At 62.0% G+C, this 42,827-nt stretch carries 35 protein-coding genes (1 of these 35 cut by a window edge); 13 read left to right on the top strand and 22 right to left on the bottom strand.

Annotation, left to right across the window (positions count from 1 at the left end; translation table 11 throughout):
• Positions 1-48: 48 nt before the first annotated feature.
• Together NPS47_RS18350 and NPS47_RS18345 are read right to left on the bottom strand one after the other, a co-directional pair.
• Positions 49-903, bottom strand: coding sequence for a sulfurtransferase (locus NPS47_RS18350; protein WP_274296220.1), 855 nt, complete (start codon positions 901-903; stop codon positions 49-51).
• A gap of 40 nt (positions 904-943) precedes the next feature.
• Positions 944-1,609 carry a TetR/AcrR family transcriptional regulator gene (locus NPS47_RS18345; RefSeq protein WP_274296219.1) on the bottom strand — a complete coding sequence of 222 codons (666 nt, stop codon included), beginning with the start codon at positions 1,607-1,609 and terminating at the stop codon, positions 944-946.
• Positions 1,610-1,756: 147 nt separating this feature from the next.
• Here NPS47_RS18345 and NPS47_RS18340 point away from each other — a divergent pair, with 147 nt between their 5' ends.
• The 6 genes from NPS47_RS18340 (at position 1,757) to ggt (ending at position 8,015) form a co-directional block, all read left to right on the top strand.
• Positions 1,757-3,190, top strand: coding sequence for a coniferyl aldehyde dehydrogenase (locus tag NPS47_RS18340; protein ID WP_274296218.1), 1,434 nt, complete (start codon positions 1,757-1,759; stop codon positions 3,188-3,190).
• Between the two features lie 24 nt (positions 3,191-3,214).
• Positions 3,215-3,748 (top strand): twin-arginine translocation pathway signal protein, encoded by a 534-nt coding sequence (locus NPS47_RS18335; RefSeq protein WP_274296217.1) that lies wholly within the window; start codon positions 3,215-3,217, stop codon positions 3,746-3,748.
• Positions 3,749-3,776: 28 nt separating this feature from the next.
• Complete coding sequence (locus NPS47_RS18330) at positions 3,777-5,375, top strand: GMC family oxidoreductase (RefSeq protein ID WP_274296216.1); 1,599 nt, start codon at positions 3,777-3,779, stop codon at positions 5,373-5,375.
• Between the two features lie 112 nt (positions 5,376-5,487).
• Positions 5,488-5,967 carry a pantetheine-phosphate adenylyltransferase gene (coaD, locus tag NPS47_RS18325; protein WP_274296215.1) on the top strand — a complete coding sequence of 160 codons (480 nt, stop codon included), beginning with the start codon at positions 5,488-5,490 and terminating at the stop codon, positions 5,965-5,967.
• A gap of 108 nt (positions 5,968-6,075) precedes the next feature.
• A complete protein-coding gene (locus NPS47_RS18320) occupies positions 6,076-6,327 on the top strand; it encodes a YfhL family 4Fe-4S dicluster ferredoxin (RefSeq protein ID WP_010222176.1) in 252 nt (83 codons plus the stop codon).
• Positions 6,327-8,015, top strand: coding sequence for a gamma-glutamyltransferase (gene ggt, locus NPS47_RS18315; protein WP_274296214.1), 1,689 nt, complete (start codon positions 6,327-6,329; stop codon positions 8,013-8,015). Before NPS47_RS18320 ends, ggt begins: the two co-directional genes overlap by 1 nt.
• A gap of 6 nt (positions 8,016-8,021) precedes the next feature.
• Here the strand turns inward: ggt and mutM are convergent, their stop codons facing one another.
• Complete coding sequence (gene mutM / locus NPS47_RS18310) at positions 8,022-8,834, bottom strand: bifunctional DNA-formamidopyrimidine glycosylase/DNA-(apurinic or apyrimidinic site) lyase (RefSeq protein ID WP_274296213.1); 813 nt, start codon at positions 8,832-8,834, stop codon at positions 8,022-8,024.
• 3 nt (positions 8,835-8,837) lie between these two features.
• Positions 8,838-9,650: an HDOD domain-containing protein gene (locus NPS47_RS18305; protein ID WP_274296223.1), complete on the bottom strand. Its 813-nt coding sequence runs from the start codon at positions 9,648-9,650 to the stop codon at positions 8,838-8,840.
• Between the two features lie 207 nt (positions 9,651-9,857).
• Here NPS47_RS18305 and NPS47_RS18300 point away from each other — a divergent pair, with 207 nt between their 5' ends.
• Positions 9,858-11,054 (top strand): class I SAM-dependent rRNA methyltransferase, encoded by a 1,197-nt coding sequence (locus tag NPS47_RS18300; protein WP_274296212.1) that lies wholly within the window; start codon positions 9,858-9,860, stop codon positions 11,052-11,054.
• A gap of 190 nt (positions 11,055-11,244) precedes the next feature.
• On the opposite strand, the gene mgtE is transcribed toward NPS47_RS18300, so the two are convergent.
• On the bottom strand, positions 11,245-12,303 hold the full coding sequence (gene mgtE / locus NPS47_RS18295; protein ID WP_274296211.1) for a magnesium transporter: 1,059 nt from the start codon (positions 12,301-12,303) through the stop codon (positions 11,245-11,247).
• Positions 12,304-12,827: 524 nt separating this feature from the next.
• Between mgtE and ilvD the strand changes: the two genes are divergently transcribed.
• Entirely contained in the window at positions 12,828-14,669 is a 1,842-nt protein-coding gene (gene ilvD, locus NPS47_RS18290; RefSeq protein WP_157194591.1) for a dihydroxy-acid dehydratase, read from the top strand.
• 55 nt (positions 14,670-14,724) lie between these two features.
• On the opposite strand, the gene NPS47_RS18285 is transcribed toward ilvD, so the two are convergent.
• The 10 genes from NPS47_RS18285 to NPS47_RS18240 form a co-directional block, all read right to left on the bottom strand.
• Entirely contained in the window at positions 14,725-17,793 is a 3,069-nt protein-coding gene (locus NPS47_RS18285) for an efflux RND transporter permease subunit (RefSeq protein ID WP_274296210.1), read from the bottom strand.
• Positions 17,790-18,860 carry an efflux RND transporter periplasmic adaptor subunit gene (locus NPS47_RS18280; RefSeq protein WP_274296209.1) on the bottom strand — a complete coding sequence of 357 codons (1,071 nt, stop codon included), beginning with the start codon at positions 18,858-18,860 and terminating at the stop codon, positions 17,790-17,792. Before NPS47_RS18280 ends, NPS47_RS18285 begins: the two co-directional genes overlap by 4 nt.
• The gene (locus NPS47_RS18275) at positions 18,857-19,948 is read right to left on the bottom strand and encodes an efflux RND transporter periplasmic adaptor subunit (protein ID WP_274296208.1); all 1,092 of its coding nucleotides are present in this window, start codon (positions 19,946-19,948) and stop codon (positions 18,857-18,859) included. The genes NPS47_RS18280 and NPS47_RS18275 overlap by 4 nt, the downstream gene beginning before the upstream one ends.
• 202 nt (positions 19,949-20,150) lie before the next feature.
• Complete coding sequence (locus NPS47_RS18270; RefSeq protein WP_274296207.1) at positions 20,151-21,041, bottom strand: ABC transporter permease subunit; 891 nt, start codon at positions 21,039-21,041, stop codon at positions 20,151-20,153.
• Positions 21,038-21,958 carry an ABC transporter permease subunit gene (locus tag NPS47_RS18265; protein WP_274296206.1) on the bottom strand — a complete coding sequence of 307 codons (921 nt, stop codon included), beginning with the start codon at positions 21,956-21,958 and terminating at the stop codon, positions 21,038-21,040. Before NPS47_RS18265 ends, NPS47_RS18270 begins: the two co-directional genes overlap by 4 nt.
• Positions 21,955-23,097, bottom strand: coding sequence for a polyamine ABC transporter ATP-binding protein (gene potA / locus NPS47_RS18260; RefSeq protein WP_274296205.1), 1,143 nt, complete (start codon positions 23,095-23,097; stop codon positions 21,955-21,957). The genes NPS47_RS18265 and potA overlap by 4 nt, the downstream gene beginning before the upstream one ends.
• A 59-nt stretch (positions 23,098-23,156) precedes the next feature.
• Positions 23,157-24,251: a polyamine ABC transporter substrate-binding protein gene (locus tag NPS47_RS18255; protein WP_274296204.1), complete on the bottom strand. Its 1,095-nt coding sequence runs from the start codon at positions 24,249-24,251 to the stop codon at positions 23,157-23,159.
• Between the two features lie 163 nt (positions 24,252-24,414).
• Positions 24,415-25,512 (bottom strand): polyamine ABC transporter substrate-binding protein, encoded by a 1,098-nt coding sequence (locus NPS47_RS18250; RefSeq protein WP_274296203.1) that lies wholly within the window; start codon positions 25,510-25,512, stop codon positions 24,415-24,417.
• Between the two features lie 169 nt (positions 25,513-25,681).
• Entirely contained in the window at positions 25,682-27,040 is a 1,359-nt protein-coding gene (locus NPS47_RS18245) for an aspartate aminotransferase family protein (protein ID WP_274296202.1), read from the bottom strand.
• A 47-nt stretch (positions 27,041-27,087) separates the two neighbouring features.
• A complete protein-coding gene (locus NPS47_RS18240; RefSeq protein ID WP_274296201.1) occupies positions 27,088-28,446 on the bottom strand; it encodes a glutamine synthetase family protein in 1,359 nt (452 codons plus the stop codon).
• Positions 28,447-29,027: 581 nt separating this feature from the next.
• Between NPS47_RS18240 and NPS47_RS18235 the strand changes: the two genes are divergently transcribed.
• On the top strand, positions 29,028-30,404 hold the full coding sequence (locus tag NPS47_RS18235) for a glutamine synthetase family protein (RefSeq protein WP_038615652.1): 1,377 nt from the start codon (positions 29,028-29,030) through the stop codon (positions 30,402-30,404).
• A 152-nt stretch (positions 30,405-30,556) separates the two neighbouring features.
• Here the strand turns inward: NPS47_RS18235 and argA are convergent, their stop codons facing one another.
• Together argA and argE are read right to left on the bottom strand one after the other, a co-directional pair.
• Positions 30,557-31,855 carry an amino-acid N-acetyltransferase gene (gene argA, locus NPS47_RS18230; protein WP_274296200.1) on the bottom strand — a complete coding sequence of 433 codons (1,299 nt, stop codon included), beginning with the start codon at positions 31,853-31,855 and terminating at the stop codon, positions 30,557-30,559.
• A 115-nt stretch (positions 31,856-31,970) separates the two neighbouring features.
• Entirely contained in the window at positions 31,971-33,128 is a 1,158-nt protein-coding gene (gene argE, locus NPS47_RS18225; protein WP_274296199.1) for an acetylornithine deacetylase, read from the bottom strand.
• 127 nt (positions 33,129-33,255) lie between these two features.
• Between argE and NPS47_RS18220 the strand changes: the two genes are divergently transcribed.
• Positions 33,256-34,647 carry an inorganic triphosphatase gene (locus tag NPS47_RS18220; protein WP_274296198.1) on the top strand — a complete coding sequence of 464 codons (1,392 nt, stop codon included), beginning with the start codon at positions 33,256-33,258 and terminating at the stop codon, positions 34,645-34,647.
• Between the two features lie 3 nt (positions 34,648-34,650).
• On the opposite strand, the gene NPS47_RS18215 is transcribed toward NPS47_RS18220, so the two are convergent.
• Positions 34,651-35,121: an Lrp/AsnC family transcriptional regulator gene (locus NPS47_RS18215; protein WP_038615673.1), complete on the bottom strand. Its 471-nt coding sequence runs from the start codon at positions 35,119-35,121 to the stop codon at positions 34,651-34,653.
• 126 nt (positions 35,122-35,247) lie between these two features.
• Between NPS47_RS18215 and NPS47_RS18210 the strand changes: the two genes are divergently transcribed.
• From NPS47_RS18210 to NPS47_RS18200, 3 genes are all read left to right on the top strand, one after another.
• A complete protein-coding gene (locus NPS47_RS18210; protein WP_274296197.1) occupies positions 35,248-35,568 on the top strand; it encodes a hypothetical protein in 321 nt (106 codons plus the stop codon).
• Between the two features lie 99 nt (positions 35,569-35,667).
• On the top strand, positions 35,668-37,377 hold the full coding sequence (locus NPS47_RS18205; RefSeq protein WP_274296196.1) for a GspE/PulE family protein: 1,710 nt from the start codon (positions 35,668-35,670) through the stop codon (positions 37,375-37,377).
• 54 nt (positions 37,378-37,431) lie between these two features.
• On the top strand, positions 37,432-37,746 hold the full coding sequence (locus NPS47_RS18200; protein ID WP_274296195.1) for a DUF2388 domain-containing protein: 315 nt from the start codon (positions 37,432-37,434) through the stop codon (positions 37,744-37,746).
• Positions 37,747-37,798: 52 nt separating this feature from the next.
• Here the strand turns inward: NPS47_RS18200 and gcvP are convergent, their stop codons facing one another.
• From gcvP to NPS47_RS18180, 4 genes are all read right to left on the bottom strand, one after another.
• Positions 37,799-40,675, bottom strand: a complete 2,877-nt coding sequence (gcvP, locus tag NPS47_RS18195; protein WP_274296194.1) for an aminomethyl-transferring glycine dehydrogenase — start codon at positions 40,673-40,675, stop codon at positions 37,799-37,801.
• Between the two features lie 81 nt (positions 40,676-40,756).
• Positions 40,757-41,140 carry a glycine cleavage system protein GcvH gene (gene gcvH / locus NPS47_RS18190; protein ID WP_274296193.1) on the bottom strand — a complete coding sequence of 128 codons (384 nt, stop codon included), beginning with the start codon at positions 41,138-41,140 and terminating at the stop codon, positions 40,757-40,759.
• Between the two features lie 46 nt (positions 41,141-41,186).
• Positions 41,187-42,269 (bottom strand): glycine cleavage system aminomethyltransferase GcvT, encoded by a 1,083-nt coding sequence (gene gcvT, locus NPS47_RS18185; protein ID WP_274296192.1) that lies wholly within the window; start codon positions 42,267-42,269, stop codon positions 41,187-41,189.
• A 121-nt stretch (positions 42,270-42,390) separates the two neighbouring features.
• Positions 42,391-42,827 carry the final stretch of an ABC transporter permease gene (locus tag NPS47_RS18180; protein WP_274296191.1) on the bottom strand. Its footprint extends 1,186 nt past the window's final position, so 437 of the gene's 1,623 nt are visible here — the last part of the coding sequence; its start codon lies beyond the right edge, outside the window — the gene reads right to left on this strand; the stop codon is at positions 42,391-42,393.

Raw genomic sequence — 42,827 nt, 5'->3', positions numbered from 1 at the left:
AGCAGAGGCTAATCCATCCTGTGGGAGCGGGCTTGCCCCGCGATGCTGTCAGTCGCCCGTGGCAACCTGACGCTGCGGATCGGTAATCCACTCGCTCCACGACCCCGCATACAGCTTGCCCAGCGGATACCCCGCCAACGCCAGGGCAAACAGGTTATGGCACGCCGTCACTCCAGAGCCGCAATACGCCACGAGTTGCTCTGGCGAACGCTTGCCCAGCTTCTCGGCAAAGCGCTTCTTGAGTTGAGCCGCCGGCAGAAACCGCCCGTCAGCCCCCAGGTTGTCGGTGAATGCAGCACATTGCGCCCCCGGTATATGCCCGGCCACCGGATCAATGGGCTCTACCTCACCGCGAAAACGTGGCAGGCCGCGGGCATCGATCAGGGTCAGGTCAGGCTGACCGAGTCGTTCACCCAGTTGTTCGGCGTCAAGCACCATCGCCGCATCAGGCTCGCCGCTGAAGTTGCCCTCGCGCTTGGCCGCAGCATCCAGGCTCAACGGCAAACCGGCCGCATGCCAGGCCTTCAGGCCACCATCGAGGATCGATACCCCACTGCGCTTGCCGAGCCAGGCCAGCAGCCACCAGGCGCGGGCAGCAAATGCACCAGGACCATCGTCATAAAGCACGATCTCGCTGTCGTTGTTGATTCCCCAGGCGCGCAGACGCTCGATCAGGTGCTGCGGATCCGGCAACGGATGACGCCCGGTCACACCCTTGATCACCGGGCCGCTCAGGTCGCGTTCAAGGTCGGCGAAATGCGCTCCGGCAATATGCCCCTCGGCATAGCTGCGCTGGCCATAATCGATGTCTTCCAGGGCAAAGCGGCAATCGAGTATCACCAGCGCCGGCGCCTCCAGGCGGTCGGCCAATTGCTGGGCGGTGATCAGTTGCGCGAGGGGCATGACAGTCTCCTGAACGATTGAACGGATACGGCCTGGGCGCTTATTGCTCCAGTGCCTGGTTAAGCGAAACGTAGAATTCCTGACACAGGGCATCCACCGCCGGGCGGGCCTGGGCGGTGACAAAGCCAAGTTCAAGGACCAGCACCTGATAGATGCCGCGCTTGAAGGCATCCTCGCTCAAATGCGCCGAATTTTCCCGGGTGGTACACAGAAAGCGTACCCAGGAAGTCAGCACGATCCAGGCGTTGAGGGTCAGCGACTCGATCTGCACGGCATCCATCTGCACGATCCCGGCTTCGACGAAGCCGCGGTAAATCGCCTGGCCTTGGATCAGGCAACGCTGGGAAAATCGCCGGTAGCGCGCCGCCAGCTCCTTGTCACTGTCGAGCAGGTGCTCAAGGTCGCGATGCAAAAAGCGATAGTCCCACATAGCCGCCAACAGCTCCTTGAGATAGAAGCGCTTGTCTTCGACCGTCGAGGGCCGCCCTTGCGGCGGGCGCAGAAAGCTTTCGACCTGCTCTTCATACTGGGTGAAGAGCACCGCGATGATTTCCTGTTTGTTGGCGAAGTGGTAGTACAGGTTGCCCGGGGAAATCTCCATATGGGCGGCGATGTGGTTGGTGCTGACACTGCGCTCGCCCTGCTGGTTGAACAGCTCCAGGCTGTTCTGCACGATGCGTTCGCGGGTCTTGATACGCGGGGCCATGATCAGCTCCAGAGACCGGGCTTTGATTGAATAGGTCCATCTTACGGTTTATCCGAAGGTGGATGTACCTGCCTGGGGTTAAAAAAGGATCGCAAAACACTCAGAATAGAGTATAAGCTCTAGAAAAACACTGCCGTGGAGTTTCGCATGACTGCCGATGCTGCTCGTCTTTTGCCTGCGACTGCCGTTGATGACCTGAACGACCAGTTCAACGCCCAGCGCCAGTCGTTTGCCGGAAACCCCATGCCGCCGTTGGCCCAACGCCGGCAATGGCTGAAGAGCCTGCGCCAGTTGCTGCTCGCCCATCAGGACGAACTGATCGCAGCCATCAGCGAAGACTTCAGCGGCCGCAGTGCCGACGAAACCCGCCTGGCCGAGCTGATGCCGAGCATCCAGGGCCTGCACCATGCCGAACGCCATCTCAAACAGTGGATGAAGGCCTCACCGCGCAAGGTCGGCCTGGCCTTCCAGCCGGCCAGCGCCAAGGTGCTGTATCAGCCGCTGGGCGTGGTCGGGATCATCGTGCCGTGGAACTACCCGCTGTTCCTCGCCATCGGCCCGTTGACCGGTGCCCTGGCCGCTGGTAACCGGGTGATGCTCAAACTCAGCGAAGCCACACCGGCGACCGGCCTGCTGCTCAAGCAACTGCTGCAATCGGTATTCCCCGAAGACCTGGTCAGCGTCGCGCTGGGCGAAGCCGATGTCGGCGAAGCCTTCTCGCGCCTGCCCTTCGATCATCTGTTGTTCACCGGTGCCACCAGTGTCGGCCGTCATGTGATGCTGGCGGCGGCACAGAACCTGACCCCGGTGACCCTGGAGCTGGGCGGTAAATCGCCGGCCATCGTTTCGGCCAGCGTGCCTTTGGCCGACGCCGCCGAACGCATTGCCTTCGGCAAGACCCTGAATGCCGGACAGACCTGTGTGGCGCCGGACTACGTACTGGTGCCACGCGAACGCCTGGACGACTTCGCCACCGCCTACCGCAACGTGGTTCATCGCTTTTACCCACGCGTGGCAGACAACCCGGACTACAGCGCGATCATCAACCCGCGTCACCTGGCGCGCCTGGAAAGCTACCTGAGCGATGCCCGCGACAAGGGCGCGAAGATCGTTGACCTGTACCCGCAGGAAGCACGCCAAGGTCGGCGCTTGCCACCTCACCTGCTGCTGCAGGTGAATGACCAGATGCGTGTGATGCAGGACGAAATCTTCGGCCCGCTGCTGCCGCTGGTGCCCTACGACAGCCTTGATCAGGCACTTTCGTACATTAATCAGCGTCCGCGTCCCCTGGCGCTCTACTACTTTGGCTACAACCGGGCCGAGCAGCAGAGAGTCCTGGAACAGACCCACTCCGGCGGCGTCTGCCTCAACGATACCTTGCTGCACGTGGCTCAGGACGACCTGCCGTTCGGTGGCGTCGGCCCTTCCGGCATGGGCCACTACCACGGCCACGAGGGCTTCTTGACCTTCAGCAAGGCCAAGGCGGTGTTCGCCAAGCAGCGCTTCAACGCCGCACGGTTGATCTACCCGCCCTATGGCAAGGCCTTGAGCAAGCTGGTGTACAAACTCTTCATCCGCTAACACCCCCGACCAGGCATAACAACAATGACTACAAGTCTGCCTGCAACACCCGCCCTGAGCCGCCGCGGGCTGCTAAAGTTCAGCCTCGGCGCCAGTGCCTTCCTGGCCACCGCCGGGTTGGGCGCCAGCCTCACCGGATGCTCGGCGCAAACGCCGGCCAGCGGTTTCATCAGCCTGCGCCAGAGCGACCTGCCGATTCTGCGCAGCCTGATCCCGGTCATTCTTGCCGGTACAACCGCCGCCGAACACCTTGAAGCCGTACTGCAACGGCTGGACAACAAGCTCGCCAGCTTGTCCCCGGCCATGCTCAAGTTGACCCTGCAACTGTTCGATGTACTCGCCCTGCCGGTGACCCGAGGGCCGCTGACCGGTATCTGGGGCAGCTGGGAAAACGCCAGCGTTGAACACATCCAGGCCTTTTTGCAGCGCTGGGAGAACAGTTCGCTGAATCTGCTGCGCATGGGCCACGCCTCCCTGCTGCAGCTGTTGCAGATGGCCTGGTACGAGATGCCGCAGTCCTGGGCCCATTGCGGCTACCCAGGCCCACCCAAGATCTGAATCATCCGATAACGACAAGAGGCTGAAGATGCCCGTACCCGACCTGTTTCGCGAAGGCCTTGGCCGCGGCTGGAAAGCCCGTGACGCCTCGCGCCTGGACCAGGACCTGAGCCTGGAAACCGATATCGTCATCATCGGCAGCGGTGCCGGTGGCGCCACCAGTGCCGAACTGCTCAGCGCCGCTGGTTTCAAGGTGCTGCTGATCGAAGAGGGCCCGCTCAAGACCAGCAGCGACTTTCACCTGCTCGAAGACCAGGCCTACGCCAACCTCTATCAGGAAGGCATCGGCCGCATGAGCAAGGATGGCGCCATCACCATCCTGCAGGGCCGCGCAGTGGGCGGCACCACCCTGATCAACTGGACCTCGAGCTTTCGCACCCCCGAGCCGACCTTGCAGCACTGGGCCAGCGAACACGGGGTCAAAGGCCTGAGCAGCGCCGAACTGGCACCCTGGTTCGAACGCATGGAGCAGCGCCTGGGCATCGCCCCCTGGGTGATGCCGCCGAATGCCAACAACGAGGTGCTCAAGCGCGGCTGCACAGCCCTCGATTACAGCTGGAAAGTCATTCCACGCAACGTGCGCGGCTGCTGGAACCTGGGTTACTGCGGCATGGGCTGCCCGGTCAATGCCAAGCAATCGATGCTGGTCACCAGCATTCCCGCCACCCTGGAAAAAGGCGGCGAGCTGCTTTATCTGGCCCGCGCCGAACGCTTGATCCATGACGGCGAGCACATCAGCAGCCTGCAATGCCTGGCGCTGGATGAGCGCTGTGTGAACCCGACCGGGCGCAAGATCCAGGTCAAGGCGCGCCACTACATCCTCGCCGGTGGCGGGATCAACAGCCCGGGCCTGCTGCTACGCTCGGATGCCCCGGACCCGCATGAACGCCTGGGCAAGCGCACCTTTCTGCACCTGGTCAACTTCAGCGCCGGGCTGTTCAAGGACAAGGTCAACCCGTTCTACGGCGCGCCGCAGTCGATCTACTCCGACCACTTCCAGTGGCGCGACGGCGTCAGCGGGCCGATCGGTTACAAACTCGAAGTCCCGCCGCTGCACCCGGCGCTAGCCAGCACCCTGCTGGGCAGCTTCGGCACTGAAAATGCCATGCGCATGGAGCAACTGCCCAACACCCACGTGATGCTCGCGCTGCTGCGTGACGGCTTTCACCCGGACAGCATCGGCGGTGAAGTCCAGCTGCGCGGCGATGGCGCGCCGGTACTCGATTATCAGGTTTCGCCCTACGCCTGGGACGGCGTACGCCGTGCCTTCCACAGCATGGCGGAGATCCAGTTCGCCGCCGGTGCCGAGGCGGTATTGCCGCTGCACAGCGATAGCCGCCACGTGAAAACCCTGGGCGAGGCCCGGCAATTGATCGACGGCCTGAGCCTTGAGCTGTTCCGCACACGCCTGGGCAGCGCCCACGTCATGGGCGGTTGCGCCATGGGCGAAGACCCGCGCCAGGCGGTCTGCGACAGTCTGGGACGCCATCATCAGCTGGCCAACCTGTCGATCCACGACGGTTCACTGTTCCCCACCAGCATCGGCGCCAACCCGCAATTGTCGGTGTACGGCCTCACGGCGCGGCTCACCGATGGCCTGATCGAGCGCCTGGGTGCCGGGAGATGACAACAAATGGACAGCCTGTCTATAGTGCCTTCAGCGTGCGCAGGCGACTTGGCCGACTGCCACTGCTGCGATACCATCCGATTCCCCAACGCACTCCTGCCAGGACGACGCGATGAACCGAGTGTTGTACCCAGGTACTTTCGACCCTATTACCAAGGGCCATGGCGATCTGGTCGAGCGTGCCTCACGGCTGTTCGACCAGGTGATCATTGCGGTCGCCGCCAGCCCCAAGAAAAACCCGCTGTTCCCGCTGGAACAACGGGTGGAACTGGCTCGTGAGGTCACCAAGCACCTGCCCAATGTCGAAGTCATCGGCTTCTCATCCTTGCTCGCGCACTTTGCCAAGGAACAGCAGGCCAATGTGTTCCTGCGCGGCCTGCGGGCCGTCTCGGACTTCGAGTACGAGTTCCAGCTGGCGAACATGAACCGCCAGCTGGCACCGGACGTCGAAAGCCTGTTCCTGACCCCTTCCGAGCGTTATTCGTTCATTTCCTCGACCCTGGTCCGGGAAATTGCGGCACTGGGTGGCGACATCAGCAAATTCGTCCATCCGATCGTCGCCGAGGCCCTGACCGAACGCTTCAAGAAGTGACATCGGTGATTTGACCACGGCGCCCGCGTGCACTGCGGGCGCTAATGCGGCACAATTGTGTCCATTGGTTTTCAAATGCCCGGGTTCTGAGCCCGGGCCGGAGTCCCCATGTCCCTGATCATCACCGACGATTGCATCAATTGCGACGTCTGCGAACCCGAGTGCCCGAACGCCGCTATTTCCCAGGGCGAAGAGATCTACGTGATCGACCCGAACCTGTGCACCCAGTGCGTCGGCCACTATGACGAGCCACAGTGCCAGCAAGTCTGCCCGGTTGACTGCATCCCGCTGGATGAAGCCCATCCGGAAACTGAAGAGCAGTTGATGGAAAAATACCGCCGAATCACCGGCAAGGCCTGATGCCGTTCGTCGCCCGTCTCGCGCCTCTGCTTCTTGGCACCGTCCTGGCGCTGGCAACGGCCAGCGCCCTGGCACAAGGCCCGGGACGTGCGGCGATTGCCAGCCCGCATGCCGAAGCCACGGCTGCTGCGCGGGAAATCCTTGAGCAAGGCGGTAATGCCTTCGATGCGGCCATTGCCGTCAGCGCCGCACTGGCGGTCGTCGAGCCTTATGGTTCAGGACTCGGTGGCGGTGGATTCTTCCTCCTGCGCGAAGGCGACACGCCTGCACGTTATGCGTTTATCGACGCCCGCGAGCGCGCGCCGGGCAAAGCCAGCGAAGCCATGTACCTGAAGGACGGCAAGGTTCAGCCTGGCCTGTCCATCAACGGCCCGCTGGCAGCTGCGATTCCCGGCTTGCCGGCAGCGCTGGCGGACCTCGCCGCGCAGTACGGCAAACTGCCGCTGAAAAACACCCTGGCCCCAGCTATTCGCCTGGCCAACCAGGGTTTTGCCGTCGACCGCATTTACCGCGACCGGGCCCAGATGCGCTTGAGCGCCCTGCGCGACGACCCGGAAAGCGCCCGGCTGTTCCTCCAGAACGGTGAAGTACCGGCCCTCGGCACACAGATCCGCCAGCCCGAACTGGCCATTACCCTCGAGCGCCTGGCCAACCAGGGCCGCGAGGGTTTCTACGCAGGCCCGACCGCCCAGGCCATGGTGCAGGGCGTGCAGGCCGCAGGCGGAATCTGGAGCCTGGATGACCTGGCCAACTACCGCACGGCCAAACGCGAACCGTTGCGCTACCAGCTGGCTGACCAGCGCGAACTGATCAGCGCCCCACCGCCTTCAGCCGGCGGCGTGGCCCTGGCCCAGAGCCTGGCGATGCTGCAGCGCCTGCCCTGGCAGAGCGCCGAGCCGGTGCAACGCAGCCATTACGTACTGGAAGTGCTGCGTCGCGCCTACCGCGACCGCGGCCTGCTCGGCGATCCGGATTACGTCGCCAACCCGCTGCCGCAACTGCTGGCACGCAATTACCTGACCCGCCTTGCCGACAGCATCGACGTGCATCAGGCCACGCCCAGCAGCAGTCTGCCGCCCGCCCCGGCCTGGCGTGAAGGCGACCACACCACCCACTTCGCGGTGATCGACGCCGACGGCAACGCCGTGGCCGCGACGCTGTCGGTCAACCTGCCCTTCGGCGCAGCGTTCAGCGCACCTGGCACCGGCGTGGTGTTGAACAACGAAATGGACGACTTTGCCGCCGACCCACGTGGCAGCAACAGTTACGGCCTGGCCGGCAGCCAGGCCAATGCCGTGGCGGCCGGCAAACGGCCGCTGTCGAGCATGAGCCCGAGTTTCATCGAGAGCCCGACACAGTTCGCCGCCTTCGGCACACCGGGCGGCAGCCGGATTCCGAGCATGGTGTTGCTGTCGATGCTGGGCTTTCTCGAAGGCAAGCCGGTCGCCAACTGGCCCGCGGTACCGCGTTATCACCACCAGTACCTGCCGGATGTGGTCGAGCACGAACCGGGGGCGTTCAGCGCCGAACAGCAGCGTGAACTACAGGCACGCGGCTACACGCTCAAGGATTTGGGCCGCACTTACGGCAATCAGCAAGTGTTGTACTGGGATAAGTCCAGGCAGACCCTGGAAGCCGCCAGCGACCCGCGTGGCGTGGGTGCCGCCGACGTGCTCAGCCCGCGCTGAGCACCTTCACTTCTGGCAGCGCGGGCAGAACACGCTGGCGCGCTGGCCGAGCTTGACCTCGCGCAGGATGCTGCCGCAGACCTTGCAGGGCTCTTCCCGGCGGCCGTAGACGAACAGCTCCTGCTGGAAATAGCCCGGCTGGCCATCACCGCCGACAAAGTCGCGCAAGGTGGTACCACCGCGCTCGATCGCGCAGGCGAGGATGCGTTTGATCTCGATCGCCAGCTTCAGGTAGCGCGCCCGTGAAATGCTCCCGGCTTCGCGGCGCGGATCGATGCCTGCGGCAAACAGCGCCTCGGTCGCATAGATGTTGCCGACCCCGACCACCACCGCGTTGTCCATGATGAACGGCTTGACCGCCATGGACTTGCCCCGCGACAGCTTGAACAGGCGCTCGCCGTCGAACAGGTCGGTCATCGGCTCCGGGCCCAGCTTGATCAACAGCTCATGGTTAAGCGGATCGAGGCTCCAGAGCATCGCGCCAAAACGGCGCGGGTCGGTATAGCGCAAGGCCAGGCCCGACTCCAGCTCGATATCCACATGCTCATGCTTGGCGGCCGGCAAGCCGATCTCGACCAGACGCAGGTTGCCGGACATCCCCAGATGACTGATCAGCGTGCCGACTTCGGCATTGAGCAGCAGGTACTTGGCGCGACGCTCGACCTTGACGAAACGCTGCCCGGACAGACGAATATCCAGGTCCTCGGGAATCGGCCAGCGCAGGCGCCGGTCGCGCACGATCACCCGGTTGACGCGCTGGCCTTCCAGGTAAGGCGCGATACCGCGCCGGGTGGTCTCGACTTCTGGTAGTTCCGGCATGGATCAGTGACTGCCCAATTCGCGAATGGTCTGCTTGAGGTTCTCAAAGTCGTACTCGGAAAGCCCCACATAGTCGAGCACCAGGTGCCCAACGGCATTCCACTCGTGGTCGACGCTCTGATTGCCCAGCACCCGGTACGACGAGCAGATGTGCTCGGCCATCTTGAGGATCGCCAGCAGGTTCTTCAGCTGGCAGTTACGCGCCGAATCATCGCTGAACACCGCCAGGGCATTGTGGTGGTTGGCGATGGCATTGCTCAGGTGCTCGGGCAGGCGCCAGGACTTGGCGGTGTAGTAACCAACCACCGCGTGGTTGGTGTTGAACACCTGGTTTTCGGTGTCGACCACCCGTTTGTCGGCGCCCGCATTGGCGTAGGCGTCTTCGAGCACGCCCATGTAGTCGGGAAAGCGTTTGAGCATCAGCGGCACGCCACAGTCGTGGAACAGGCCAAGGGCATAAGCCTCGTCAACCGCCTGCGAGCCGATGCGCTTGGCCAGGGTCAGGCAGGTCATGGCCACATCCTGGGCGGTATCCCAGAAACGGTTGAGGGTGACGATGGTGTCGTCGCTCATCTCGCCCTTGATCGACTGGGCGTTGATCAGGTTGATGATCGAACGACTGCCGAGCAGGTTCACCGCGCGCTGGATCGAAGCAATCTTGTTGGTCAGGCCGTAATACGGCGAGTTGACCAGCTTGAGCAAGGCGCCCGACAGGCCCGGGTCCTGGGCGATCAGTTTGGCGATCACCTCAAGGTCGGGGTCAGGCATGTATTGCTCGAACTGAAGATCGACCATGATCTGCGGCTGCGGCGGCACGCTGATGCCTTGCAAGGCGTGCTGGATCTGTTCGGCGGAGAGTTCCTGGGACATAAGTACACACTCGGGGCTGAGCGGCGATTCTAACCCGATCGTACTGGCCAAGGGTGAAGCGAAAGGCCCCTGCTCTGTTGCAATTTGTCGCTATTCCCATCAGCGCCACAGGCATCAGGTTATACTCCCGCTCTTTTTTCCCGGAGCGACGTCATGTCCCTGCCCAGCCTTCGTCTCAAAGCCAATGCCGACCGCCGCCTGCGCGCCGGCCACCTGTGGGTTTACAGCAACGAAATCGACGTCGCCGCGACCCCGCTGCATGGCTTCAAGGCCGGTGACCAGGCGATTCTGGAAACCGCCGGCGGCAAGGCGCTGGGCGTCGTGGCCATGAGCCCGAACAACCTGATCTGCGCCCGCCTGCTGTCGCGTGACGCAAAGCTGGCGCTGGACAAGTCGCTGCTGGTGCACCGCATCAACGTGGCCCTGTCGCTGCGTGAACGCCTGTTCGACAAGCCGTTCTACCGCCTGGTGTACGGCGATTCCGACCTGTTGCCGGGCCTGGTCGTCGATCGCTTTGGCGATATTCTGGTCGTTCAGCTGGCCTCGGCCACCATGGAACTGCACAAGGACGACGTCATCGCCGCCCTGGTCCAGGTGCTCAAGCCAAGCGGCATCCTGTTCAAGAACGACTCGGCCGCCCGCGATGCCGAAGGCCTGAACCGTTACGTCGAAACCGTGTTCGGCCTGGTGCCGGAGTGGGTTGCCCTGGAAGAGAACGGGGTGAAATTCGAAGCGCCGGTGATGGAAGGCCAGAAGACCGGCTGGTTCTACGACCACCGCATGAACCGCGCGCGTCTGGCCCCGTACGTTCAGGGCAAGCGCGTCCTCGATCTGTTCAGCTACATCGGTGGCTGGGGTGTGCAGGCCGGTGCTTTCGGCGCCAGCGAAGTGTTCTGCGTCGACGCCTCGGGCTTTGCCCTCGATGGCGTGGAGCGCAACGCCGCGCTCAACGGCATTGCCGAGAAGCTCACCTGCATTGAAGGCGACGTGTTTGAAGCGCTGAAGGAGCTGAAAGCGTCCGAAGAGCGTTTCGACGTGATCGTTGCCGACCCGCCCGCCTTCATCAAGCGCAAGAAAGACCTGAAAAACGGTGAGGGCGCTTATCGTCGCCTGAACGAACAGGCCATGCGCCTGCTGACCAAGGACGGCATTCTGGTCAGCGCTTCGTGCTCTATGCACCTGCCCGAGGATGATCTGCAGAACATCCTGCTGACCAGCGCCCGCCACCTGGACCGCAACATCCAGCTGCTCGAACGCGGCGGCCAGGGCCCGGATCACCCGGTCCACCCGGCGATCCCGGAAACCCGTTACATCAAGAGCATTACTTGCCGACTGCTGCCTAACAGTTAAGGTACATCGCGGGGCAAGCCCGCTCCCACTGTGTGAGCAACTGGCTGTCACCTGCTTATTTGTGGGAGCCGGCCTTGCCGGCGATGGGGCGCGTAGCGGCCCTGGCCCGGCTACGCCGGGCATCGCCAGCAAGGCTGGCTCCCACAGGTTGATCCAGCCGGTGGGAGCGGGCTTGCCCCGCGATGGGCACTCAGATATCCAACACCTGCGAAGCAATCCCGAAATACACCAGCACCCCGGCGGCATCGGCAATCGACGTCACCAAAGGCCCGCTGGCAGTGGCCGGGTCAAGCTTCATGCGGCTGAGCAGAAACGGCAGGCTCATGCCGATCAGGCTACCGAGCAGAACGATGACCAGCATGCTGCTGGCAACGATCAGGGCGATATCCGGACCACCGCGCAATACCCCCAACGACGCCACCGCAACCGCCATGGTGCCCCCCAGGGCCAACGCCACGCCGCATTCACGTCCGAGCAAGCTCAGCCAGTCACGCATGACCACTTCACCCGTGGCGAGCGCGCGGACCATCAAGGTTGCCGACTGGGCGCCGGCATTACCGCCGCTATCCACCAGCAAAGGCAGGAAAAACACCAGGGCGATATGCGCAGCGATGGTGTCTTCGAAAGCGGCGATACCCGCGCCGGAAAACAGGTTGCCGAACACCAGCAGCACCAGCCACAGCACGCGTTTGCGATAGAGCAAACCCACCGTCGCGGTCTTCAGATTGCCCAGATGGGTACCGATCAAGGCGCCCTTGTGAAAATCCTCGGTGGCCTCCTCGACCACTACGTCCATGGCATCGTCACAGGTGACAATGCCCACCAGACGCCCGCTGCTGTCCAGCACCGGCAACGCCAGCAGGTCGTGCTCACTGATTCGCCTGGCCACTTCTTCCTGGGAAGTGACAGTACTGACGCTTAGCACCGGACGCACCATCAGTTGTTCCACCGGCAGCTCAGGAGTAGCCAGAATCAGCTCACGCAGCGACAGCGTGCCAAGCAAGTTGCCTTGCTCGTCGAGCACATAGGATTGATAGATGGTTTCGGCATCGGCGGCTTCGCGGCGCAGCATGTCGATGGCCTGGCTTGCGCTCAGGCCGCTGCAGATACACGAGTAGTGGCTGCTCATCAGCGCTCCTGCAGTCCCTGCAGGGTAGCGCCCGGCCTGCAGCAGGTCGTCGCGACGGGCCTGGGCTTGCTCACGGGGCAAGGCCAATCCGCCCGGGTTTGCTTGGTGAATCGTGGTCATATCGATCTCCAGGCAGCAGCGCAGGTGCCTGGAGGCCGACCGGCAAGGCTGTCGGTCAGCTAACGGGCAGCCCTGACGCCACTGCGTTCAGTGCCAGAATGTAGGTTCGCGATGAACTGAAACTGGGAAGGTCCATTAAGGGTGTCGTCTCGTAAGCCGCACATGCGGCGCGGGGATGATAGCCAGTTCGGCAAGCGCGAACAGCCGTTTTTCCGGGCTTTCGCGGCATTTCAGAATGCTCCTACAGTCAGGCTTACAAGCGGTCTGACAGACCATTCGCAGAGCAATAGCGCCGCCGAACGCCACCAACCATCTACAACGCCATTCCTTCGCGGCGCCAGCGGTGTAGAATCGGGCTATTCATCGCCAGTCATCCCCGGCGGGTTTATGAGCTCTGGCCGAGCGCACGGCGATCCCGCGGCGATCTCGGCTTCATCCGTACCAGCGGCCACCTGCCTTCGGTGCAAAGGACAAGAGAAGCTCACTCCCCTTTTTGTTACCTGATTAGCCGCCAGGAGTGCTTCATGCCTGATTACCGCTCGAAAACGTCCACCCACGGCCGCAACATGGCCGGCGCACGCGCTTTGTGGCGCGCCACCGGGATGAAAGACGAAGATTTCAAAAAACCGATCATCGCCATCGCCAACTCGTTCACCCAGTTCGTCCCGGGGCATGTGCACCTGAAGGACCTGGGCCAGCTGGTCGCCCGCGAGATCGAACGCGCCGGTGGCGTGGCCAAGGAATTCAACACCATCGCGGTCGACGACGGCATCGCCATGGGCCACGACGGCATGCTCTATTCGCTGCCGAGCCGCGAGATCATCGCCGACTCGGTCGAGTACATGGTCAACGCCCACTGCGCCGACGCCATCGTCTGCATCTCCAACTGCGACAAGATCACCCCTGGCATGCTCATGGCCGCCCTGCGCCTGAACATTCCGGTGATCTTCGTTTCCGGCGGACCGATGGAAGCCGGCAAGACCAAGCTGGCCAGCCATGGTCTGGACCTGGTCGACGCCATGGTCATTGCCGCCGACTCGAGCGCTTCCGATGAAAAGGTCGCCGAATACGAGCGCAGCGCCTGCCCGACCTGCGGTTCCTGCTCCGGCATGTTCACCGCCAACTCGATGAACTGCCTGACCGAAGCCCTGGGCCTGGCCTTGCCGGGCAACGGTTCGACCCTGGCCACCCACAGCGACCGCGAACAGCTGTTCCTGCAGGCCGGACGCACCATCGTCGAGCTGTGCAAGCGTTACTACGGCGACAACGACCAGAGCGTGCTGCCGCGTAACATTGCCAACTTCAAGGCGTTCGAAAACGCCATGATGCTCGACATCGCCATGGGCGGCTCGACCAACACCATCCTCCATCTGCTGGCCGCCGCTCAGGAAGCCGAGATCGATTTCGACCTGCGCGATATCGATCGCCTGTCGCGCAAAGTGCCGCAGCTGTGCAAGGTCGCGCCAAACATCCAGAAGTACCACATGGAAGACGTCCACCGCGCTGGCGGCATCTTCAGCATCCTCGGCTCGCTGGCCCGTGGCGGCCTGCTGCACACCGACCTGCCGACCGTGCACAGCCCGAGCATGGAAGAAGCCATCGCCAAGTGGGACATCACCCAGACCGACGACGCCGCGGTGCACCACTTCTTCAAGGCCGGCCCGGCCGGTATCCCGACCCAGACCGCGTTCAGCCAGTCGACCCGCTGGGAAACCCTGGACGACGACCGTGAAAACGGCTGCATCCGCAGTGTCGAGCACGCCTACTCGCAAGAAGGCGGCCTGGCCGTGCTGTACGGCAACATCGCCCTGGACGGTTGCGTGGTGAAGACCGCGGGTGTCGACGAGTCGATCCATGTGTTCGAAGGCAACGCGAAAATCTTCGAAAGCCAGGACAGCGCCGTGCGCGGCATTCTTGCCGACGAAGTGAAGGAAGGCGACATCGTCATCATTCGCTACGAAGGCCCGAAAGGCGGCCCGGGCATGCAGGAAATGCTCTACCCGACCTCCTACCTGAAGTCCAAAGGCCTGGGCAAAGCCTGCGCGCTGCTCACCGACGGTCGTTTCTCCGGCGGCACTTCGGGCCTGTCCATCGGCCACGCTTCGCCTGAAGCGGCTGCCGGCGGCGCCATCGGCCTGGTGCAGGATGGTGACAAGGTACTGATCGACATCCCGAACCGCTCGATCAACCTGCTGGTCAGCGATGAAGAGTTGGCGGCACGTCGTGTTGAGCAGGACAAGAAGGGCTGGAAGCCGGTGGAAGTGCGTCCACGTAAAGTGACCACCGCACTGAAAGCCTACGCCCTGCTGGCCACCAGCGCCGACAAGGGCGCGGTACGCAACAAGGCGTTGCTCGACGGGCTGTAAGTCACGCGGCAAATAAAAACCGGCGCCTGGTGCGCCGGTTTTTTATGCCTGTGATTTATGCGTTGTGCCTATCGCCGGCATGCCCCTGTGGCTCCCTGATCTTGTACCAGGCCACATACAAGGCTGGCAGGAACAGCAAGGTCAGCAGGGTGGCGATGATAATCCCGCCGATCATCGCGTAGGCCATTGGCCCCCAGAACACCTCACGGGCGATGGGGATCATGCCCAGGCTCGCCGCCGCCGCCGTCAGCAGAATCGGCCGGCGGCGATGGTTGGTGGCTTCCATGACAGCGGCCCAGGGGGATAGCCCCTGCTCTTCGTACTCGTGTATCTGGGTCACCAGGATCACCGAGTTACGGATGATGATGCCGATCAGCGCGAGAATCCCGAGGATCGCGACGAAGCCCATGGGCGTACCCGTCGGCACCAGTGCCAGGACCACACCGATCAACCCCAAAGGCGCCACGCTGGCCACCAGGAACAGCTTCTGCACACTGTGCAGCTGGATCATCAGGAACGTGCCCATCAGGAACAGCATCAGCGGTATGACCTTGGCGATCGGCCCCTGAGCCTTGCCACTGGCCTCCACCGTACCGCCGGTTTCAACCTTGTAGCCCACCGGCAGTTTACTGGCGAAGTCGTCGATCTGCGGCTTGAGCTCACGCACCAGATCGGTCGGCTGGATATCGCCACGCACCGCCGCCTTGATGGTGATGGTCGGCTTGCGGTCGCGACGCCAGACCAGCGGCTGCTCCAGCTCGTAGCGCACAGTGGCGAAGGCCAGCAACGGAATCGAGGTGCCGTTGGGGGTGACGATCTGCAGGTTCTGCAGGGTCTGCGGCGAGCTGCGCTCTTTGTCCACAGCGCGGGCGACGACGTTGATCAGGTAAATGCTGTCGTTGACCTGGGTGATCTGCGTGCCGCTGACAATGCTGTTCATGACATTGGCCACGTCCTCGGACGACAGGCCAAGCTGGCGCGCCTTGTCCTGGGCAATTTCCACGCGCAACACCTTGCCCGGTTCGTTCCAGTCGTAAATCATCTGGCCGACGTTGTCATTACTGTCGAGCAGGGCCGCCAGGGCAATGGCATGTTTGCGCACCTGATCGATGTCCGGGCCCATCACCCGGTACTGGAGCGGCAGCCCCACCGGCGGGCCCATTTCCAGCGACTGGACGTTACTGCCAATACCGACGAAGTCCTCGCGCAAACGCTGCTTCAAGCGCTTGATCAGCCCTTCGCGCTCCTCGAAACCTTTACTGACGATCACCAGCTGGGCGTAGTACGGGTTCTGCAGTTGCTGATCCAGTGGCAGGTAGAAACGAATTGCGCCCTGGCCGATATAGGTGCTCCAGCGCTCGATGTCCGGGTCGCCCTTGAGCGTTGCTTCAAGCCGGTCCACCGCTTTGCGGGTCTCTTCGATCGAAGCGTTCTGCGGCAGGTTGAGGTCAACGAGAATCTCCGGACGGTCCGAAGAGGGGAAGAACTGGTTCTGCACGAAACGCATGCAGAACAACGCCAGCACGAACAGCAAAATGGTGCCAACGATGGTCAGCCAGCGATGGCGCATGCACCACAGCAAGCTGTGTTCGAAGGCCTTGCCGACGCGCCCGGGCTCTTCATCGTGCGGTTTGACCTTGGCGTTGAGGATATGCACGCCCAGTACCGGCGCGAACACCACCGCCACCACCCAGGACACCAGCAATGCCGCGGCAATCACCGCGAACAGCGTGTAGGTATATTCCCCCGCCGAACTGGCATTGAGACCGATCGGCATGAAGCCGGCCACCGTCACCAGGGTACCGGTAAGCATCGGGAAGGCCGTCGAGGTGTAAGCGAAGGTCGCCGCCTGTTCCTTGGTCTCGCCCATTTCCAGGCGCGTGACCATCACCTCCACGGTAATCATCGCATCGTCCACCAACAGCCCCAGGGCAATGATCAACGCGCCCAGGGAGATACGCTGCATGGTGATGCCGCTGTACTCCATGAAAATGAACACCATGGCCAGCACCAGCGGAATCGAGCAGGCCACCACCAGGCCGGCGCGAATGCCCAGGCTGACGAAGCTCACCACCAGCACGATGATGACCGCCTCGAACAAGGCACTGGTGAATCCGCCGACGGCTTCTTCCACCACCACCGCCTGGTCGGAGACGGTATGCACGCCGACACCCACCGGCAGCTCGCTGATCACCCGGTCCATCATTTTATGCAGATCGGCGCCAAACACCTGGATGTTGCCACCGGCCTTCATGCCGATGCCCAGGCCAATGGCTGGCATGCCGTTGTAACGAAACTGCGGCGCCGGCGGATCGACATAGCCGCGCTGGATTTCGGCGATATCGGCCAGGCGGAAGAAGCGGTCATTGATGCGCAGGTTGACCGTTTCCAGGTCTTTCTCCGAGGCGAACTGGCCGGAAGTGCGCACCGACACACGTTCAGGTCCGGCTTCGATCACCCCGGCCGGGGTCACCGCGTTCTGCGCTTGCAAGGCCTGCAGCACCTGGCGCTGATCGATACCGAACGAGGCCAGCTTGCGGGTGGAGAAGTTGAGGTACAGCACCTCGTCCTGGGTACCGATCATCTCGACCTTGCCCAGCCCGGGCACTTCGCGGATCTCGGCACGTACCTGCTCGACGTAGTCGCGCAGCTGGCGCATGGTCAGCCCGTCGGCGGTAAAGGCATAGATCGAACCGTAGACGTCACCGAACTCGTCGTTGAACCCCGGCCCCTGGATGCCCTGGGGAAACTGCCCACGAATGTCCTGGATCTTCTTGCGTACCTGGTACCAGATCTGGGGAATGTCCTTGGACGGGGTGGTATCGAGCAGGTTGACATACACCGTCGACTCACCCGGCCGGGTGTAGCTCTTCACATAGTCGAGCGAATCGAGCTCCTCGAGCTTTTTCTCGATGCGGTCGGTGACCTGATTGAGCATCTCGTCCTGGGTTGCGCCCGGCCAGCGCGTCTGGATGACCATGGTCTTGATGGTGAATGAAGGGTCTTCCTCACGCCCCAGGTTCATGTAGGAGAACACGCCCATCAGCAAGCCGACGAACATCAGGTACCAGACAAAGGATTGGTGCTTCAGCGCCCACTCCGACAGGTTGAAGCTTCCTTTCATCGCGGGTCTTCCTCATCGACTATGACCTTCTGGCCCGGTTTCAGGGTGTTAACACCTGCGGTGACAACACGCTCTCCCGCCTCGACACCCGAGCTCAGCACCACGCTGGTGGCGGTACGCTCAAGCAGTTTCACCTCGCGGGTGGCCACCGTGTTCTGTTGCGGGTCGACCACCCACACGCGGGGCTGGCCATCCTCTTCAAGCAACGCGGAAGCCGGCAACTCGGTGCGCGGCGACACCGTCGAAGTCAGCGTGACGCTGATGGCCGTCCCCAGGTAAAAGGACTCGGGAGTAGTGGCCAGCGTCAGGCGGGCACGGCGGGTTCGCGTGGCAGCGTCGGCCTGGGGCTCGAGTTCGCGCAAGGTCGCGGTAGTGTTGATGCTCGGGTCGAGCTGCGAAGCCACCTCGAACTTCAGGTCGGCAGACAACTGTTCGGCCAGGTAGGTCGGCAGGTCAATGACCGCCTCCTTGATATCCGGGCGGGCCAGGGTGACCACCGGCTGACCGGCACTGACGGTCTGCCCCGCTTCTGCCTGCCAGTTGGTGACCACTGCGGCGTGATCGGTCTTGAGTTCGCTGTAGCCCAGCTGATCTCGCGCCTGGGCGACGGCGGCCCGGGCCTGCTCCAGGGAGGCACCGGTGGTTTTCAGGTTGGTCTGGGCGGCGTCCAGTTGTGCCTGGGCGCCGACGCCGCGATCGAACAACTGCTGCTGGCGACGGGCATCGGCCTGGGCATTGATCCACTGGGCCTGGACCTTGGCCAGATCGCCCTCGGCAGCGCGCAACTGGTTGCGCTGATCGGCCGGATCCAGGCTGGCCAATGTATCGCCCGGCTTCACCTCGCTGCCGACATCGACCCAGCGCCGGGCGATACGACCGGCCACGCGAAAGCCCAGGGTGCTCTCGTAGCGCGCCTGGATAGTGCCGGCAAACCGCCCGAGGTTGGCTTGTACCTGCGGCTGAACGATCACCGACAGCACCGGACGGATCGGCTCGGCGTCTGTGGCAGACTTTTCACAACCGGCCAGGAACAACACGCTGCACAGGCTCAGTGCGACTGCTTTCATTGCGCTACCCCACTGTCCTTGAGCGGTGCGACTTCCACCTGCATGCCTGGGGTGAGCAACTGCCCGCCAGCCACCACCACGGTTTCTCCGCCTTTGAGTCCTTCGCTGATGACCACTTTGCCAGTCAGATAGCGACTGACCTTGACCCGTCGCAGGCTGACCTTGTTGCCCTCACCCACCAGCCATACGGCTGGATCGTGCAGGGCCTTGGTCAACGCCGACCAGGGCAGTTCGATACTCGGTTTGCCCTGGGCATGGCCAGTGGCGCTGACCGCCGAACCCAGCTCCATACCGGGCGGTACATCGTCCAACGCCACCTTGACCTGCACCGTGCCGCTCTGGTCGGAAACGGTCGGGGTAATTTCACGCACATGCCCCTTGGCCTGGATTTTCGGGTTGTCCACCAGGCTGACGATGATCGTATCGCTGCTCGGCGGCGCGACCAGCAAGGATTCGTAGACATTGAACACCGCATCACGCTCGCCATCGTGGGCCAGGGTGAAGATCGGTGCGGTGGCCTGCACCACCTGGCCGACTTCAGCCTGGCGATCAGTGATGATTCCAGCGGCATCGGCCACCAGTGCGGTGTAGCTCAGCTGGTCACGGGCGTTGGCCAGTTGCGCCTGGGCGGCCTTCAAGGCGCTCTGGCTACTGCGCAGTGCCGCCTGGGCCGAGTCGTACTCGCTCTGGCTGGTATAGCCCTTGGGCAACAGTTTTTGCTGACGGACAAAGGCTGCACTGGTCTGGGTCACCCGTGCCTGCTCGGCAAATACCTCGGCCTTGGCCGAATCGACATTAGCCTGCAGGTCCTTGGGGTCGAGCCGGGCCAGGACCTGGTTGGCCTTCACGTGATCGCCAACATCGACACTGCGGGAAATGATCTTGCCACCCACGCGGAACGACTGATCCGCCTGCACCCGTGCCTGGACATCGCCCGTGAGGGTCACAGAGGCGGCAAAGTCACTGGGTTGAACCTGTTGTACACCTACCCTGCGAAGCTCGAGTTCAGCGGTGTTTTTTTCGCCACAGCCGGTAAGCACGAGCATCGAGCCCAGGCTGACGACCCATACAATACGCAACACCGTCATGCAGGCTCCTTGCATGTTCAGATCGATACAGAGATGCGAGTGTTAGCGTAGATCAGCGAATGCGCCGCCGCTGTAACTAATGCAATTCCTTTGAGCTTGATCAGTCGGCGGGGCAGCGTGAGCGTTGGAAGCCATCGCGGGGCAAGCCCGCTCCCACAGATTCACCTTGTGGGAGCGGGCTTGCCCCGCGATGTTTTGCAGGTCAGGCCGAAACAGACGCCGCAGCGCGACCCACTTCCGGCTGTTTCCAGGAATCGGCAGCGCTTTCCTCGATGGCCTGCTGGATCGCCCGACGACGGCGCTCTTCGCCACGACGGCTGACGTACCAGACCATGAAGGTCACCAGCGACACCGACAGCAGGATCAGGCTGGCCACGGCGTTGATCTCCGGCTTCACGCCCAGACGCACCGCCGAGAACACTTCCATCGGCAAGGTGGTCGAACCCGGGCCGGAGACGAAGCTGGCCAGTACCAGGTCGTCCAGCGACAGCGCGAAGGACATCATGCCGCCCGCCGCCAGCGACGGTGCGATCATCGGGATGGTGATCAGGAAGAACACCTTCCACGGCTTGGCACCCAGGTCCATGGCCGCTTCCTCGATCGACAGGTCCAGCTCACGCAGACGCGCCGACACCACCACCGCCACATAGGCAGCACAGAAGGTGGTATGCGCGATCCAGATGGTGACGATACCGCGCTCCTGCGGCCAGCCGATCATCTGCGCCATGGCCACGAACAGCAGCAACAGCGACAGACCGGTAATCACCTCGGGCATTACCAGCGGCGCGGTGACCAGGCCACCGAACAGGGTACGGCCCTTGAAGCGCGTGACCCGGGTCAGCACGAAGGCCGCCAGGGTGCCCAGCGCTACCGCGGCAATCGCGGTGTAGCAGGCGATCTCCAGCGAGCGCATCACCGAGCCCATCAACTGGCTGTTGTCGAGCAAGCCGACGTACCACTTGATCGACCAGCCGCCCCAGACCGTCACCAGCTTCGAGGCGTTGAACGAGTAGATCACCAGGATCAGCATGGGCAGGTAGATGAACAACAAGCCCAGAATCAACATCAGCTTGGAGAAACTGAAACGCTTCATGCCCTGCCCTCCATCTCTTTGGCCTGACTACGGTTGAAGAGCAGAATCGGCACGATCAGGATCGCCAGCATCACCACCGCCAGGGCAGAAGCCACCGGCCAGTCACGGTTGTTGAAGAACTCTTGCCAGAGCACTTTACCGATCATCAAGGTTTCCGGACCGCCGAGCAGTTCCGGGATAACGAACTCACCAACCACCGGAATGAACACCAGCATGCAGCCGGCGATGATGCCGTTTTTCGACAGCGGCACGGTGATCTTCCAGAAGCTGTTGAAGGTGCTCGAGCCCAGGTCCGATGCGGCCTCAAGCAGGCTCTGGTCGTGTTTGACCAGGTTGGCGTAGAGCGGCAGGATCATGAACGGCAGGTACGAATAGACCACGCCGATGTACACCGCCAGGTTGGTGTTGAGGATCTGCAGCGGCTGGTCGATCAGGCCCAGCCACATCAGGAAGCTGTTGAGCAGGCCGTTGTTGCTGAGAATGCCCATCCAGGCATAAACGCGGATCAGGATCGCGGTCCAGGTCGGCATCATGATCAGCAGCAACAGGACCGTCTGCGTCTCCTTGCGGGCGTTGGCGATGGCATAGGCCATCGGATAGCCGATCAACAGGCACAACAGGGTGCTGAAGAAGGCCATCTTCAACGAGCCCAGGTACGCCGAGATGTACAGTTCATCCTCGGTCAACAGGCCATAGTTGGCCATGTTCAGCACCAGCTGCACCTTGTCTTCGACGTAGCTGTAGATTTCGGTGTACGGCGGGATCGCCACGTCCGCTTCAGCAAAGCTGATCTTCAGGACGATGAAGAACGGCAGCATGAAGAACAGGAACAGCCAGATGAACGGCACGCCGATCACCATGTGGCGCCCTTCAGGCTTTATCCGGTTGAAGGCTCGCTTGAGCTTGCGCAGGTTCATGACCGCAGTACCACGCCGCTGTCATCTTCCCACCAGACGTAAACCTGGTCGTCCCAGGTCGGCCGGGTGCCCTGACGTTCGGCGTTGGCAACGAACGACTGGACGATCTTGCCGCCAGGCAGTTCGACGTAGAACACCGAGTGGCCACCCAGGTAGGCGATGTCGTGAACCTTGCCGCGCGACCAGTTGTGCTCGCAGGTCGGCTGCTGGGTGGTGACCAGCAGTTTTTCCGGACGCAGTGCGTAGGTGATGCGCTTGTCTTCCACCGAGGTGGTCACACCGTGACCGACGTAGATCTTGCGCTCCAGCTCCTGGCTGGCAATCACCGCGTGACCCTCGGCATCTTCGACCACTTCACCCTCGAACAGGTTGACGTTGCCGATGAACTCGCAGACCAGGCGGCTGGTCGGGGTCTCGTAGATGTCGATCGGGCTGCCGATCTGGGCGATCCAGCCAAGGTGCATGATGGCGATGCGCTGGGCCATGGTCATGGCCTCTTCCTGGTCGTGGGTCACCATGACGCAGGTCACGCCGACCCGCTCGATGATCTCGACCAGCTCAAGCTGCATCTGCGAACGCAGCTTCTTGTCCAGTGCGCCCATCGGCTCGTCGAGCAGCAGCAGTTTCGGGCGCTTGGCCAGGGAGCGCGCCAGGGCTACACGTTGACGCTGACCACCGGAAAGCTGGTGCGGCTTGCGCTTGGCGTACTGGGTCATGTGCACCAGCTTGAGCATCTCGCCGACACGCGCGTCGATCTCGGCCTTGGGCATGCGGTCCTGCTGCAGGCCGAAAGCGATGTTCTGCGCCACGGTCATGTGCGGGAACAGCGCATAGGACTGGAACATCATGTTGATCGGCCGCTCGTAGGGCGGCATGTCAGTGATGTCGACGCCATCGAGGAAGATGCGCCCCTCGGTCGGCCGTTCGAAGCCGGCCAGCATGCGCAGCAAGGTGGACTTGCCCGAACCGGAGCCACCGAGCAGGGCGAAGATCTCACCCTTCTTGATTTCCAGGGACACATCGTCTACGGCGATGGTTTCGTCGAACTTTTTCGTGACCCGGTCGATTTTGACCAGCACCTGTTTAGGTTGCTGGTCGCCCTCGAGGGCTTTCTTATAGGCACCGGAGGCAACAGCCATTTGTGAAACTCCCAACAAGATTTTTTGCGTCCGCCCCTGCCGTGACGGACTCTGGATTTTTACTTGCCCGACTTGATCTTGGTCCAGCTACGGGTCATCAAACGTTGCACCTTGGGAGGTAGCTCCGAGTTGACGTACAACTTGTCCAGCACTTCTTGCGGTGGATAAACCGCTGCGTCGGTTCGCACGCTCTGATCCATCAGATCGCCAGCCTTGGGGTTCGGGTTGGCATAACCGACGTAATCGCTGACCTGGGCAATGACCTCAGGCTGCAGCAAATAGTTGATGAAGGCATGAGCCTCTTTGACATTGGTCGAATCCTTGGGGATCGCCAGCATGTCGAACCAGAGGTTGCCGCCTTCTTTGGGAATCACATAGGCCACGTCCACGCCCTTGCCGGCTTCTTCGGCACGGGATTTGGCCTGGAACACATCGCCGGAGAAACCGGCGGCCACGCAGATGTCGCCATTGGCCAGGTCCGAGATGTACTTGGACGAGTGGAAGTAGGTCACGTAAGGACGCACCGCCAGCAACTTCTTCTCGGCGTCGGCGTAGTCCTTGGGATCGGTGCTGTTGGGGTTGCGGCCCATATAGTTCAGCACTGCCGGGAGCATCTCGTCAGCCGAGTCGAGGAAGGCGACACCGCACTTGGAGAGCTTCTTGATGTTTTCCGGCTCGAACAGCATGGCCCAGGAATCGATCGTGTCGGTGCCCAGCGCCGCCTTGACCTTCTCGACGTTGTAGCCGATGCCATTGGTGCCCCACAGGTAGGGGACGGCGTACTGGTTGCCCGGATCGTTCTTCTCCAGGCGCTTCATCAGCGCCGGGTCGAGGTTCGAATAGTTCGGCAGCAGCGACTTGTCGAGCTTCTGGAACGCGCCCGCCTTGATCTGCTTGCCGAGGAAATGGTTGGACGGCACGACCACGTCATAGCCGGTACGACCGGCCAGCAGTTTGCCTTCCAGGGTTTCATTGGAGTCAAAGACATCCTGCACCGGTTTGATCCCGGTGGCTTTTTCAAAATCCGCGAGTGTCGTCTGGCCGATGTAGTCCGACCAGTTGTAAATGTGCACCGTGGGCGCCGCTTGGACGCTGATCGCCAGCGTCAGACCCGCTCCAGCCAGCATGGCCTTGCGAAATAGAGAATTAGACAAGTGAGAGGTCCTCTACAAAAGTGCCCGAGTCATACGGCAGAAATCCCTGCCCGATAACCAAACCGGCGCGCAACTTACCTTCGATACACGCATGTCGCAAAAACAATTTGCCACTTTCCGCGATCCTGGGCGTGATTAGCACCACGCCCAGGGTGAATCGGGCTTATTTGCCCGACTTGATCTTGGTCCAGCTGCGAGTGATCTCGCGTTGGGCTTTAGCACCCGGGTCAGCAATGGCGTACAGCAGCTTCTTCACATCAGCCGGTGGATAGATGCTCGGATCACCCGAGATGTCTTTCTCCACCAGCGGGGTAGCCGCCTTGTTGCCGTTCGGGAAGCGCACGGCGTTGGTGATACCGGCCATGACTTCCGGCTGCATCAGGAAGTCCATGAACTTGTAGGCAGCATCAACGTTGGCTGCGTCTTTCGGGATGGCAACCATGTCGTAGAAGGTACCGGCGCCTTCTTTCGGAATGACGTAGTCCAGCTTGACCTTGTCACCGGCCTCGTGAGCACGGGCCTTGGACTGCTCCAGGTCACCCGAGTACCCCACGGCCACGCAAATGTTGCCGTTGGCCAGGTCCGAGATGTACTTGGAGGAGTGGAAATAGGCGATCGAAGGACGAACCGTCAGGAACAGGTCTTCGGCTGCCTTGAGGTCAGCTTTGTTCGTGCTGTTGGTAGGCTTGCCCAGGTAATGCAGCGCCGCCGGGATCATCTCGGTCGGGGCATCGAGGAAGCTTACGCCGCAGCTCTTGAGCTTCTCGATGTTCTCAGGCTTGAACACCACGTCCCAGGAGTCGATCTTGTCGACGCCCAGCGCTGCCTTGACCTTCTCCGGGTTGTAACCGATACCGATCGAGCCCCACATGTAGGGGAACGCATATTTGTTACCCGGGTCGCTGGCATCGCCAACGGCCTTGAGCAGGTCTTCGTCGAGGTTTTTCCAGTTCGGCAGCTTGGAGCGATCGAGCTCCTGATAGACACCCGCCTTGATCTGTTTGGCCAGGAAGTTGTTCGACGGTACGACGATGTCGTAGCCGGACTTGCCTGCCAGCAACTTGGCTTCGAGGGTTTCGTTGCTGTCGAAGACGTCGTAGACGACCTTGATGCCGGTCTGCTTCTCGAAGTTGGCGACGGTATCCGGTGCGATGTAATCGGACCAGTTGTAGACGTGCAGCACTTTGTCATCCGCCTGAACAGCACTGGCCATGGCGCCCATCAGGGACATAGCCAACAACGTCTTGCCCAATTTCTTCATGCGTAATGCTCCAGAATTTTTTATTTAGCCATCTGTCCAGTGGCCGGCTCTTTACGGCACAAGCTTCGGGCGACTGAAACAGTCGCTAGTCTGGCAAGTTCCAAGGCGCACTTTCAAGGAAAGCACGCCTCGAAACACGATGATGCCATTACGCTAGCCTAGCACTTGGCTATTTCAGCGCTTCGAGCGTCAAGTCCAGGCATTTGCGCGCCTTTTCCACCAGCTCGTCGATCTCTTCGCGGCTGATCACCAGCGGTGGTGCAATGATCATGGTGTCGCCCACCGCGCGCATGATCAGACCGTTGTCGAAGCAGTGCTGGCGGCAGATCATGCCAGCGCCCTGACCTTCGTAACGGGCACGGGTGGCCTTGTCCTTGACCAGCTCGATGGCGCCGAGCATGCCCAGGCCACGTACTTCGCCCACCAACGGGTGATCGTTCAGCTCGCGCAGACGCTTTTGCAAATACGGTGCCGTTTCCTCTTTGACCCGCTCGACAATTTTCTCGTCGCGCAGGATTCGCAGGTTTTCCAGGCCCACAGCGGCGGCCACCGGGTGACCGGAGTAGGTGAAGCCGTGGTTGAAGTCACCACCTTCGCTGACCACCTTGGCCACTTCGTCACGCACGATCACACCGCCCATGGGGATGTAACCGGAGGTCAGGCCCTTGGCGATGGTCATCAGGTCAGGCTTGAGGTCGTAGTAATCGGAGCCGAACCACTCGCCGGTACGCCCGAAGCCGCAGATCACTTCGTCAGCAATGAACAGAATCTCGTACTTGGCGAGGATCTCCTTGATCTTCGGCCAGTAGGTGTCTGGCGGAATGATCACGCCGCCAGCGCCCTGGATCGGCTCGGCGATAAAGGCGGCGACATTGTCTTCGCCGACTTCGAGGATTTTCTTTTCCAGCTGTTCAGCGGCCCAGATACCGAACTCGTCCGGGGTCATGTCGCCACCTTCACCGAACCAGTACGGCTGCGGGATGTGCACGATGCCCGGCAGCGTGCCGCTCTGCGCATGCATGCCGCTCATGCCACCCAGCGCGGCACCGGCCACGGTGGAGCCGTGATAGCCGTTGATGCGGCCAATGATCACCTGCTTCTGCGGCTTGCCCTTGACTGCCCAGTAGTGGCGGACCATACGCAGGTTGGTGTCGTTACCTTCAGAACCGGAGCCGGTGAAGAACACATGGGTCATGCCTTCTGGCGCTACGTCAGAGACTGCCTTGGCCAGTTCCAGCGCCGGTGGGTGCGCAGTCTGGAAGAACAGGTTGTAGTACGGCAGCTCACGCATCTGCTTGGCTGCGACCTCAACCAGCTCTTCACGACCGTAGCCGACCGCCACACACCACAGACCAGCCATACCGTCGAGGATCTTGTTGCCCTCGCTGTCCCACAAGTGCACGCCTTCAGCTTTGGTGATGATCCGCGGGCCCTTCTCTTTCAGCTGTTTATAGTCACTGAAAGGCGCCAGGTGATGCTCACTGCTAAGGGTTTGCCACTCACGGGTTTGCGGGTTGTTGACGCTCATGTGCTTCTCCGTTTTCTGACGGCCGCGGTCCTGCGGCTCCGGGTTGATCAGACCGCAAACAGCAGGAACTCACGTTCCCAGGAGCTGATTACGCGTTTGAAGTTTTCATGTTCGGCGCGCTTGGTGGCGACGTAACCGGTGATGAATTTCTTGCCCAGGTACGGTTCCAGCGCCTGGCAGTTCTCCATGCGCTCCAGTGCGTCCTCGATGGTCAGCGGCAGACGCAGGTTGCGCCGCTCGTAACCACGGCCCTGGACCGGTGCGCTTGGCTTGATGCCCTCGACCATGCCGATATAGCCACACAGCAGGCTGGCGGCGATCGCCAGGTACGGGTTGGCGTCGGCGCCTGGCAGACGGTTCTCGACCCGGCGGTTCTGTGGTCCGGCATCCGGTACGCGCAGACCGACGGTACGGTTCTCTTCGCCCCACTCGACGTTCACCGGCGCCGAGGTATCAGGCAGGAAGCGGCGGAACGAGTTGACGTTCGGGGCAAACAGCGGCAGCACCACCGGGATGAACTTCTGCAGACCGCCGACATGGTTGAGGAACAGCTCGCTCATGCGCCCATCGGCATCAGAGAAGATGTTCTTGCCGGTGTGCACGTCGATGATGCTCTGGTGCAGGTGCATGGCACTGCCCGGCTCACCGGTCATCGGCTTGGCCATGAAGGTGGCGGCGACGTTGTGCTTGAGCGCCGCTTCACGCATGGTGCGCTTGAACACCAGGATCTGGTCGGCCAGAGCCAGGGCGTTACCGTGACGGAAGTTGATTTCCATCTGCGCGGTGCCGTCTTCGTGGATCAGCGTGTCCAGGTCCAGGTTCTGCAGCTCGCACCAGTCGTAGACGTCCTCGAACAGCGGATCGAATTCGTTGGCCGCTTCGATGGAGAACGACTGACGGCCGGTTTCCGGGCGACCAGAGCGGCCGATCGGCGGTTGCAGCGGGAAGTCCGGGTCTTCGCAGCGCTTGGTCAGGTAGAACTCCATCTCTGGCGCCACGATCGGCTGCCAGCCCTTGTCGGCATAGAGTTTCAGCACCTTCTTGAGCACGTTGCGCGGCGACAGCTCGACCGGATTGCCCTGCTTGTCATAGGTATCGTGGATCACCTGAGCCGTCGGCTCGATGGCCCAAGGCACGAGAAACACCGCGTTCTCGTCGGGGCGGCAGATCATGTCGATATCGGCCGGGTCCAGCAATTCGTAATAGATGTCGTCATCGACGTAGTCGCCGGTAACGGTCTGCAGCAGGACACTCTCGGGCAGGCGCATGCCTTTTTCGGCAATGAACTTGTTGGTTGGAGAAATCTTGCCACGGGTGATACCGGTGAGGTCGCTGATCAAGCACTCGACTTCGGTGATCTTGTGTTCTTTCAACCAATCGGTGAGCTGGTCGAGGTTGCTACTCATAAATACCTCAGGAGGTAAATGTCTGGACAGTCGTCAGGACACCCGGAGTGGGCCGTCCCAGACATTCTGGATGCCGCGCCCAGGTAAAGCAAAAGCCGCGCAGGGGCATACCGCGGCGAGGGCCGCTATAGTGAAGGCAGAAGGTATTCGAAGAAGCAGCGACAACAGGCAGGCTGCCCGCGCCGTCAATTATTTCAGCCGGGGTACGGGGTACTGACGCGCAGCGATAGGTGCTCGCGTAAAGGGCGTGCAAACCGATCTGCGCGCGGCAGAGGGTGATGCCGGTTGTCGGCAGGCGTGACATGTAACCCCCGGTATTATTGATGTTATGGGTTGCCACCGAGCTTAGCCTTGTTCATTTTTTTACACAACACCCCCGTAAAAAATAGAACACGGCCCGCTCAAGATCGCTCATACCGTACGAAAGCAGCGATTGTCTGCGCCCTCAATTGCAGCAAAAATGCCGCTCGAGGGCCGTTTTAGGGCATCATGGGCGTGGCTTGACTTCAGTAGGGCTTTCCGATTGACTGGAGCTGCAAGCCCCCATTGATTGATATTTTTAACAACAAAGGTGTTGCATCATGTCGGTACCCCCGCGTGCCGTTCAGCTTAACGAAGCGAACGCGTTCCTTAAGGAACATCCTGAGGTTCTCTACGTTGACCTTCTGATTGCAGATATGAATGGTGTGGTGCGTGGCAAGCGCATCGAGCGCACCAGCCTCCACAAGGTTTACGAGAAAGGCATCAACCTGCCGGCCTCCCTCTTCGCATTGGATATCAACGGCTCCACGGTCGAAAGCACCGGCCTGGGCCTGGACATCGGCGATGCCGACCGCATTTGCTATCCAATCCCCGACACCCTGTCCAACGAGCCTTGGCAGAAGCGCCCTACCGCGCAGCTGCTGATGACCATGCACGAACTTGAAGGCGAGCCGTTCTTTGCCGACCCGCGGGAAGTCCTGCGCCAGGTGGTGAGCAAGTTCGACGAGATGGGCCTGACCATCTGCGCCGCGTTCGAGCTGGAGTTCTACCTGATCGACCAGGAAAACGTGAACGGCCGTCCACAGCCGCCGCGCTCGCCGATTTCCGGCAAACGTCCGATGTCGACCCAGGTTTACCTGATCGATGACCTCGACGAGTACGTCGACTGCCTGCAGGACATCCTCGAAGGCGCCAAGGAGCAGGGCATCCCTGCCGACGCCATCGTCAAGGAAAGCGCCCCGGCGCAGTTCGAAGTCAACCTGCACCACGTTGCCGACCCGATGAAGGCCTGCGACTACGCGGTACTGCTCAAGCGCCTGATCAAGAACATCGCCTACGACCATGAGATGGACACCACCTTCATGGCCAAGCCCTATCCGGGTCAGGCGGGTAATGGTCTGCACGTCCATATCTCGGTGCTGGACAAAGATGGCAAGAACATCTTCACCAGCGAGGATCCCGAGCAGAACGCCGCACTGCGTCACGCGATCGGCGGTGTGCTCGAGACCCTACCGGCGTCGATGGCGTTCCTCTGCCCGAACGTCAACTCGTATCGCCGTTTCGGTGCCCAGTTCTACGTGCCGAACTCGCCAAGCTGGGGCCTGGACAACCGTACCGTGGCCCTGCGTGTACCGACCGGCTCACCGGATGCCGTGCGCATCGAGCACCGCGTAGCCGGCGCCGACGCCAACCCGTACCTGCTGATGGCTGCTGTCCTGGCCGGTGTTCACCATGGCTTGACCAACAAGGTCGAACCGGGCGAGCCGACCGAAGGCAACTCCTACGAGCAGAACGAGCAGAGCCTGCCGAACAACCTGCGTGATGCCCTGCGCGAGCTGGACGACAGCGAGATCCTGGCCAAGTACATCGATCCGAAATACATCGATATCTTCGTGGCCTGTAAGGAAAGCGAGCTGGAGGAGTTCGAACACTCCATCTCCGACCTTGAGTACAACTGGTACCTGCATACCGTATAAAAAAATGCCGTCGATTCTGTGATCGACGGCATTTTTTGTATGGGCCTTGAGGGCCTCATCGCTGGCAAAGCCAGCTCCCACATGGGAGGGTGTACACAAAACCCTGTGGGAGCTGGCTTTGCCGGCGATGGGCTGCAAAGCAGCCCCAAAAGCTACAAAGCCTTCTCGAAAATCTTCGAATTACGCTGATAGTTGTACAGCGAAGCCCTGGCCGCCGGCAGCCGCTCGACCCCGCTCGGCACAAAGCCCCGCTCCCTGAACCAGTGCGCCGTGCGCGTGGTCAGCACGAACAGGGTATTGAGCCCCATCGCGCGCGCCCGCGTTTCGATGCGCTCAAGCAGCTCATCACCGCGACCGCCATGGCGATACTCGGGATTGACCGCCAGACACGCCAGTTCCCCCGCCTCGGAATCGGCAATCGGGTACAGCGCCGCACAGGCGATGATCATGCCTTCGCGCTCGACCACACTAAACTGCTCGATCTCACGCTCCAGCACCTCACGCGAACGCCGCACGAGGATGCCCTGCTCTTCCAGCGGACTGATCAGATCAAGCAGGCCGCCGACATCCTCGATCGCCGCCTCACGCACCTTCTCGAACTGCTCCTGGGCCACCAGGGTGCCGCCACCGTCACGGGTGAAAAGCTCGGTCAGCAAGGCGCCGTCTTCGGCATAGCTGACGATATGGCTGCGCGCCACACCGCCACGGCAGGCCTCGGCGGCGGCATCGAGCAACTCACCCTGATAATCACTGCCCAGACGCTGCAAATGCGCCGGCACCTGTTGCGGGCGCAGTTCCCGCACCAGCCGCCCTTGCTCGTCGATCAGGCCGCGTTCGGCGCCGAACAGCAGCAATTTGTCGGCCTCAAGCTCGATGGCGGCACGGGTCGCGACGTCTTCGCAGGCCAGGTTGAAGATCTCGCCGGTCGGCGAGTAACCCAGCGGCGACAGCAGGACAATGGAACGCTCATCGAGCAAACGATTGATACCTTTGCGGTCCACCCGGCGTACTTCACCGGTGTGGTGATAATCCACCCCTTCAAGCACGCCGATCGGCCGCGCGGTCACCAGGTTGCCGGAGGCCACGCGCAAGCGCGAACCCTGCATCGGCGACGCGGCCATGTCCATCGACAGGCGCGCTTCAATGGCAATGCGCAGGTGCCCCACGGCATCGATCACGCACTCCAGGGTGGCCGCATCGGTGATGCGCATGCCGCGATGGTAGTGCGGGGTCAGGCCGCGGCTGGCCAGGCGGGTTTCGATCTGCGGGCGCGAACCATGCACCAGCACCAGGCGCACCCCGAGGCTGTGCAGCAGCACCAGGTCGTGGACGATATTGCCGAAATTGGGGTGCTCGACCCCGTCACCGGGCAGCATGACCACGAAGGTGCATTCCCGGTGGGCGTTGATGTAAGGCGAAGCATGACGCAGCCAGTTGACGTAATCGGGCATAACCACAGAGCCTGTAGAAAAAGGGACAAGAACGGGAAAGCACACAGCGCTCGAAGGGTTATCGTCGGAACAGGCTTGGCGTCACGCGCAATCTCCTTTGGCAAAACGGCTGAACTCAGCGGGCAATTACCGGGCTCAGGCAATAATGTTCGATCAACTCACGCAATAGACGCACGGTAGGCTGCAAGCGTGACATTTCCAGGTATTCGCCCGGCTGGTGGGCGCAGGCGATGTCGCCCGGCCCCAGTACCAGGGTTTCGCAGCCCAGGCGCTGAAGATAAGGCGCTTCGGTGCCAAAGGCTACCGCTTCGGCACGATGCCCGGTAAGACGTTCGGCCAGGCGCACCAGTTCCGCATCGGCGCTCTGCTCGAAGGGCGGCACGGCGGGGAACAGCGGGGCATAGTCGATTTTCACCTGGTGCTGCTCAGCCAGAGGCGCCAGTTTCTGGCGGATGGCCGCACGCAGTGCCTCCGGGTCCATGCCCGGCAACGGCCGCAGGTCGAACTCCAGGGCACACTGGCCACAGATGCGGTTGGGGTTGTCGCCGCCATGGATGCAACCAAAGTTCAGGGTCGGCTGCGGCACACTGAACTGGGCGTTGTTGAATTCTTTCTGCCATTGCCGGCGCAAGCCCATCAGCTCGGCCATCACCTGATGCATGGCTTCCAGCGCGCTGTGGCCCAGGCTTGGATCCGACGAATGGCCGCTGCGGCCGAGGATGTCGATGCGCTCCATCATCACCCCCTTGTGCAAGCGGATCGGTTTGAGTCCGGTCGGCTCGCCGATCACCGCCGCCCGGCCCAAGGGACGACCGGCTTCGGCCAGGGCACGGGCGCCGGACATCGAGCTTTCTTCGTCGCAGGTGGCGAGAATCAGCAGCGGCTGCTTGAAATCATGGGCCAGCAACGGCTGCACCGCCTCGATGATCAAGGCGAAGAAGCCTTTCATGTCGCAACTGCCAAGGCCGACCCAGCACCCGTCGACTTCGGTCAGCTTCAATGGATCGGTCTGCCACAGCCCCGGGTCATAGGGCACGGTATCGCTGTGCCCGGCCAGCACCAGCCCGCCCGGGCCGCTGCCGTAACTGGCGAGCAGGTTGAACTTGCCCGGCGTCACCTGCTGGATATCGCAGGCAAAGCCCAGATCACCGAGCCAGCCCGCCAGCAAGTCGATTACCGCGCGATTGGACTGGTCCAGCGCAGGCTGGGTACAGCTGACCGAAGGCGCGGCAATCAGCGCGGCGAACTGGTCTTTGAGCGATGGCAGCGGCATGCGCGTTCTCCTTGAGGCGAAACCCATCATAGGGCCATCGGGCACCTGGAATAAACCGTCGGCGGCCGAGTCCTGTACACTGCACGGCCAAGACGCTCCCTGTCATCCGAGCCTGGATTACCCAGCAATGCACAAAGAAACCGAAATCAAACTGCGGGTCAGCCGCGAGACCCTCGCCGCGCTGCGCGAACACCCATTGCTGAAGAAGCGCAACAAGTCTGGCTGGCAGCAGCGCGAGCTGCTCAACCAGTACTTCGACACCCCGGAGCGTGACCTGGCCGCCGCCAAGGTCGCACTGCGCCTGCGCCGCGACGGCGAAGCGGTCATCCAGACCCTCAAGACCCGCGGCCAGAGCGTCGCTGGCCTGTCCCAGCGCAACGAGCACGAGTGGCAGCTGCCCAAGGCCAAGCTGGACCTGAAGAAACTTGACGAGCAATGCTGGCCGGCCGAACTCGCCGAGCTGGACAAAAAGGCCATCAAAGCGCTGTTCACCACCGATTTCACCCGCGAATACGCGGAAATCGCCTGGGGCCGCGGCAAAGCCAAAGTGGTCATCGAAGCAGCCCTGGACCTGGGCACCGTGGTCGCTGGCAAGCAGAAGGAAGAAATCTGCGAGCTGGAGCTGGAACTACGCGAAGGTGAACCGGAAGCGCTGCTGGAACTGGCCGCCGAACTGTCCGCTACCCTGCCGCTGTTCCCCTGCGACATCAGCAAGGCCGAACGCGGTTATCGCCTGCTCGATCCGGCCAGCTACGCGCTGAGCCTGCCGGCTGCCGAACTGAGCGCCGAAATGCCCCTGGACGACGCCTTCGCCGCCCTCGGCTGGCAACTGCTCGGCGCCAGCCAGCGCCTGGCCGAACAATACCGTTTCAATGGCCACTGGCGCCTGCTGCAGGACTGGGTTCAGGCCCTGGCCGAACTGCGCGCGCTGGCCAGCAGCCTCGGTCAGGCCGCGCCGCGTACCACCACCGCCGCCCTGCGCAGCAGCCTCGACGCGCTGCTGGAAGACTGGCGCCCGCTGGTACTGGCCGGCAATGACGACGAAGACGTGCGCCGTGCCGCCCCCGAGCAGTTCGCCGAAGAGCTGCTGGACACCCGCTGGGGTCAGTTCTCCCTGGAAACCTCGCGCTGGCTGCTGGCCCGTGGCTGGACCGTCGAGCGCAACAAGCGCGGCGACCGTCAAGGCGCAGCACAGCTGGGCAACTGGCTGAACGTGCTGCTGGCCGACGAGGCCAAGGCCCTGAACCTGCCGCTGTACCATCGCCAGCCGGAAGACCTGGCCGAACAGCTGCCGCGTATCGAGCGTCTGCTGGCCTGGCTGCACCATGCCCGTCAGGTGCTGGAGAGCCCGGATCTGGACCGCCTGTTCGGTGAGTTGAACAAGCTGCACGAGCTGGCCAACCAGTCGATCAGCGACGAAGTGGAAGCTGAGGTGCGCAGCGAAGTTCTGCAAGCCCGTGCCGATCAGGCCATGGCCGTGTTCCAGAGCCGCGGCTGGAAGCATCTGCTGCGCAAGTAAGCCCTAGCGCAGCACCGGTAGACTGGTCGTGGACTTGATTTCGGACAAGGCCACGATCGAGTTGACCTCCTGGATCCCCGGTACCATCGACAGCTTCTCGAAGAAAAACCGTTCGTAGGCTTCGATGTCCGGGGTGACAATGCGCAACAGAAAATCCACCGCGCCCATCAGCACATAACACTCCAGCACCTCCGGAAACCCGCGAATCGCCTCGGTGAATTCGGTGAAGTTGGAGCGCCCGTGGGCATTGAGTTTGACCTCGGCGAAAATCTGCGTGTTCAGGCCGATCTTCTTGCGGTCGAGCAAGGTCACCTGGCCGCGTATCACCCCCTCCTCCTTCAAGCGCTGAATCCGTCGCCAGCAGGGTGACTGCGAAAGACCGACACGCTCGGCAATCTGCGCGCTGGACAGCGAAGCGTCCTCCTGCAGCAGGGCCAGAATGCGGCGGTCATAAGCATCCAGTTCGCTTTGCATAACTATTCTCACAATGTGCGCTTTTGCGAATTGAACAAGTCGAACATTCGCCATATCTGTCGATCATAGAGAAAAAATACCGGCTTGCGCATGTGAAAATTTCTCGCATTGAATCCGGAGAATCCCATGAGCGCACTTGAACGCTTCGACAGCCCGCTGACCCCGCTGCGTGACGACGTCTGGGCCGTCGGCCGTGCCCACAGCTGCGTGCATTACCATCTGCAGGTCGAAGCCGAACCCGACAGCCTGTGCCGGGTGTTGAACCTGTTCGCCCTGCAGTTCCTCACGCCGCATAAAGTGCTGATGAAGCAACAGGGCGATCTGCTCGACATCGAGATCGAGATTGCCGGTTTGAGCTGGCACCGCGCCGAACTCATTGCCCAGAAAATGCGCAATCTTATCTGTGTCGACGAGGTCCGCCTGCAACAGGCCCAGCGTCCGGACTGAGCCTGGAAATGCCCGGATACGCAGATCGTCCTTGCTATTGCCCAGAGTCAACTACGCTTGTGTTTGCCACCCCTTCAGGCAGCAAGGCAAGGACGCCACATGACTGTCAGCGACGAGGATCGCAGGCTGAGCCTGGACGGCCTGCTGACCGACCTGCTCGACGCTCGACTCATCAACCCGGACGCCGCTCAGCTACTGCGAACGCATCACCTGGCCAGCGACGTCCACCCGCTCGAGCACATCGCCCGCCAGGCCCTGCCTGATCCACGCCAACCCGGACAGCGCCTGGACCTGGAAACCCTGTGCCAGTGGCTGGCCAAACAGGCCGGACTGCCGTACCTGTACATCGACCCGCTGCAACTCGACCTCAACGCCACCACTGGCCTGATGTCCGCAGCCTTTGCCCGGCGTCACGGCATTCTGGCGATTGCTGTGGATAACCTTGCCGTCACCGTGGCCAGCGCCGAGCCCTATGTCAGGTCCTGGGAAGCCGATCTGGCCCAGGTCCTGCGACGCCCGATCAAGCACGTGCTGGCCAGCCCCGTGCAGATTCGCCAGTTCAGTCAGGCGTTCTTCCACCTCGCCCGCTCGGTCAACGGTGCCAGCCGCCAGCCAATCGCTTCGTCTTCACCGGGCAGTCTTGAACAACTGCTCGAACTGGGTGAAAACGGCCAGCAGCGCGAAGACGATGATGCCCATATCGTCACCATCGTCGACTGGCTGCTGCAGTACGCTTTCGATCAACGCGCCAGCGATATCCATCTGGAACCCCGGCGCGACCAGGGCCATTTGCGCTTTCGCATCGACGGCTTGCTGCACCCGGTCTATCAGTTCCCCGCCGAGGTCACCCTGGCGATCATCAGCCGCCTGAAAACCCTTGGGCGCATGAACGTTGCGGAAAAGCGCCGCCCCCAGGATGGCCGGATCAAGACCCGCCTGGCGGCTGGCAACGAAGTCGAGCTGCGTCTGTCGACCCTGCCCACCACCTTCGGTGAAAAGCTGGTGTTGCGCATTTTCGACCCCACCCTGCTGCAGCAGGACTTGCGCCAGCTAGGGCTGGAGGGTGACGACCTGCTGCGCTGGCAAGCGCTGATCGGCCAGCGCCACGGCCTGATCCTGGTCACCGGGCCGACCGGGTCCGGCAAGACCAGCACCCTGTACGCCACCCTCAAGTACCTGGCCACACCGCAGGTCAACCTGTGTACCGTCGAAGACCCGATCGAAATGGTCGAACCCGGCTTCAACCAGCTGCAGGTCCATCCGGCCATTGACCTGGGTTTTGCCGAAGGCGCCCGCGCCCTGCTGCGCCAGGACCCGGACATCATCATGATCGGTGAAATCCGCGACCTGGAAACCGCCCAGGTGGCCTTCCAGGCAGCACTGACCGGTCACCTGGTGCTCTCCACCCTGCACAGCAACGACGCCTGCAGCGCCATCAACCGCCTGCTTGAGCTAGGTGTCGCACCGCACTTGATCAAGGCCGGACTGATCGGGGTCATGGCCCAGCGCCTGGTACGTACGCTGTGCCGGGCCTGCAAAGTCCCGGCGCCGGAAGGTGAAGCCGGTTATCAGGCCAAAGGTTGCAATGCGTGCCGGCAGACCGGCTATCACGGGCGTACCGGTATCCATGAACTGCTGTGCATGGACGAACGGCTGAGCAGCCAGATTTGCGACGATACCGACCTGGCCATGTTGCGCCGGCAAGCCCGCGACGAAGGCCTGACGAGCCTGCACCAGCGCGGCGCACAGAAGGTGGCGAAAGGCCTGACCACGGCGGCGGAAGTGCTGCGTGTTGCACCAGGGAACTAGCGGCGGGCGAACCGATCCAACCTGCCAGTTAACCTCAGTTGGAGTCACCCGTAGATGCGTCTCAAACTTGCAGTCGCGACCCTTGCCCTGCTCTCCGTGCCAGTCGGTTCGGCCATGGCCGATACATTCTGGCGCAATGTCATTTCCTCCGGCGCGACCACCGCTTCCTCCTACCTGACGTCGAAGGATCACAAACTGGTCATCGCCGCACAGGATGATGCCGGTAGCTTCGTTGCCAGCGAAGGCGCAATTCGTGGCCCGTACCTGGAATCGGCTATCCAGAAAGTCCGGGCCGACAATCCTGGCCTTGAGGTCAGCGATATGGACCTGGCCCAGGCGATCCTGGCCAAGAATGCGGTAGCGCAGTAATTCATCGCGGGGCAAGCCCGCTCCCACTGGCGGGAGCGGGCTTGCCCCGCGATCAGCTCCGGTAATCCTCCACCGGCACACAGGCACAGAACAGGTTCCTGTCACCGAACACATTGTCCACCCGATTAACCGCCGGCCAGTACTTGTACAGGCGCACATGCTCACTGGGCGCAACGCCCTGGGCAATGCTGTAAGGCCGCTCCCACACCCCAAGTACATCCGCCAAGGTATGCGGCGCATGCTTGAGCGGGTTGTCTTCTGCCGGCCAGTTGCCGTCCTGCACTTCACGGATTTCCGCACGAATGCTCAGCATCGCCTCGACGAAGCGATCCAGCTCGGCCTTCGACTCGCTCTCGGTCGGCTCGACCATCAGGGTGCCCGGCACCGGGAACGACATGGTCGGGGCATGAAAACCGTAATCCATCAGGCGCTTGGCCACATCCTCCTCACTGATCCCGGTCATGGCTTTCAGCGGCCGCAGGTCGAGGATGCATTCGTGCGCCACCCGCCCATTGCGCCCCCGATAGAGCACCGGGAATGCGCCACCCAACTGCTCGGCCAGGTAGTTGGCAGAAAGAATCGACACCTCACTGGCATCGGCCAGTTGCTGGCCCATCATGGCGATGTACATCCAGCTGATCGGCAGAATGCTCGCGCTACCCCAGGGCGCGGCACTCACCGCAGTGTTCTTCGGGTCCGGGCCGGGAACCGGTATCACCGGGTGGCTGGCAACGAACGGCGCCAGGTGCGCACGCACACCAATCGGGCCCATGCCCGGGCCGCCACCGCCGTGGGGAATGCAGAAAGTCTTGTGCAGGTTCATGTGTGAGACATCGGCACCGATATCGGCCGGCCGGGTCAGGCCGACCTGGGCATTGAGGTTGGCGCCATCCATGTACACTTGGCCACCCTGCTTGTGGATGACTTCGCAGATTTCGCTGATGCCCTCTTCATACACGCCATGGGTCGACGGATAGGTCGCCATCAGGCACGACAAGCGCTCACCCGCCGCCTGTGCCTTGTCCTTGAGATCAGCCAGATCGACGTTGCCGGCCTCGTCACACTCGACGATCACCACCTGCATCCCCGCCATCTGCGCCGACGCCGGGTTGGTGCCGTGGGCTGATGAAGGAATCAGGCAGATATCGCGATGAGGCTGATGCCGACTGCGGTGATATTTGGCAATGGCCATCAGCCCGGCATACTCGCCCTGGGCACCGGAGTTGGGTTGCATGCAGATGGCGTCGAAGCCGGTGATCGCACACAGCCAGGCTTCCAGCTCATCGATCATCGCCTTGTAACCCTGTACCTGTGCCGCGGGGGCAAACGGATGGACCAGGGCAAAGCCTGGCCAGGTGATCGGGATCATCTCGCTGCTGGCATTGAGTTTCATGGTGCAGGAGCCCAGCGGGATCATCGCCTGATTCAGTGCCAGGTCCTTGTTCTCCAGCTGTTTGAGATAACGCAGCATCTCGGTTTCGCTGTGGTGCAGGTTGAACACCGGATGGGTGAGGAAGGTCGAGTGCCGCGCCAGCGCCGCCGGAATACCTTCCGGCAAGGCCAGGGCATCGAGGCTGGCGATATCCAGGCCGTGGTCGGCACCAAGGAAGATATCGAACAGACGCAGTACCGTGGTTTCGTCACAGGTCTCGTCGAGACTCACGCCCAACCGGCCACGACCGAGGATGCGCAGGTTGATCTGCGCCGCCTCGGCGCTTTCGATGATCGCCGTCTGACTGCCGCCGACTTCCAGGGTCAGGGTGTCGAAGAAGTGCTGGTTGAGACGCTTGATGCCTTTGCTCTCCAGCCCCGCCGCAAGGACGAAGGTCAGCGCATGCACGCGCTGGGCTATGCGCTGCAAGCCTTCCGGGCCGTGATACACCGCATAGAACGCTGCGATGTTGGCCAGCAGCACCTGCGCCGTGCAGATGTTGGAGTTGGCCTTCTCGCGGCGGATATGCTGTTCGCGGGTCTGCAGGGCCATGCGCAACGCCACGTTACTGCGGGCATCTTTGGACACGCCGATGATGCGCCCGGGCATGGCCCGCTTGAACTCATCCCGGCAGGCAAAATAGGCGGCATGCGGACCGCCATAGCCCATCGGCACGCCAAAGCGCTGTGAGGTGCCCAGCACCACATCGGCACCCTGCTCACCCGGTGGGGTCAACATCAGCAGGCTGAGCAGGTCGGCGGCAACGCAAGCCAACGCATGCTGTTTGTGCAGTTGCTCGATCAACGGCCGCAGGTCGCGGATCTCGCCATGGGTATCGGGGTACTGCAACAAAGCCCCGAACACCTGGTAATTGCCAAGGTTATCCACAGCGTCGATAACCAGTTCGAAGCCGAAACCTTCGGCACGGGTCTGCAGCACCGACAGGGTCTGGGGATGGCAGTGCTCATCGGCAAAGAACACATTGCTTTTCGACTTGGCCATGCGTTTGGCCAGGGCCATGGCTTCCGCGGCCGCGGTGGCTTCATCGAGCAAGGAGGCGTTAGCCAGGTCCAGACCGGTGAGGTCGATGATCATCTGCTGGAAATTCAGCAAGGCTTCCAGGCGGCCCTGGGCAATTTCCGGCTGATAAGGCGTGTAGGCGGTGTACCAGCCCGGGTTTTCCAAGACGTTGCGCAAGATGACGTTCGGCGTAATCGTGCCGTGATAGCCCATGCCGATCAGGCTGGTCCACACCTGGTTCTGCTCGGCGTAGCCCTTGAGCTTTTTCAGGGCGGCCTGCTCGTCCAGGGCGGCGGGCAGGTCCAGTGGCCGGTTCAGGCGAATGCCCGGCGGCACGGTTTGCTCGATCAACTCACCGCGGCTGCTCAGACTAAGCCGCTGAAGCATCGCCTGCTGCTCCGAGGCATCAGGCCCCAGGTGGCGACGCAGAAATGGATTGGGGTCGTGCAGTTGGCTGAGGGACGGCGACTGGGACATAGCGGCTCTCTCTTCCTGGACCAAGCCCCGACCAGTCGAGGCATATTGAGTCTAGGAAGAGATTGCCGCTTTGTGTGAAAACTATTCGCCGATGGCCGCCTGGTAGCCAGCAGCGTCGAGCAGTTTGTCCAGCTCGGCGGTGTTGCTTGGCTTGAGCTTGAAGATCCAGCTGGCGTACGGGTCGCTGTTCAGCGACTCGGGGCTGTCGGCCAGCGCATCGTTGAACGCGATCACTTCACCGCTGACCGGCGCGTAGATGTCCGAAGCGGCCTTGACCGACTCGACCACACCCGCCGCTTCGCCTGCGGCGAAGACCTTGCCGACTTCCACCAGTTCGACAAACACCACATCACCCAGTGCTTCCTGAGCGTGATCGCTAATGCCGACGGTCACCGTACCGTCAGCTTCCAGTTTGGCCCACTCGTGGCTTTCAGCAAAACGCAGGTCGGCGGGGATATTGCTCATCTTGTTGTCCTCGATAGGGTCAGCGGTAGGCCCGCCAGAATTAGGTTCAGATCAGAATCTTGCCATGGCGCACGAAGGTCGGCTTGACCACCCGCACCGGGTACCACTTGCCGCGGATCTCCACCTCGGCACGATCGGCGGTTGCCATCGGCACCCGCGCCAGCGCAATCGACTTGCTCAGCGTAGGAGAGAAACTACCACTGGTGATCTCTCCTTCGCCAATCCCGGCGACGCGAACCACCTGGTGGGCGCGCAGCACACCGCGTTCTTCCAGCACCAGGCCGACCAGTTTTTGCTCGACGCCGTGTTCGATTTCCGCCAGCAGACCGTTACGCCCGATGAAGTCACGCTCAGCCGGCTCCCAGGCCACGCTCCAGCCCAGGTTTGAGGTCAGCGGGGTATGCGCTTCGTCGATGTCCTGGCCATACAGGTTCATCCCGGCTTCAAGACGCAGCGTGTCACGCGCACCGAGGCCGCTCGGGGCAATACCTGCGCCGACCAGATCGTTGAAAAATGCGGGGGCCTGCACAGCCGGGAAGATGATTTCCAGACCGTCTTCGCCGGTGTAGCCGGTACGGGCGATAAACCAGTCGCCTTCGGCGCGGCCTTCGAACGGCTTGAGCTCACGGATCAGGGCTGCACGCGATGCCGTTAGCAGTTCGGCGACCTTGGCACGGGCCTCTGGCCCCTGGATGGCAAGGATCGCCAGCTCCGGTCGCTCGCTGAAATCGACCTGAAAACTGCCTTTGCAAGCGTTCAACCAGGCCAGGTCCTTGTCGCGGGTCGAAGCGTTGACCACCAGACGGTAACCGTCTTCGCAGCGGTAGACGATCATGTCGTCGATGACCTTGCCCTGCTCGTCGAGCATGGTGCTGTACAGGGCCTTACCGGTTGCAGTCAGTCGAGCGACATCATTGGCCAACAGACGCTGCAGCCAGACAGCAGCCTGCGCGCCATGAACATCGATCACGGTCATATGGGAAACATCGAACACCCCGCAGTCACGGCGCACCTGATGGTGCTCTTCGACCTGCGAGCCATAATGCAAGGGCATGTCCCAACCGCCAAAATCGACCATCTTGGCGCCTAGCGCCAGGTGCAGGTCATAAAGAGGCGTGCGCAGTCCCATGGGTTTCTCCTTCCGGGCGTGGCGAAGCAACGGCTGTTGGCAGCATTTCAGCTACCCGGTCTGTAGGACCGGCCGCAGCGAATGCCGCGCATTGTAGCTGCAAGCTGGGTGGCTGACATCCTCAGCGCGTTTGACCGACATGCCGGGCCGAACGTCGTATTAAGCCGATGACCGGCAGCAGGCCGACCAGGATCAGCGTCAGCGCCGGCAACGAGGCCCGCGCCCACTCGCCTTCGCTGGTCATTTCGAACACGCGCACGGCCAGGGTGTCCCAGCCGAAGGGTCGCATCAGCAAGGTTGCCGGCATTTCCTTGAGGACATCGACGAACACCAGCAAGGCCGCACTCAAGGCGCCAGGCACCAGCAGCGGTAGATACACCTTGAAAAACAATCTCGGACCACTGACCCCAAGGCTGCGCGAGGCTTCCGGCAGCGAAGGACGAATCCGTCCCAGGCTGTTTTCCAGTGGCCCGTAGGCCACGGCGATGAAGCGCACCAGGTAAGCCAGCAACAAGGCAGACAGGCTGCCCAGCAACAGTGGCCGGCCAGCGCCGCCGA

The sequence above is a fragment of the Pseudomonas putida genome (assembly GCF_028682475.1).
Classification (GTDB): Bacteria; Pseudomonadota; Gammaproteobacteria; order Pseudomonadales; family Pseudomonadaceae; genus Aquipseudomonas; species Aquipseudomonas putida_AG.
Note: the sequence above shows the minus strand (reverse complement) of the source record. Positions and strands in the feature narration are given on the sequence as shown.

Bases quoted from the DNA above. Each gene is read 5' to 3' on its own strand.
- NPS47_RS18350 (WP_274296220.1), bottom strand. From the start codon at position 903: ATGCCCCTCGCGCAACTGATCACCGCCCAGCAATTGGCCGACCGCCTG.
- NPS47_RS18345 (WP_274296219.1), bottom strand. From the start codon at position 1,609: ATGGCCCCGCGTATCAAGACCCGCGAACGCATCGTGCAGAACAGCCTG.
- NPS47_RS18340 (WP_274296218.1), top strand. From the start codon at position 1,757: ATGACTGCCGATGCTGCTCGTCTTTTGCCTGCGACTGCCGTTGATGAC.
- NPS47_RS18335 (WP_274296217.1), top strand. From the start codon at position 3,215: ATGACTACAAGTCTGCCTGCAACACCCGCCCTGAGCCGCCGCGGGCTG.
- NPS47_RS18330 (WP_274296216.1), top strand. From the start codon at position 3,777: ATGCCCGTACCCGACCTGTTTCGCGAAGGCCTTGGCCGCGGCTGGAAA.
- coaD (WP_274296215.1), top strand. From the start codon at position 5,488: ATGAACCGAGTGTTGTACCCAGGTACTTTCGACCCTATTACCAAGGGC.
- NPS47_RS18320 (WP_010222176.1), top strand. From the start codon at position 6,076: ATGTCCCTGATCATCACCGACGATTGCATCAATTGCGACGTCTGCGAA.
- ggt (WP_274296214.1), top strand. From the start codon at position 6,327: ATGCCGTTCGTCGCCCGTCTCGCGCCTCTGCTTCTTGGCACCGTCCTG.
- mutM (WP_274296213.1), bottom strand. From the start codon at position 8,834: ATGCCGGAACTACCAGAAGTCGAGACCACCCGGCGCGGTATCGCGCCT.
- NPS47_RS18300 (WP_274296212.1), top strand. From the start codon at position 9,858: ATGTCCCTGCCCAGCCTTCGTCTCAAAGCCAATGCCGACCGCCGCCTG.
- mgtE (WP_274296211.1), bottom strand. From the start codon at position 12,303: ATGACCACGATTCACCAAGCAAACCCGGGCGGATTGGCCTTGCCCCGT.
- ilvD (WP_157194591.1), top strand. From the start codon at position 12,828: ATGCCTGATTACCGCTCGAAAACGTCCACCCACGGCCGCAACATGGCC.
- NPS47_RS18285 (WP_274296210.1), bottom strand. From the start codon at position 17,793: ATGAAAGGAAGCTTCAACCTGTCGGAGTGGGCGCTGAAGCACCAATCC.
- NPS47_RS18280 (WP_274296209.1), bottom strand. From the start codon at position 18,860: ATGAAAGCAGTCGCACTGAGCCTGTGCAGCGTGTTGTTCCTGGCCGGT.
- NPS47_RS18275 (WP_274296208.1), bottom strand. From the start codon at position 19,948: ATGACGGTGTTGCGTATTGTATGGGTCGTCAGCCTGGGCTCGATGCTC.
- NPS47_RS18270 (WP_274296207.1), bottom strand. From the start codon at position 21,041: ATGAAGCGTTTCAGTTTCTCCAAGCTGATGTTGATTCTGGGCTTGTTG.
- NPS47_RS18265 (WP_274296206.1), bottom strand. From the start codon at position 21,958: ATGAACCTGCGCAAGCTCAAGCGAGCCTTCAACCGGATAAAGCCTGAA.
- potA (WP_274296205.1), bottom strand. From the start codon at position 23,097: ATGGCTGTTGCCTCCGGTGCCTATAAGAAAGCCCTCGAGGGCGACCAG.
- NPS47_RS18250 (WP_274296203.1), bottom strand. From the start codon at position 25,512: ATGAAGAAATTGGGCAAGACGTTGTTGGCTATGTCCCTGATGGGCGCC.
- NPS47_RS18245 (WP_274296202.1), bottom strand. From the start codon at position 27,040: ATGAGCGTCAACAACCCGCAAACCCGTGAGTGGCAAACCCTTAGCAGT.
- NPS47_RS18240 (WP_274296201.1), bottom strand. From the start codon at position 28,446: ATGAGTAGCAACCTCGACCAGCTCACCGATTGGTTGAAAGAACACAAG.
- NPS47_RS18235 (WP_038615652.1), top strand. From the start codon at position 29,028: ATGTCGGTACCCCCGCGTGCCGTTCAGCTTAACGAAGCGAACGCGTTC.
- argA (WP_274296200.1), bottom strand. From the start codon at position 31,855: ATGCCCGATTACGTCAACTGGCTGCGTCATGCTTCGCCTTACATCAAC.
- argE (WP_274296199.1), bottom strand. From the start codon at position 33,128: ATGCCGCTGCCATCGCTCAAAGACCAGTTCGCCGCGCTGATTGCCGCG.
- NPS47_RS18220 (WP_274296198.1), top strand. From the start codon at position 33,256: ATGCACAAAGAAACCGAAATCAAACTGCGGGTCAGCCGCGAGACCCTC.
- NPS47_RS18215 (WP_038615673.1), bottom strand. From the start codon at position 35,121: ATGCAAAGCGAACTGGATGCTTATGACCGCCGCATTCTGGCCCTGCTG.
- NPS47_RS18210 (WP_274296197.1), top strand. From the start codon at position 35,248: ATGAGCGCACTTGAACGCTTCGACAGCCCGCTGACCCCGCTGCGTGAC.
- NPS47_RS18205 (WP_274296196.1), top strand. From the start codon at position 35,668: ATGACTGTCAGCGACGAGGATCGCAGGCTGAGCCTGGACGGCCTGCTG.
- NPS47_RS18200 (WP_274296195.1), top strand. From the start codon at position 37,432: ATGCGTCTCAAACTTGCAGTCGCGACCCTTGCCCTGCTCTCCGTGCCA.
- gcvP (WP_274296194.1), bottom strand. From the start codon at position 40,675: ATGTCCCAGTCGCCGTCCCTCAGCCAACTGCACGACCCCAATCCATTT.
- gcvH (WP_274296193.1), bottom strand. From the start codon at position 41,140: ATGAGCAATATCCCCGCCGACCTGCGTTTTGCTGAAAGCCACGAGTGG.
- gcvT (WP_274296192.1), bottom strand. From the start codon at position 42,269: ATGGGACTGCGCACGCCTCTTTATGACCTGCACCTGGCGCTAGGCGCC.